General features: G+C 40.0%; 51 protein-coding genes (2 of these 51 cut by a window edge). 17 read left to right on the top strand and 34 right to left on the bottom strand.

The features are described 5' to 3' along the window. From SJ312_RS19150 to SJ312_RS19095, 12 genes are all read right to left on the bottom strand, one after another. Positions 1-28 carry the start of a glycerate kinase gene (locus SJ312_RS19150; protein ID WP_004259307.1) on the bottom strand. 1118 nt of this gene lie to the left of the window's left edge, so only the first 28 of its 1146 coding nucleotides appear in the window; its start codon is at positions 26-28; the stop codon falls past the left edge of the window. 80 nt (positions 29-108) lie between these two features. After that, positions 109-1431, bottom strand: a complete 1323-nt coding sequence (locus SJ312_RS19145) for an MFS transporter (RefSeq protein WP_319868209.1) — start codon at positions 1429-1431, stop codon at positions 109-111. Positions 1432-1566: 135 nt separating this feature from the next. Further along, positions 1567-3069, bottom strand: a complete 1503-nt coding sequence (locus SJ312_RS19140; RefSeq protein WP_096864455.1) for a xylulokinase — start codon at positions 3067-3069, stop codon at positions 1567-1569. Between the two features lie 20 nt (positions 3070-3089). After that, positions 3090-4130 (bottom strand): zinc-dependent dehydrogenase, encoded by a 1041-nt coding sequence (locus SJ312_RS19135; RefSeq protein ID WP_036958064.1) that lies wholly within the window; start codon positions 4128-4130, stop codon positions 3090-3092. A gap of 37 nt (positions 4131-4167) precedes the next feature. After that, a complete protein-coding gene (locus tag SJ312_RS19130; protein ID WP_004259316.1) occupies positions 4168-4977 on the bottom strand; it encodes a class I fructose-bisphosphate aldolase in 810 nt (269 codons plus the stop codon). Between the two features lie 30 nt (positions 4978-5007). After that, positions 5008-5967 carry a D-2-hydroxyacid dehydrogenase gene (locus SJ312_RS19125; protein WP_096864453.1) on the bottom strand — a complete coding sequence of 320 codons (960 nt, stop codon included), beginning with the start codon at positions 5965-5967 and terminating at the stop codon, positions 5008-5010. Between the two features lie 244 nt (positions 5968-6211). Then, positions 6212-7465: an amino acid deaminase gene (locus tag SJ312_RS19120; RefSeq protein WP_110591138.1), complete on the bottom strand. Its 1254-nt coding sequence runs from the start codon at positions 7463-7465 to the stop codon at positions 6212-6214. A gap of 21 nt (positions 7466-7486) precedes the next feature. Further along, positions 7487-8938, bottom strand: a complete 1452-nt coding sequence (locus tag SJ312_RS19115) for a sodium:solute symporter family protein (protein WP_004259327.1) — start codon at positions 8936-8938, stop codon at positions 7487-7489. Between the two features lie 24 nt (positions 8939-8962). Next, positions 8963-9355, bottom strand: a complete 393-nt coding sequence (locus SJ312_RS19110) for a RidA family protein (protein WP_004259329.1) — start codon at positions 9353-9355, stop codon at positions 8963-8965. A 13-nt stretch (positions 9356-9368) separates the two neighbouring features. Further along, a complete protein-coding gene (locus SJ312_RS19105; protein WP_110591137.1) occupies positions 9369-10805 on the bottom strand; it encodes an N-acyl-D-amino-acid deacylase family protein in 1437 nt (478 codons plus the stop codon). An 18-nt stretch (positions 10806-10823) separates the two neighbouring features. Then, positions 10824-11450, bottom strand: a complete 627-nt coding sequence (locus SJ312_RS19100) for a 2-dehydro-3-deoxy-6-phosphogalactonate aldolase (protein WP_110591136.1) — start codon at positions 11448-11450, stop codon at positions 10824-10826. Positions 11451-11483: 33 nt separating this feature from the next. Beyond that, positions 11484-12479: a 2-dehydro-3-deoxygalactonokinase gene (locus SJ312_RS19095; protein WP_164560877.1), complete on the bottom strand. Its 996-nt coding sequence runs from the start codon at positions 12477-12479 to the stop codon at positions 11484-11486. 245 nt (positions 12480-12724) lie between these two features. Between SJ312_RS19095 and SJ312_RS19090 the strand changes: the two genes are divergently transcribed. Next, positions 12725-13507, top strand: a complete 783-nt coding sequence (locus tag SJ312_RS19090) for an IclR family transcriptional regulator (RefSeq protein ID WP_228677404.1) — start codon at positions 12725-12727, stop codon at positions 13505-13507. A gap of 116 nt (positions 13508-13623) precedes the next feature. Here the strand turns inward: SJ312_RS19090 and narI are convergent, their stop codons facing one another. The 5 genes from narI to SJ312_RS19065 all read right to left on the bottom strand — a co-directional run bounded on the left by narI (position 13624) and on the right by SJ312_RS19065 (position 21787). Then, positions 13624-14301: a respiratory nitrate reductase subunit gamma gene (narI, locus tag SJ312_RS19085; protein ID WP_004259342.1), complete on the bottom strand. Its 678-nt coding sequence runs from the start codon at positions 14299-14301 to the stop codon at positions 13624-13626. Then, entirely contained in the window at positions 14298-15020 is a 723-nt protein-coding gene (narJ, locus tag SJ312_RS19080) for a nitrate reductase molybdenum cofactor assembly chaperone (protein WP_094962392.1), read from the bottom strand. The genes narI and narJ overlap by 4 nt, the downstream gene beginning before the upstream one ends. Beyond that, positions 15017-16558, bottom strand: a complete 1542-nt coding sequence (gene narH / locus SJ312_RS19075; protein ID WP_004259350.1) for a nitrate reductase subunit beta — start codon at positions 16556-16558, stop codon at positions 15017-15019. Before narH ends, narJ begins: the two co-directional genes overlap by 4 nt. After that, positions 16558-20319 (bottom strand): nitrate reductase subunit alpha, encoded by a 3762-nt coding sequence (locus SJ312_RS19070; RefSeq protein ID WP_137019289.1) that lies wholly within the window; start codon positions 20317-20319, stop codon positions 16558-16560. The genes narH and SJ312_RS19070 overlap by 1 nt, the downstream gene beginning before the upstream one ends. Before the next feature lie 67 nt (positions 20320-20386). Next, the gene (locus SJ312_RS19065) at positions 20387-21787 is read right to left on the bottom strand and encodes a NarK family nitrate/nitrite MFS transporter (protein WP_094962389.1); all 1401 of its coding nucleotides are present in this window, start codon (positions 21785-21787) and stop codon (positions 20387-20389) included. Positions 21788-22118: 331 nt separating this feature from the next. On the opposite strand from SJ312_RS19065, the gene narX reads away from it, so the two are divergent. Together narX and narL are read left to right on the top strand one after the other, a co-directional pair. After that, complete coding sequence (gene narX / locus SJ312_RS19060; protein ID WP_319868208.1) at positions 22119-23861, top strand: nitrate/nitrite two-component system sensor histidine kinase NarX; 1743 nt, start codon at positions 22119-22121, stop codon at positions 23859-23861. A 21-nt stretch (positions 23862-23882) separates the two neighbouring features. Then, positions 23883-24539, top strand: coding sequence for a two-component system response regulator NarL (gene narL, locus SJ312_RS19055; RefSeq protein ID WP_319868207.1), 657 nt, complete (start codon positions 23883-23885; stop codon positions 24537-24539). A 12-nt stretch (positions 24540-24551) separates the two neighbouring features. Here the strand turns inward: narL and SJ312_RS19050 are convergent, their stop codons facing one another. The 7 genes from SJ312_RS19050 to SJ312_RS19020 form a co-directional block, all read right to left on the bottom strand. Then, positions 24552-25706, bottom strand: coding sequence for a CdaR family transcriptional regulator (locus SJ312_RS19050; protein WP_004259365.1), 1155 nt, complete (start codon positions 25704-25706; stop codon positions 24552-24554). Between the two features lie 14 nt (positions 25707-25720). Further along, positions 25721-26884 carry a glycerate kinase gene (locus tag SJ312_RS19045; RefSeq protein WP_110591131.1) on the bottom strand — a complete coding sequence of 388 codons (1164 nt, stop codon included), beginning with the start codon at positions 26882-26884 and terminating at the stop codon, positions 25721-25723. A 33-nt stretch (positions 26885-26917) separates the two neighbouring features. Further along, positions 26918-28258, bottom strand: coding sequence for an MFS transporter (locus SJ312_RS19040; RefSeq protein WP_004259371.1), 1341 nt, complete (start codon positions 28256-28258; stop codon positions 26918-26920). A 120-nt stretch (positions 28259-28378) separates the two neighbouring features. Next, the gene (locus SJ312_RS19035) at positions 28379-29563 is read right to left on the bottom strand and encodes a thiolase family protein (protein ID WP_319868206.1); all 1185 of its coding nucleotides are present in this window, start codon (positions 29561-29563) and stop codon (positions 28379-28381) included. A gap of 9 nt (positions 29564-29572) precedes the next feature. After that, positions 29573-30310, bottom strand: a complete 738-nt coding sequence (fabG, locus tag SJ312_RS19030) for a 3-oxoacyl-ACP reductase FabG (protein WP_319868205.1) — start codon at positions 30308-30310, stop codon at positions 29573-29575. A 26-nt stretch (positions 30311-30336) separates the two neighbouring features. Next, on the bottom strand, positions 30337-31905 hold the full coding sequence (locus SJ312_RS19025) for an acyl CoA:acetate/3-ketoacid CoA transferase (protein ID WP_319868204.1): 1569 nt from the start codon (positions 31903-31905) through the stop codon (positions 30337-30339). Positions 31906-31972: 67 nt separating this feature from the next. Continuing rightward, positions 31973-33490, bottom strand: coding sequence for a class I adenylate-forming enzyme family protein (locus tag SJ312_RS19020; protein ID WP_153674140.1), 1518 nt, complete (start codon positions 33488-33490; stop codon positions 31973-31975). Positions 33491-33987: 497 nt separating this feature from the next. Here SJ312_RS19020 and yghU point away from each other — a divergent pair, with 497 nt between their 5' ends. From yghU to SJ312_RS18955, 13 genes are all read left to right on the top strand, one after another. Continuing rightward, positions 33988-34827, top strand: coding sequence for a glutathione-dependent disulfide-bond oxidoreductase (yghU, locus tag SJ312_RS19015; protein WP_319868202.1), 840 nt, complete (start codon positions 33988-33990; stop codon positions 34825-34827). A 569-nt stretch (positions 34828-35396) separates the two neighbouring features. After that, positions 35397-35663, top strand: coding sequence for a helix-turn-helix domain-containing protein (locus tag SJ312_RS19010; protein WP_004259392.1), 267 nt, complete (start codon positions 35397-35399; stop codon positions 35661-35663). 38 nt (positions 35664-35701) lie between these two features. Continuing rightward, positions 35702-35974 (top strand): helix-turn-helix domain-containing protein, encoded by a 273-nt coding sequence (locus SJ312_RS19005; protein ID WP_004259395.1) that lies wholly within the window; start codon positions 35702-35704, stop codon positions 35972-35974. 129 nt (positions 35975-36103) lie between these two features. Next, a complete protein-coding gene (locus SJ312_RS19000; RefSeq protein ID WP_004259399.1) occupies positions 36104-36640 on the top strand; it encodes a fimbrial protein in 537 nt (178 codons plus the stop codon). Between the two features lie 167 nt (positions 36641-36807). Continuing rightward, positions 36808-37245 carry a fimbrial protein gene (locus SJ312_RS18995; RefSeq protein ID WP_004259404.1) on the top strand — a complete coding sequence of 146 codons (438 nt, stop codon included), beginning with the start codon at positions 36808-36810 and terminating at the stop codon, positions 37243-37245. Positions 37246-37334: 89 nt separating this feature from the next. After that, entirely contained in the window at positions 37335-39857 is a 2523-nt protein-coding gene (locus SJ312_RS18990; protein ID WP_110591125.1) for an outer membrane usher protein, read from the top strand. Between the two features lie 99 nt (positions 39858-39956). Further along, entirely contained in the window at positions 39957-40745 is a 789-nt protein-coding gene (locus tag SJ312_RS18985; protein ID WP_110591124.1) for a fimbria/pilus periplasmic chaperone, read from the top strand. Between the two features lie 30 nt (positions 40746-40775). Continuing rightward, positions 40776-41378, top strand: coding sequence for a fimbrial protein (locus SJ312_RS18980; protein WP_319868201.1), 603 nt, complete (start codon positions 40776-40778; stop codon positions 41376-41378). A gap of 9 nt (positions 41379-41387) precedes the next feature. Beyond that, positions 41388-41903: a fimbrial protein gene (locus SJ312_RS18975; protein WP_036958069.1), complete on the top strand. Its 516-nt coding sequence runs from the start codon at positions 41388-41390 to the stop codon at positions 41901-41903. A gap of 13 nt (positions 41904-41916) precedes the next feature. Beyond that, complete coding sequence (locus SJ312_RS18970; RefSeq protein ID WP_262411019.1) at positions 41917-42399, top strand: fimbrial protein; 483 nt, start codon at positions 41917-41919, stop codon at positions 42397-42399. After that, positions 42399-42914, top strand: a complete 516-nt coding sequence (locus SJ312_RS18965) for a fimbrial protein (protein ID WP_004259426.1) — start codon at positions 42399-42401, stop codon at positions 42912-42914. The genes SJ312_RS18970 and SJ312_RS18965 overlap by 1 nt, the downstream gene beginning before the upstream one ends. An 8-nt stretch (positions 42915-42922) precedes the next feature. Further along, a complete protein-coding gene (locus tag SJ312_RS18960; RefSeq protein ID WP_319868199.1) occupies positions 42923-43456 on the top strand; it encodes a fimbrial protein in 534 nt (177 codons plus the stop codon). 37 nt (positions 43457-43493) lie between these two features. Beyond that, positions 43494-44339: a hypothetical protein gene (locus tag SJ312_RS18955; RefSeq protein ID WP_136134258.1), complete on the top strand. Its 846-nt coding sequence runs from the start codon at positions 43494-43496 to the stop codon at positions 44337-44339. A 146-nt stretch (positions 44340-44485) separates the two neighbouring features. Here SJ312_RS18955 and SJ312_RS18950 read toward each other — a convergent pair whose 3' ends face one another. Next, on the bottom strand, positions 44486-46216 hold the full coding sequence (locus SJ312_RS18950; protein WP_319868197.1) for a lysophospholipid acyltransferase family protein: 1731 nt from the start codon (positions 46214-46216) through the stop codon (positions 44486-44488). A gap of 579 nt (positions 46217-46795) precedes the next feature. Here SJ312_RS18950 and SJ312_RS18945 point away from each other — a divergent pair. Next, positions 46796-48202, top strand: coding sequence for a cytochrome-c peroxidase (locus tag SJ312_RS18945; RefSeq protein WP_004259445.1), 1407 nt, complete (start codon positions 46796-46798; stop codon positions 48200-48202). Between the two features lie 64 nt (positions 48203-48266). Here the strand turns inward: SJ312_RS18945 and dmsD are convergent, their stop codons facing one another. From dmsD to SJ312_RS18900, 9 genes are all read right to left on the bottom strand, one after another. Further along, positions 48267-48899 carry a Tat proofreading chaperone DmsD gene (dmsD, locus tag SJ312_RS18940; protein WP_110591118.1) on the bottom strand — a complete coding sequence of 211 codons (633 nt, stop codon included), beginning with the start codon at positions 48897-48899 and terminating at the stop codon, positions 48267-48269. A gap of 63 nt (positions 48900-48962) precedes the next feature. Further along, entirely contained in the window at positions 48963-49814 is an 852-nt protein-coding gene (locus tag SJ312_RS18935; protein ID WP_110591117.1) for a DmsC/YnfH family molybdoenzyme membrane anchor subunit, read from the bottom strand. A gap of 1 nt (position 49815) precedes the next feature. Then, on the bottom strand, positions 49816-50433 hold the full coding sequence (locus SJ312_RS18930) for a DMSO/selenate family reductase complex B subunit (protein WP_004259506.1): 618 nt from the start codon (positions 50431-50433) through the stop codon (positions 49816-49818). 11 nt (positions 50434-50444) lie between these two features. Beyond that, complete coding sequence (locus SJ312_RS18925) at positions 50445-52889, bottom strand: DMSO/selenate family reductase complex A subunit (protein ID WP_110592557.1); 2445 nt, start codon at positions 52887-52889, stop codon at positions 50445-50447. Between the two features lie 410 nt (positions 52890-53299). Continuing rightward, positions 53300-54040: an SDR family NAD(P)-dependent oxidoreductase gene (locus tag SJ312_RS18920; protein ID WP_004259521.1), complete on the bottom strand. Its 741-nt coding sequence runs from the start codon at positions 54038-54040 to the stop codon at positions 53300-53302. Position 54041: 1 nt separating this feature from the next. Continuing rightward, positions 54042-54293: an acyl carrier protein gene (locus SJ312_RS18915; RefSeq protein WP_319868195.1), complete on the bottom strand. Its 252-nt coding sequence runs from the start codon at positions 54291-54293 to the stop codon at positions 54042-54044. 19 nt (positions 54294-54312) lie between these two features. After that, positions 54313-55122 carry a MaoC family dehydratase gene (locus SJ312_RS18910; RefSeq protein ID WP_094962372.1) on the bottom strand — a complete coding sequence of 270 codons (810 nt, stop codon included), beginning with the start codon at positions 55120-55122 and terminating at the stop codon, positions 54313-54315. Continuing rightward, positions 55119-56372, bottom strand: a complete 1254-nt coding sequence (locus SJ312_RS18905) for a beta-ketoacyl-[acyl-carrier-protein] synthase family protein (RefSeq protein WP_272574953.1) — start codon at positions 56370-56372, stop codon at positions 55119-55121. Before SJ312_RS18905 ends, SJ312_RS18910 begins: the two co-directional genes overlap by 4 nt. Next, positions 56369-57671, bottom strand: partial view of an efflux transporter outer membrane subunit gene (locus SJ312_RS18900; RefSeq protein WP_110592556.1) — the 3' portion only. Its footprint extends 110 nt past the window's final position; the window shows 1303 of its 1413 coding nt (coding positions 111-1413); the start codon falls outside the window, past its right edge — the gene reads right to left on this strand; it ends in the stop codon at positions 56369-56371. The genes SJ312_RS18905 and SJ312_RS18900 overlap by 4 nt, the downstream gene beginning before the upstream one ends.

Here is a 57671-nt window from a genome sequence, read left to right as displayed (position 1 = left end):
ATGAGTCAGGTGCAATGACTATTTTCATAAAAATAATCCTTTAGAAATTTTTATTATCAATAAGTTAAAAATTCAGGTGGGTATTGCCCCACCTGATACGACTTTTTATTATTTCGGTTCATCAAGTAACAGGATCATAATTAAGCCAATCACCGCACAGATACCAAAGTAAGAGAAAACAGCATCAAACTTACCAGTCATATCTAACAATAGCCCTGCCATCATAGGTGAAACGAAGCCACCTAAGTTTCCTCCACTATTCACAACAGATATCGCAATTGGGTAGTTATTATTATCAGCAACTCCCATTGGATAAGCAGTAAATGCAGGCCAGCCAATATTCAAGAATAAACCAACCGAGAAAAGGGCAAGCGCAACTGCAGTCGTACTTTCAGGAACATTCAACATCACTAACATCATGGCAATCGTCGCTACCGCGGTAAATAGCATCGTAGGTTTACGACGACGACCAAAAACTTTATCAGAAATCCAGCCACCAAAAATCGAACCGATAAACCCACCAACAAATGGCATTGATGCAACAAAGCCCATCTTCATAAATGAAAAGCCTTTTTCATTCACCAGATAAGAAGGTATCCAGGTTAATATTCCATATAAAATACTGACCATCATGAAATAAGAAATGGTATTACACCAAATATTTTTAGATTTAAATATTTGGGAAGCTGAACTTAATGGCGTGACTGATTTAACACGAATAAATTTATCTAGCGTATTAAATTTAGGACTCAGAACAATATTGCCTTCTATTTTCTTTTCTGCAATTTCTGAATTATCGGCACGAATATAATCTAATTCACTTTGTGAAACAAAGCGACTTTCCTCTGGTTTTGTTCTAACAAATAAATACCAAATAATAGCGAGAAAAATACCGGGAATAGCGAACAGAATAAAGACCCAGCGCCATCCATAAGTTAATGCAATCCAAACGACTAATGGTGGAACAATAATCGGAGCAAACATCGTTGAAGCAATATAAACCCCAGTGGCAGTTGCTTTTTCTTTTGCTGGAAACCAATTATTAATTGTCGACGTTAGCCCGACAGGAGTTGGCGCTTCTGCCATACCTAGGCCAAGACGCAACCACTTAATTGCAAAGGCAGATTGGGCTAAGCCAATAAACCAAGTCATGGCGGAGAAACCGAGAATGGATAATGACACCATTCCTCTGATCCCACGTTTTGCCATCCAAAAGCCCGCGGGTATTTGGCATAAAGCATAACCGAGGAAAAACATACTCGCGAGAGATCCCGCTTCTAAATTAGTTAATTTAAACTCATCAGTAATAAAAGGTAGAACTGCACCAATATTACTTCTGTCTGCATAATTTACAGCATAGACGATAAAAATCAGGGCTAATAGCACCCAACGATAATTCGTCTTTGGCTTAATCGGATTTGAATTTATCATTATTTTCGCTCCAGAGCAGTTTATTATTTAATACACGTTTTATTACCTGCTTTTTTAAGAATGAAACGATCCCTGCTAATTCATTAAAATTAACATTTAGGAACGTTATTTAATTTAAACTTACTTCAAATAATTTTATTTACTCGACAAGCTATGCATTGTTTCTTTTAATAAAGGATACAGCCCATTGTAAATATTAAACTGCTTGTCATAAGTATCTTGCGTTTTTTTATCTTGATTTGGTGTGAATGTGATATCTTCTGTTTTTATAATCGGTAAATCAGGGTCATTAATGCCACAGAAAAAACCAGCTCCTGTCGCACCAACCATTGCGGCGCCAAAAGCCGCTGCGTCTGCTGTTTGGGCAATATTATATTCAACCTGAAGAATATCCGCTTTAATTTGAGTCCATAATGTATTACGTGATCCACCTCCTACGCTGAGTAATTCATCTAATATCACTCCCCATTTTTCATTAGCAATATTCAAGATCTGTTTTAGACCATATGCTGTACCTTCAAATGCCGCCCTGACCATATCATCGCGAGTATGATTTAGACGTAAGCCTATCCATGCTCCCGATGCATTAACATCCCAAATAGGGCTACGTTCTCCAGCTAAATAAGGCAGATAAATTAAGCCATTGGCACCAGGTACTGATGATTTTGAAAATATTTCCAACTGTTCATGGTCATTAACTTCCGGCCAAATAGCCTGATTTAACCAACTGAATGTTCCCCCTGTTGTCGACATCGCACCATGGGCCAACCATTGATTGGGGACGATGTGGTACCGGTTCATAAAACGAGGATCAAAATTTGGCTCTTCTAAGCAAAACGTAATGACTCCCGATGTTCCTGTTGATTCAAAAGCCGTTTCAGGGTCAAGTAACCCAACCGCGAATGCTGCAGCGGCGGTATCTGCCGACCCTAAAATAATTGGCGTATTTTCTTTTAATCCCGTTTCTTGAGCGGCTTCTTTACTCACTTTACCAACCACAGAGGTGCATTGGTAAATCGGCGGCAAAATATCGTGATTAAACTTCCAATACCTTAATAATTCTTTTGACCACTTAGGAGCTTTCGCCAAAACCACTGCGCCAGAATACGCGGCTTGGGTCGGGTCAATGGCGGCTTTTTGGCTCCCTAACTTTAAAGATAAAAAACTATTAAGTAGCACGACTTTATGAACTTTTTGCATTAATTCCGGCTGTTGTTCTTGTAGCCATCCTAACGTTCCTACCCAACATGCAGACGGACTTGGGCTATTACAAGAAAGCGCCCGAACATGCGTTATATTTTCCCCAAGTGTTTGCTGTATGAAGCCTTCGGAACGCCCATCGAGGTAAGTAATCCCATTTGCGACAGGTTTATTATGTTTATCCAATAAAACCAGCGTTGGGCAAGCAACAGAGAAACTCACAGATACGATATTCTTTACTTGAGAAGTCACTTCTTTAACTGCATCTGCGGTCTTTCTCCAAAAATCATTTAAGTCAATTTCATGATTTTTGGGAGATTTGGAAATAATATTGGTATCACGTGAAGCCTTTGCCAATAATTCTCCATGGAAATTAAACGCACAAACTTTCACACTACTGCTACCTGCATCAATTCCCAAATAGACACTGTCCATCATGCTGCCTCCAACGCCTGCTTTTAATTGTTATGTATAATAATTTTAATCGCGTCACCTTTTTGAGCGGTTGCCATGGCCTCGTTGATCTCATCTAAAACAAATCGGTGAGTCACTAATTTCTCAATATCAATTAAGCCAGAAGAAATCAGTGTCAAAGCTTGTTGGTATCCTTCCCGGCTTAACGCACTGGCTCCCGTAAGAATAAGCTCGTTGTAGTGAATAATATTGACATCAATTTGCGCCATATCATCTTTTGAAAAACCAGCGAACAAGTTAACACGCCCGCCTTTTCTAGCGAGTTCCAACGCAGGATTAACTAATCCAGGGATGCCAATGGCAATAATCACAACATCTGCCCCCACACCTTCCGTCAAGCCTTTTACGACATCCAGTAAGTTTTCTTGCTGGCTATTAACGACGCGTGTTGCACCGCAATTTAACGCAGCCTGTTGGCGCTGTTCATTGAGTTCACTCACAATAATATTTGTCGCACCTGAGAAACGCGCAAGTTGCACGTGCATTAACCCGATAGGCCCCGCACCAATAATGACCACCGTATCACCAAGCTCAATACCCACATTTTTTTGTCCATTGATACAGCAAGCTAACGGCTCAGCTAATGCTGCGGCTTCAAAAGACATCCCTTGCGGTATCTTAAAGACGTTACCCGATGACAAAGCAACCTCTGGTATTCGAACATATTCCGCAAAAGCACCGTCAAACTCATATCCGATAGCTTGGCGATTTAAACAGACATTTTCTTTACCAATTCGGCAATAAACGCAAGAACGGCATGGTACTACAGGATCAACAGCGATTGCGTCACCGACTTTTAGGTCAGTCACATTTTCACCGACTTCGACAATTTCCCCTGAAAATTCATGTCCTATTACAGAAGGGTAACGCACACCTTTAGTTTTTTTACCGGAAATAATCCGTCCGTCAGTTCCACAAATCGCGGCTGCTTTGACTTTAATAACCACATCGCCTTTACCAACTTGTGGATATTTAACGTCTGCCACTCTAAGTTCATTAGGCGCATACAATACCGCTGCTTTCATTTTTTCCTCCCCCATGCATAACAGCTATGAACGTTAGTTATTTGCCACCAGCTTGCTTATATTCCGCGATAGCTTGGTCAACCGAACAATCATCATTAATTAATGCATTCAGAGCCTTAATGACTGCTGTTGGGTTTTCGTGCTGCCATACAAAGCGCCCGTATGTCACACCACCAACACCAATATCTAATGCTTTACGTGTATTTGTTAGGAAGCTAACAAGATCACTCCCCATATCACCGCCAGCTAAAGCAACCATTGCTGGGCAGCTATCAACGACTGATTTAAATGTCTCAGGGGAACCTGACCAAAGTGTTTTGATGATATCGACACCTAGCTCAGCGCCTGCGCGAACACAGTAAGCGAGATTTTTCGCATCAAAACTATCTTCAATCATTGGACCTTTTGGATAAATATGCGCGACTAAAGGCAGTCCCGCGGAAGCAGCGGCTTTTGATACTTGACCTAAAAATGTCAATTGCTGTGCTTGTTCAGGTCCGCCCATAATACAACCGACTGAAATTGCATCTGCTCCTAAACGAATCGCTTCTTCAACGTCAGCAACGGGTGTGTCATAAGCTTCATGGTAAGGTATGGAATAACTTGTCGCTTTCATGATGATAGAAACATCGGAAGCAACATACGGAGGATAAACCTTTTCAATAATACCTTTATGCATCGTAATGGCATCAGGTGCACCCGCAACAACCTGTTTCATGACAGATTTAATATCACCAATTCCCGGTAATACACCACGTGTAATCGGATGATCCATAGTAATCGCAAGAAGGCGGCCAGATTTTTTATTTAATAATCTTTTTAAACGAATTTCTTTTCCTAAAAACATATTAATGACCTCTTTAAATCAATGAGTGAATTAATTAACTAAATTTTGAGGATGGCCAGATAAAAAGGCTTCGATATTGTCCATCATCATGTCTGATAAGGTTTGTATGGCTTCAAAACTAGCCCATGAAATATGAGGGGTAAGAATAAAATTTGATAACTGAGTTAATTTCATCATATAGCTTTCTTTTTCGGGTGGTTCTGAAATACAAACATCAAACCCTGCACCTAATATTTTATTATTTATTAGAGCGCCATATAATGCTTCTTCATTAACGATCCCACCTCGTGCTGTATTAATTAAAATACAAGACGGTTTCATCTGTTCGAATTCTGAAAAGCTAATTAAATCCTTGGTGGATTTGAGTAATGGACAATGAATAGAAATAATATCACTTTTCGCAATAACATCCTCAAATGGTGTATATAGTGGGCCCATATTATTCGTGCCTTTGTATGTGGAAAATAACACCTTCATACCAAAAGCTTTTGCGATATCAGCAACTGCCTTACCTAAGACACCATCACCAATAATACCAAGCGTCGACCCAGCTAAATTATTAATTTTATAATCAAAATAACAAAACTGGCCTGATTCTTGCCAACGACCATTTCGTACTGATTGTGCATAGGCTAATAAGCTACGACGTAAGGCTAAAATCAAGGTAAACGTATGCTCAGGCACTGTATTTATTGCATAATTTCTGATGTTAGAAACTAATATATTACGCTCATTACAAGCACCAATATCAATCACATCCGTTCCTGTTGCAGCGACAGAAATGAATTTGAGTTGCTTTGCAGATTCAATAATTTTTTTAGTGATTTTTACTTTATTGGTAATAATAATGTTTGCATTTTTCACTCGCTCAATAATTTCATCTTCCGATGTTTTTCCATATAGTTCTAAACTATATTCTTTATTTATTTTCTTAATATTTATTCCTTCAGGGAAAGTGTCATGATCGAGAAACACGATTTTAACTGTCATTTTTATTACCACCCAATTAATCAACAAAATGAATGTCAATTAGACTTTTTTATTTAATAAAATTATATAATTCGCTTATCAGGAAGGCATTGTAAAAATGACTAGTTTTTAACGTGAAAAATTGAATATAATTGTGCAAATGCACAATTTGTTATGAATTCGATCACAAGAATGTGATGAATAAAAAAATCGGCCACTTAAAACAAGTGACCGATATAAAATAAAGTGAGTTAATAATACAACATTAGAAAAAGGTCGGCATTTCCTCTATAACATCATATTTATCATCAACAAGATAAATCACTTTCCATTTATCAAATGTAATACAGGGATGAGATGTCCCAAATATTAGTATATCGCCAACTTGGAAATCACAATTTTCATCAAAAGATAAAATGGCATGTTGGTCCATTAAACCGACTGTTTTTGCACTATTAGTTTGAAAACAGACTGGCTTATCCTCTCGATATTGCATTAAAGGCTGAGGCAAACCTGCATCAAAGGCGACATCCCTTTTACCAAAATTAACAATCGCTCGTCCTTTCTCAGGCACAGACTGAATTAATGCCACGATTTCCATCGCTGGCATTAAATCGCCATCTAACTGGCAGGCCACACTGTCCCGCATTTTCAATGCGTTCTGGGCTTCATCATAAATACCGTGGTCATGTGTAATATAGCATCCAGGGCGGATCACAAACCGAATAGGTTTAGAAAGATGAAACTCTGCCATCTTTTTACTGACCAGATCATACCAAACTGAACCTGCCCCAGTTATTAATAACTCCCCTGAATAGCGTGCAAATACACCTAAGTTATCCAGTTTTTGACTGGTGGTTAACACTCGCTGTAAAAATTGCTGTATCTCTTCAATATCCTTTTGGGCATCATCGCTATGAATAACGCCTTCGTAGAATTCAATGCCAGCAATCATTAAAGAAGGAAGTTTGGTTAACTCATTTGCCAATGTGATGGCTTCTTCTTCACTTCGACATCCACAGCGTCCACCATTAACCCCTAACTCAATCAGAACATTTATGGTTAAATCTAACGATGAAAAAATGGCAGCCAGCTGTTTTGCATGAATCACATTATCAACACAACAATAAATATTGGCTTGATTTAATTGCACTAGTTCCGCAAGTAATCGAATATTGGTTTTACCCACGACTTGATTAGCAATAATGATATTCTTAACACCTGACTCCACTGCCACCTTGGCTTGATAAGCTGTTCCTACACTTAGCCCCCATGCACCTTGAGCAATTTGTCGTTTAAAAATGGCAGGCGTCATGGTGGTCTTACCGTGTGGAGACAACGAAACATTCGCCACATTCGAATAATGCTGCATCCATGCAATGTTATTCTCCAATTCATTACGCTTTACTACCACCGCTGGTAAACACACATCCTCATGTAGGACATTCACCGAAATACCATCCTGATTTAATATGGCTGACTTATGAACTACGCCCGCCAATGCATTCAGTTTCGTCATTATCTTCCCTCAACTTGCTGGTTACTGACTTTTGGCTGTGTTTTCTCTTTCGTGAGTAATGTTTTCTAGTACTTCTTCACGACTGAGTTTATTCTTTGGTGTTATCAATGTCACAACAACCGCACAGACCAAACTGATGACTAATGCAGGGATTACTGGGTTGCCTAATTTTGCAGACCATTCTGGCGTCAAAATAATCGCTAATGATGTTGAACTTCCCGCAACCAATGCAGCAATACAACCTTGCCAGTTAAAACGATGCCAAAATTTACCCAATAACACGGTCACACACAGGCCTGACATAATCATTGAAATCATTTTTGTAATGTAGCCGATAATGTCATTTGAAGTTAATGCAAAGACAAGTGCTAACAAGATGACGCCAAGTAAGAAGATACGAGATAAATTGATCGCTTTCTCAGGTGGTGGCATCTTACCAGTTACCATCGTATAGATATCACGTAGGATAATAGAAACACCCGCGATAGCATCTGAGCTACCTGATGACATATTGGCAGACATACCTGCAATCAATACCACCATTGCTAATACGTGCGGTAAAGCGTTAGTTGCATATAAGAAAGCAAAGCTGCTGTTTTCTAAATTCGGTTCCATCACATGAGTTGCCATGCCGATAATCGCTGGTAGGAACGAAAAGCCCATATACAGTAAACCTGTAATAATAAAGGACTGACGGATAGCTTTAGTGGATGCCGCTGAATAAATACGTTGGCGATATGACGGTGTCGCTAACACACCAATACCAATTACCACAGCCAATGATATCGCAGGTAAAATGCCTAATTTACCAATACCAAATAAAGTAAAGGCGTCAGGGTCTGTACTCTTAACAACAACATCCCAACCACCGACATAACTTACCGAAGCAACCGCTAGAATGATAAATCCGAGGAATAAAACAATTGATTGCAGTGTATCAATCCATGAAACCGCTTTATAGCCACCAATCCCCACGTAAAAAACAAAGCCAACCGCGATAATGATCTTCGCAACAGTAATATCAATATCTGCCGCCCATGCTAGATATAAGCCGCCTCCAAGAATATGAGCGCCGAGCCAGCCTATCGATGCCAAGAATATTAATAGCGCAACCAAGTTTTTCACTAAACGGCTGCCGCCTGTGTAATAGCAGATCTCTTCACTCATGGTCATAAAGCGATAATTTCTTACTGGTGCAAATAGCCAAGCCGTTAGTAAGATCCCCGTCGCTCCACCAATCCCATACAACATTCCCGCCCAGCCATTGGAATAGCCAAAACTGACTGCACCGATACTCGAGCCCGTTCCCACCATCGTCCCGACGGTTGAACCGAGAGTGAGTAGCATCGGGAGCTTTCTTCCACCAAGAATGAAATCTTCACCCGTTTTTTGATGCCTTGTGACATACCAACCCACAAACATCATCACAAATGCATATAACAAAAACCACATTAAGAAATTATTATGTTCCATAGTAGCCTCTCATCGCCTTAGCAATTAAGATTTGAATTTGCTGTTGAAGCAGGTAATATCCACTTCAACCATACAATCGACGACAAGGTCAGCGACAAAGCACACCCGTGCAGGTGGATTATCTGCAAAGAATTGCTGAAATACTTTATTAAAAGATTGGAAATAGCGCGCATCACTTAATACCACTTTCATATGCACAATATCTTGCGTCGCAAATCCCGCATCTTTCATAATGTTTAAACAATTCTCGATAGCCAATTTAGATTGAGCGATAATTCCGCCATCAATCACTTCCCCGTCAATCATGGGTGTTTGCCCTGAAACATACAGCCATCCGTCAGCTAACACGGCCTTAGCAAAAGGCAAAGATTGCCCGCCAGTACCTTTTGAGCCTTCAATTCCGAATCTTTTAATCATTTTTATCTCTCTTTTATTTATTTCTTTCTAAGAATTTACCTGCTCTATTCCCTGTCATTTCTTTTTTGGTATAGGTCAGAACACCATTAACAAACACATATTCAATACCATCCGCTTTTTGTTTTGGGTCTTGGAACGTGGCTGTTTCATTAATTTTTTTAGGGTCAAATACAACGATATCTGCAAAATAATTTTCTTGGATAAGGCCTCTATCCTTTAAAGAAAAACGTTGTGCTGACATGCCTGTCATTTTGTAAATCGCGGTGGTCATTGGGAAAAGCTGCTCATCACGGCTATAGTGGCTAATAACTCGTGGGAAAGTTCCCCAAAGGCGTGGATGTGGATTAGGGTCACGTGGTAAGCCATCAGAACCCACCATACTGCTTGGATGCTGTAACACACGACGAACATCATCTTCGTGCATTTGGAAATAAATCGCTCCCGCAGGAACAATTTTTTCAGCAACTTGGAAAACATCGCTACTCCACATAGCGGCTATTTCTTTTAATGTCTTACCCGCAACGTCAGGGAATGGTGTCGACCAAGTTATTAGGATGTCATAGTCTTCAGTAACTTGTGTGATATCTAAGTTTGATGAACCCGCACGATATGGGTAACAATCACAATTGATATCCTGCATGGCTTGGTATTTTTCAATGAGGGCAAGCGTTTCTTTTGTACGTCCCCAGTTTTTTGCACCAGCGCACTTATGGTGGGAAATTTGCACAGGAACTTTTGCATGACGGCCGATATGGAAGGCTTCATGCATCGCATCAATGATACCGTCATATTCAGTTCGCATATGAGTGGTATAAATTCCCTGATGCTCTGCTAATAATTCAGCCAACTCACAAATTTCTTCAGTCGAAGAATTAATTGCGTTACCGTAAGATAAACCAGTGCTTAATCCTAAAGCCCCTTCATCTAACGCACAGGCCAATACTTGCTTCATATGAGCGATATTGTCTTGTGTCGCGGGTTTTAATAAGTCTGTCACACAATTATTTCTTAAGGTTGTATGCCCTATTAACGTCGCAACATTAACGGTTGGCATCACATTATTAATTTTTTGTTTATAACTGGATAAATCAGAAAATTGAAATTCGTTTAACTCACCTAATAAATTAATTGGGTCAGGAACTTCATCCTTTAATGTTGCACACGCTGCACTGATACCACAATTACCAACAATAATTGTCGTTACACCTTGTGATGTTTTTTCAATATATTCAGGCTTATCAATCACAATTAAATCGTCATGAGTATGCACATCAATAAATCCAGGTGATAAAATCAAGCCTGAGCAGTCAATTATTTTTTCAGTATCTTCACTTATATTTTTTGATATTTTAATAATCCGTTCATCTTTAACTGCAATATCACTGACAAACTCGCTTTTACCACTACCATCTATTACAGTGGCATTTTTAAAAACATAATCGTATTTCATTTTAATATCTCTTTAGGATTAATTAGTTTGATTTTTAAATGCGATATATGCAGATATAAATGCTTTCGCTTTTTCTCTGGTTTTCTCTGGTGTTTGGCCTATTTGGTAAAGATCATTTCCCAGTCCTGCACCATGGCAGCCAATACCTAGGTATTCATGCAGATTATTCGGAGTGATGCCTCCTACCGCATAAATAGCAATATTTTTTGGGAGCACTGACATCAGCGATTTCACATAATTAACCCCAAAAGGCGCTGTAGGGAAAATTTTTAAATTAACAGCACCGGCGTCAATCGCGGTAAAAGCTTCTGTTGCTGTTGCACAACCTGGAAATATTTCCATCTTATTTTCAAGAGCAGTAGTGATCACAGAAACGTTAATATTGGGAGTGACAATAATTTTAGCGTTCATTATTGCCAACTTTTCAACATTACTTTTATTGAGTACAGTACCGGCACCAATTTTCAATTTATCTCCATAGTTTTCAATCGCTAATGGAATACTTTTTTCCCACTCGGGAGAGTTAAGAGGAATTTCTATATAATTAAAACCTTCATCTGCAAGGATAGTGATATGTTCTAAAACTTCGTCAGGTTTTATTCCCCGTAATATTGCAATAAGTGGTATTTCATTTTTAGAATTCATAACAATCACCTAATAAAAAACCATTAATAGTATTTATTTGTATTGCATTTCTTTTAATATTGAAATTGCACCCAATCCAGAAAAAGGTTGTTCCTTTTTATCGTCTAATAGGCGTATTTCCCCAGTGAAATAACTATCATTTTTAATTAATTCTTTAAGTGCATCTGCTAAAATAGGTTTTCCACTAATAACGATTTTTATATCGCTAGTAATATTAAGAGCTTGGCTATGTTTTATTGCGAGTAAATCTGACGCCAAAATAGCTCCCAATAAAAAACTTGAGCGTTGGTCAAGTGTCGCTTCCGTAAAAAGGTCTAGTAGCCTCACCGAAAAACAACTTCTCGCAATCCCCACTTGTAGACTAAGTTCAGCACCTCTGCGTAAATATTCTTTATCTAAATATTGAACAAACTGGTGTTCTAAAGAACTGGCTAAGATAGTCTGGTGCGTTAATGTATCGAAAATTTCCCCTGCCATCGTTGTTGCCAATGCAACCACATTATTATTTTCATCAAGACGTACAAACTTAGAATGTGACCCGGGCAAAATGACTAAGGCTGGGCCAAGATCCGGTTGCTGTGTTAAAATGCCAAAAACTTCAACTTCTTCACCGCGCATTACATCTATACTTTCAATTGAATCAAACGTCATATTTGTCACGTTATTTTTAACGCCTGGTATAAAAATAATCGGCTTTTCACTGATCTCTTTGATAACACAAGGCATTGTGGCCTTAGCAAGTTGCTGCATTGAAACAGGAGTCACTTGGTGAGGTAAGTGACACAGCCCAATTTCGGATGTAATCATACCTGATGCAACGAGCTGATAATTTTCTCTTTCTTCGGCACTCACCCCTGACAACAGCTTATCTAGTACTGTTTTTATCGATTGAATTAACAGCGTTTTATCGCCATTTTTTGCACAATCCCTAATACCAACTTCAACACTTTGTTCACGAACAACCGTGTTATTTTTCCATGCTCTAACTCGGGTATTCGTTGTCCCTGTATCAATGGTCACTATCAACATGTTTATCCCTTTAAAGTAACGGAACATCGTTCCTCTTTTAATAACATACATCAAAAATTAGGAATGTCGTTCCGATTTTGTAAGAATAACGACAGCGATCACAATCAAAAAGTCAAACTCAATGAAGATCAATACATTACGTACTGCATGTTTTTTCAGAGAAAAAGGTAACATCGAGGTAAAAATGGAACGACGTTTAAAAAATGAGTACAATGAGAGGGCTTAGCGTGAGTGAGGAACCTACGATGACGAAAGAAAGTCAAGCAAACTCGTCGAATATCGACAGAGTACTGACCATACTTGAAGAGATTAGTAACCATTCTGACGGAATTTCTTTGGCCGAATTGGTCAAAAATACGGAGATTCCAAAAACCACGGCTTTTCGTGTATTAGAAACACTAAAAGAGCGTCAATATGTCAGCTTAGACCATCTTACAGAACGCTATAACCTTGACTTAAAAAGCCTCGAATTAGGCATTAAAGGCTTAATGAATGTTAATTTAGTTGAAGTTTCAATCCCTTATTTAAAAACGTTGTCGAGTTCAACGTTTGAAACTTGCTTTTTAGGGGTTTATAACAGTGGCCATGTGGTCTACCTCTATAAAAGTGAAGGAACGCTATCCATTCAAACCTCCGCAAAACTGGGTGCTCGACTACCCGCTTATTGTACTGGTATAGGGAAAGCTTTATTAGCCTTCCAGCCGTTAGAAGAAATTGATGCTGTACTAGATAAACCATTAACCAAATACACTGAAAAAACAGTTATCGATCGCATGAAACTGTATGAAGTTTTGGCTGATATTCGTTTAAAAGGCTTTTCTTTAGATGATGAAGAAAATGAAGAAGGGCTCACCTGTGTGGCAAGGCCGATATTTAATTATACCGGTAATATTATCGGCGCGATTAGTGTCGCTGGGCCGACTCACAGAATGGTTTCCAAAATAGACCGTGTTAATGAAGAACTTGCCCACGTTTGCTTACTGATTTCCCGCCGCCTTGGCTATATTGAGCCAACCAACACTAAATAAAACAAAAAACCCCATCTCCTATGAGATGGGGCGCCAAAATAGCAATATTTGTTGTTTACACAAGAACAAGTTGTACAAAAGCAATGTATTGGCCCACCTCCTTGTGGAACCCAAACCTAATGGCGATTTCTCACCAATTGATACCGACGAGTCAGGTATTCGATAGGTGCACTCCAAATGTGCACTAAACGGCAGAATGGGAAGAGTAAAAATATCGTCATCCCCAACACAATATGCAGTTTAAAAACAATGCCAACCCCTTCAAGGTAATTGGATGCCCCCCAATGGAATGTCACAATAGACTGTGCCCATCCCACTAATTTCAACATTTCGCTACCATCCATATGTTGTGCTGAGAAGGGAATGGTGAGTAATCCTAAGCAAACTTGCACCACCAGCAAGGTTAAGATCATGATGTCACCAAAGGATGAAGTTGCTCTCACTCGTGGGTTTGTCAGGCGGCGCTTCAATAGCATCGCGCCACCAATTAACATCATCACACCTGCTGATCCCCCACCTATCATCGCCATTAACTGCTTAATGTGCATTGGCAGAAAAGATTCATACATCCAATGAGGCGTTAACATACCTAAAAAGTGCCCGACAAAAATCCCAATAATCCCCAAATGGAATAAGTTTGATGCCAAACGCATGTTCTTTTTATCCAACATTTGGCTGGAACCCGCTCGCCACGTGTATTGCCCGTAATCGTAACGTAACCAACTACCGACAATAAATACCGTCCCAGCGATATAGGGGTAAATATCGAAGAAAAATTGATTGATAAAATTCATTTTTGAACTCCTACATGGCTGCCCACACTGAGATCCAAATACTGTGGTACCACCGCATTGGCGAAGCGATGTTGATGCGCTGCAACTTCGCTACCACATGTTTTTTCATCGGCAAAAAATTTCACTTGCTCCTCTTCCCAAACTGCATCTAGCGCCTCTGGGGTATCATCCCGTACTTCGGTTGCTACTTGTTTGCTTAATTGCTCCGCAGCAATGTCGCTATGGGAAAGCTCAAGTAAAAAATCAAATAAAACAGAGAAACGGCTTTCTCGCTGTTTCAACCTTTCCCCTAACAGCGCTAAAATTGGCGCAATATCCTGTAGCCCCTCGATAGTTTCATCGGTCGGTAATGCCGTGAGGTATTCCAAATAAATGGGCAAATGATCGGGTAATTCACGGCAATCAATTTGCAAACCCTGTTGCTGATATTGAGCCATTAAATCAACCATCGCTTGCCCTCGGTCTCGGGATTCGCCATGTACATGCTCAAATAGCAATAATGATGTCGCGCGCCCTCTATCAAACAGTTCACAATATTGCGCCTGCATATCAAGTAAGTCTTCGTTGAGATACTCACGCACAAACACCATCAGTTGAACAGCCCGTGTGACAGGCAGCTCATCAGCCTGTTCTAGCGCTTCAATGAGCTCATCACGATGTAACCAAAGCGCTTCCGAAGGGTATTCCAATAACCGAGAAATCACTTTTAGTGTCATCATAGTGCTTTCTCCTGATTATTTTTTGGTGTGATATCAATGGCGTCAATGCGCCTGCTATTAAATAAATTCGCTTTGCTATCGCTGCCATGGCAACCATCACCAAAACTAAAGCCACAAGCTTTCGCTTCAGGGAATGCTTCACGCGCCAATTCTCGATGACTGGATGGAATGACAAAACGGTCTTCATAGTTAGCAATGGCTAAATAGCGGTACATTTCTTGTGCCTGAGCTTGTGTTAAGCCGACTTGCTCTAATGCACTGGTATCACATTGGTTTTCCACGGTTTCTGCCCGTTTGAAATGGCGCATCGCTAACATACGTTTTAACGCCAATAACACCGGTTCGGTATCCCCTGCGGTTAACAAATTCGCAAGGTATTGCACTGGAATGCGTAAACTTTCGACATCCGGCAATACACCTTTATTAGCTAATAGCCCTGAATCCGCCACTGACTGGATCGGTGACAAAGGTGGTACATACCACACCATTGGTAACGTGCGGTATTCAGGGTGTAATGGCAGAGCTAAGCGCCATTCCATCGCCATTTTGTACACTGGAGATTTCTGTGCCGCATCGATCACACTTAATGGGATCCCTTGTTTTTGCGCTTCTTCAATCACTTTTGGATCATGGGGATCAAGGAAAACATCTAGTTGGCTTTGGTAAAGGTCGGTTTCCTTTTCGACACTGGCAGCTGACTCAATTTTATCGGCGTCATACAGCAATACCCCTAAATAGCGGATACGACCAACACAGGTTTCAGAGCAAACCGTTGGCATGCCTGACTCAATACGTGGGTAACAGAAAATACATTTTTCTGATTTACCGCTTTTCCAATTGAAATAGATTTTTTTATACGGGCAACCAGTTAAGCACATACGCCAGCCACGGCATTTGTCTTGGTCAATCAAAACAATACCGTCTTCTGAGCGCTTATAAATTGCACCACTTGGGCAGGTCGCGACGCAAGCTGGGTTTAAACAATGTTCACACAGGCGTGGCAAATACATCATGAACGTATTTTCAAACTGCCCATACATCTCTTTTTGAATATGTTCAAAGTTTTTATCTTGGGCTCGTTTGGCGAATTCACCGCCTAAATCATCTTCCCAGTTTGGTCCCATTTTCACGTTACTCATTCGCTCACCAGTAATTAATGAACGAGGGCGTGCTGTCGGTACGTGCTTACCTTCTTTAGCATTTTTTAAATGGCCGTAGTCATAATTAAACGGCTCATAATAATCATCCAAAGCAGGTACATCTGGGTTAGCGAAGATTTTTGATAAAACGCCAACTTTGTTCCCCATACGTGGAACCAATTTACCCTTAATGGTGCGGATCCAGCCTCCTTTCCATTTTTCTTGGTCTTCCCAATTATGGGGGTAACCAATACCTGGTTTGGTTTCGACGTTATTAAACCATGCGTATTCTACCCCTTCGCGGCTAGTCCACACGTTTTTACAGGTCACTGAGCAAGTGTGACAACCAATACATTTATCAAGGTTTAGCACCATGCCGACTTGAGAACGAATTTTCATTATGCTTTCTCCTTTCCGCTCAAGGTCTGCTGGTAGGCATCACCTTCACCATCCAGCCAGTCAACCTGTTTCATTTTGCGAACAACCACAAATTCATCACGATTAGAACCTACGGTTCCGTAATAATTGAAGCTATAGGCAAGGTGCGCATAGCCACCGATCATATGCGTAGGTTTCGGGCAAACACGCGTGACCGAATTATGAATTCCGCCACGTTGAGCCGTAACTTCAGAGCCTGGTAAGTTGATCAGTCGTTCTTGGGCGTGGTACATCATGATCATGCCATCAGGAATACGTTGGCTAACGATCGCTTTAGCGGTTAATGCACCATTACTGTTAAAAGCTTCAACCCAATCGTTATCTTCAACACCCAGTTCGCGGGCATCTTCTTCGCTAAGCCAAACAACTGGACCACCGCGGCCTAACGTCAACATTAATAAGTTGTCGCTGTAAGTAGAGTGGATCCCCCATTTTTGGTGCGGTGTTAAAAAGTTCAGTGCTTTTTCAGGAAATCCATTCGATTTTTTCCCCATAAGAGGCTGAGCCGCTCGAGTGTCAATCGGTGGGCGATATACCACAAGGCTTTCCCCAAAGGCGCGCATCCATTCGTGATCTTGATACAATTGCTGACGACCACTGAGCGTCCGCCATGGGATCATTTCATGCACGTTGGTGTAACAGGCATTGTAGGAAACATGTTCATCTTCCAACCCTGACCATGTAGGGCTTGAGATAATTTTACGCGGCTGCGCAACAATATCACGAAAACGGATTTTTTCGTCTTCTTTATAACGAGCAAGATGAGTATGGTCGCGGCCCGTTACTTTGCTTAACGCATCCCATGCTTTTACTGCCACTTGCCCATTGGTTTCAGGTGCAAGTGTTAAAATGACTTCCGCGGCATCAATTGCCGTTTCAATTTTTGGCCGCCCAGCATTGGTACCGTCAGGCTGGGTTTTATTGAGTTTTTTCAAGAAATCAATTTCATCTTGTGTATTCCAATTGATCCCTTTACCACCATTACCCAATTTATCCATCAATGGGCCAAGAGAGGTAAAACGTGCATAAGTATTTGGGTAGTCACGCTCAACACAGATAATATGCGGCGCTGTTTTCCCTGGAATAAGCTCGCATTGCCCTTTTTTCCAATCTCTAACATCAAAAGGCTGTGCCATCTCGGCTGCACTATCATGTTGAATCGGCAGCGTCACCACATCCGTTTCTTTGCCTAAGTGCCCAACGCTGACCTCAGAAAATGCTTTGGCAATCCCCTTATAAATTTCCCAATCGCTTTTGGATTCCCAAGCTGGGTCAACTGCAGCTGATAATGGGTGAATAAATGGATGCATATCCGAGGTATTCATATCGTCTTTTTCATACCAAGTAGCAGTCGGTAAAATAACGTCCGAGAACAGGCAGGTGCTCGACATTCTGAAGTCGAGAGTCACCACTAAGTCAACTTTCCCTTCTGCCGCTTTATCTTGCCATTCCACTTCTTCTGGTTTGACGCCGCCTTGTTGACCTAAGTCTTTGCCTTGAATACCATTTTCAGTTCCTAATAAGTATTTCAGTAAGTATTCATGGCCTTTCCCTGCGGAACCCAATAAATTTGAACGCCAAATAAACAGATTTCGTGGGAAATTTTGAGGGTCATCAGGTTGCTCTGAAGCAAAGCGAATATTCCCTTCTTTCAACTGCTTAACAGTATAGTCAGTGGGTGACATCCCTTCACTTTGAGCATTCTTCGCAATATTTAATGGGTTGACATTTAATTGTGGTGCTGACGGCAGCCACCCCATGCGTTCTGCACGTACATTCATATCAACCAAACTGCCGCTAAAGGCTTGCTTATCGGCTAGAGGCGATAACAACTCTTCTGTTGCGACTGTTTCATAACGCCATTGGCTTGAATGGTTATAAAAGAAAGATGTGCTATTCATATGGCGAGGTGGGCGCTGCCAGTCCAAACCAAAGGCTAAAGGTAACCAACCCGTTTGTGGCCGTAATTTCTCTTGCCCAACATAATGAGACCAGCCGCCGCCGCTTTGCCCAACGCAACCACAGAAAATCAACATATTGATAATCGCACGATAGGTCATATCCATGTGATACCAGTGGTTAATCCCTGCGCCAACAATCACCATAGAACGGCCATGGGTTTTCTCTGCGGTATCGGCAAACTCACGCGCTATGCGAATAATATTTTGGCGGCTAACCCCAGTGACTTTTTCCGCCCACGCAGGTGAATACGCTTTCATATCATCGTAATCAACCGCACAGTTTTCATCACCAAAACCACGGTCAATACCGTAGTTCGCTAGCATTAAATCATAAACACTAGTAACCAATGATTCGCTACCATCAGCTAACTGAATACGTTTAGCGGGCAGTTTATGTAATAAAACATCTTTAAGTTCAACATGCTGGAAGTGCTCACTTTCTAAGCCACCAAAGTAAGGAAAACCAACATCGACAAATTCATCATGGCTATCTGCCAAGCTGAGTTTCATTTTAATGTTATGTGCATCTTGTCCAGCACGCGGTTCTAAATTCCATTTTTGGCCGCCATCCCAACGGAATCCCATTGAACCTTGTGGAGCACATAATTCGCCTGTCTCTTCATCAATCGCAATAGTTTTCCATTCGGCATTTTTTTCTTCGCCTAATGAATTATGTAAATCAGATGCCCGTAGCATGCGGCCTGCGGCATAAGAACCATCTTCACGCTTATCTAGCATGACAAGCATCGGCATATCGGTATAAGTGCGCACATATTCACGGAAGTATTCCGCTTCACGTTTTACATGGAATTCATTGAGGATCACATGCCCCATCGCCATTGCCATGGCGCTATCCGTTCCTTGTTTCGGGTTCAACCAATGGTCACATAATTTGGCAATTTCCGCGTAGTCTGGCGTCACCGCGACCGTTTTCGTCCCTTTATAACGCACTTCTGCAAAAAAGTGTGCGTCTGGCGTACGCGTTTGCGGTACGTTAGAACCCCAAGCAATAATATAAGACGAGTTGTACCAATCCGCTGATTCAGGTACGTCAGTTTGTTCGCCCCACGTCATGGGTGACGCAGGTGGCAAGTCACAATACCAGTCATAAAAACTTAAGCATGAGCCACCAATTAACGATAAATAGCGAGCACCCGAGGCGTAGGAAACCATCGACATCGCGGGAATTGGTGAAAAGCCAACAATGCGGTCAGGACCAAATTCTTTAATCGTCGCGACGTTCGCTGCCGCAATCAGTTCATTCACCTCCTGCCAGCTTGAGCGAACAAAACCGCCACGACCACGAGCTTGTTTATAGCTTTGTGCCTTCTGTGGGTCATTGATAATAGATAGCCACGCTGCAACAGGGTCTTGCTGCTCCGCTTTTGCTTCACGCCATAGTTTAAGTAAGCGCTTACGCATCATTGGGTATTTAACACGGTTTGCGCTATATAAATACCAAGAGTAACTCGCACCACGAGGGCATCCTCTCGGCTCATGATCAGGTAAATCTGGGCGAGTTCGTGGGTAATCCGTCTGTTGAGTTTCCCAAGTCACTAACCCATTTTTGACATAAATCTTCCAGCTACAAGAGCCCGTACAATTGACACCATGGGTGGAACGCACGACTTTGTCATGCTGCCAGCGGCTACGATAACCATCTTCCCAATCACGGTTTACATTTAACTCTTGCCCGTGATCACCTGAAAAGGTTTCGCCCAACTGCTTAAAATACCGAAATCTATCTAAAAACTTGCTCATCGGATTGCCTCCAAAGAGACGGCGACCGGCGCCGTACATTGCTAAAATTGATTTTTATGACTTGTTATTATTTGTGTTTACGGCCATATACTAGCCACGTGATAAACACACAGGAAAGATAAAATATAAAAAACACTTTCATTGCATCTGCCGGTGAACCCGTCAGTGTTAATGATGTACCGAACGCTTTTGGAATAAAGAAGCCACCTATTGCACCAATAGCAGAGATAAACCCTAAAGCTGCAGCACTTTCTGTTACCGCCTCTTTTTGGGCTTCTTGCTCTGAAGCTCCTCTTAAGATGGCTTTGTCCATGGTTAATTTACGAAAAACAACAGCAATCATTTGGAAGGTTGAGCCACTGCCTAGCCCTGCCGTTAAAAACAGCACCATAAATACGCCATAAAACGCCCCGAAAGAGCCTCCTTGACCGTTTTCTGGTAACGTAAAAAACAGCAAGCCGGAGAAAACAGCCATGACCACAAAGTTCAGTAATGTGACTTTCACACCACCAAAACGGTCAGATAACATGCCACCGACTGGGCGAGCTAACGCACCGAGGAAAGGGCCAAAAAAGGCAAACTTCAAGATAATGACGTCTGGAAACTGGGTTTTCGATAACATCGCGAAACCAGCAGAAAAACCGATAAACGAGCCGAATGTCGCCAGATATAACAGGCTTAATACCCATAGATGGCCACGTTTCAAAACAGGTAATTGTGCTTTAAGAGATGCCTTATTAGCCGCTAAGTCATTCATGCCAAACCAAGCCATCACCGTAAAAAGCAGTAGAAATGGCACCCAAATCCAAGCGGCATTTTCTAACCACAACGTTGAGCCATCAGGCTGAGCCGCTCCAGTCCCACCAACGAAAGTAAATACACCAACACCAACGATAAAAGGCGCCACCAATTGCATGACACTGACCCCTAAATTTCCTAGCCCACCATTCAGGCCAAGTGCACCGCCTTGGCGAGCTTTAGGGAAAAAGAAGCTGATATTGGCCATGCTGGATGCAAAGTTAGCGCCGGCAAAACCACAAAGTAGGGAAATAATGACAAAGACTTGATAAGGCGTGGCAGGGTTTTGAATCGCATAACCTAGCCAAATACATGGGATCACTAAAAACAGCGTACTAATAGCAGTCCAACGGCGCCCACCAAAAATAGGAATAACGAATGAATAAGGGACTCTTAATAAAGCACCTGAAACGGAAGGTAATGCGGTTAATAAAAATAATTGGTCTGTCGTAAAATTAAAACCCACTTTATTTAAATTAACCGCAACTGCACTAAATAACATCCATACGCAAAATGCGAGCAATAAACATGGAATAGAAATCCATAAATTACGATTGGCAATACGCTGCCCTGTTTGCTGCCAAAACCGAGTATCTTCAGGACGCCAATCCTGTATAACACCATTATTTGACTGTGCAGCTACACTATTAACATTATCTCGTTGAGACATAAATCACCCCGATAAATACAATTTCTGCTCGCAGTGTGTGGCGAATAGACCACCGTGAAGCTGATCTAAATCAAGAGAGATTTAAATGAAATATGCGTGATTTTTCTCGCTAACCACCAGAGGAGTATTAGGAGTACAAAACAATAATTGATTGAATTAAAACAAAAAAATTCATTGCCAGGTAATTTTATTTGTTGAAATTTAAAGCGAATAATTCAATGGGATATTAAGGAGTAATACCGAAGTGGCATATTCAATTTTATATAATAGAGAAACAATATCTACGTTATCAAAAATAATAAATAAACGTATAGAGTAGAAAGGATCATTTATGTCTATTGCTTATCACCGATTTTCAATCATTAACCAAGTTATTGGTTTAATGCTATTGATTGCCGTACTCGGTATTATTGGCATGACAATTTCAAATAGTATGATTATTAGTGTGCAAGGAAATGCACATGCAATAAATAAATCAGGCTCATTGCGGATGCAAAGTTATCATTTACTTTCATTAGTGCCACTCAACCAATATTCTGACGTATATGTTAGTGAGCTTGAAAAAAATTTATTAAGCAATGAACTAACACAAGTTGTCGATATAGAAGATTTAAATCCGCAATTTGCTGAGCTTTATCAATATTGGGTTACAGAATTAAAACCTGCTCTTAACCATGCATTTTCTCCTAATGATGCACGTCTCGCGGTCGTTACCTTTGTTAATAAACTCGATGCATTAGTTCGTAATATTGATGAAAAAACAGAACGAAAAATAACCTATGTAGCAATCACTCAAATGGTATTTATTGGCCTCGTTTCATTGCTACTTATTTTTGCTATCTGCCATTTTAGAAAGAAAATTTATACACCTTGGCTTAAGTTACTTCATATGGTGAACGCGATTAGTCACCAAGACTTTAGTCAGCGCTTTCCTGTAGGCAAAAAACAAGATGAGCTAAATTCACTGGGCCATACGTTAAATCAAATGTCGGATGAGCTCGCACAGAGTTACCATCAATTAGAATCTCGAGTTATCGAAAAAACCGCCGATCTGCAAAAGAAAAATAAAGTATTACTCTATTTATACCAATCTAATCGAACCCTACATGCCATTGGGCCACTATCAATCAGGTTAGAAAAAGTGTTATTTGAGCTTAAAAGCTTAATCCCACTGCAAAATATTAGATTGAGGCTATATGAAGAAAACAATGATGCCTGCTTTCATGAAATTCATTGTCCTGAAAACAAGGATCAATATCTCAATTCACCCAAGATGGCTGAACACCTTAAAGTAATATCATGGGAGATTTCTGATAATTTACAGCGTTATGGCATGATTTTAGCTGAAATGGATATAAACCAGCCATTATCTGAAGAACAAAATAATTTAGTGCTGATGCTAGTTAAACAAATCGCTGGAATGCTAGCGATGGAGCACCAATTAGAGCAACAACAGCAGTTACTGATTATGGATGAACGATCGGCGATTGCGAGAGAATTGCATGATTCCATCGCACAATCATTATCTTGCCTCAAAATGCAAATTAGTTATCTACAAATGCAACCTAAAACATTGCCAACTAAGCACCAAGAACTATTAAACGAAATGCGCAATGAAATAAATTCCGCTTATAGTCAATTACGTGAGCTTTTAACAACCTTCAGACTAAAATTAACTGAACCAGGCCTATTCCCTGCCTTAGAAAGCACAATCCAAGAATTCAGTCAGCGCCTTGGTTTTCAAATTGGATTAAATTACCAAATTCCAGCCAAAAGCCTCTCTCCACATCAATCTATTCATATTATCCAGATAATCCGAGAAGCTTTAAGCAATATTCTCAAACATGCTAATGCGAACTGGTCACAAGTCTCATTAATCGAAAATAACGGATTAATCACCATGACAATAGAAGATAATGGGGAAGGTATTCAGCCTCAGACAACAAAAAATAACCATTATGGATTGATTATTATGAGAGAAAGAGCGCTAAGCCTAAATGGGAAATATCAAATTTCGCCAAGAGTTCAGGGTGGCACTATTGTTAATGTCGTATTTCCACTGACTTTGGCTTAATTAAATTGGAGTAACTCATTAATGAAAAATGAAAATAAACTGACTGGGCAATCTACCATTTTACTGATTGATGACCACCCGATGCTACGTAATGGTGTTAAACAATTAATTAGTTTAGAACCCACATTAAAGGTAATTGGTGAAGCAGACGATGGAATAACGGGTATTAAAATTGCGGAAGAACAAGACCCAGATTTAATCCTATTAGATCTCAATATGCCTAGTATGAATGGCTTTGAAGTACTCGATAATTTACGTAACCGCGAACTTTCAGGCCGTATTATCTTATTTACGGTGTCCAATTATGGCGAAGACTTAATTAATGCGTTAAAACGAGGTGCTGATGGCTATTTACTCAAAGACATGGAGCCTGAAAAATTAATTATTGCATTAAAAGAAGCCGCAAGTGGTAAAATGGTCATTAGCCCAACGCTCGCTTCCATTTTAGCTGAATCTTTAAGAGATAACCGAGCCCCTACAGAGCATAATCTATCAGCACTAACCCCAAGAGAAACCCATATCTTAGATTTAATCTCACAGGGGCTATCAAATAAGATGATTGCGAATAAATTACAAATCACAGAGAGCACCGTCAAAGTCCATGTCAAACACTTACTAAAGAAACTTAATTTAAAATCGCGCGTTGAAGCCGCTATTTGGGTTTTACAACAAAAGTAATGATACGGCTCCTTAACTTAATGCATCGAGCCATGGCTGTTGTTTTGGGTAACGTCGACGGTAGCCATGCATCGCAACAGATAACTGAATGAGATCCGTAAACCTTGTCGGGTCCAAACTGGTTTGCTTTTTAATTTGTTGTAACCGATAACTTAATGTATTTCTGTGAATGCCTAATTGCTGCGCGGTGCTACCTATTTCGCCATTTTGCGATAAAAACAGCTCAAGGGTTTCAAGCAAAATATCGCCCGAATCATGCAACAATATTTTATGGCAAATATCTAAAAAGAAATTAAATAGATAGCTATTTTCCAATTCATTAAAGAGGCATAAAGATGCCATTTCTTTAAATAAAAAGACTTGTTTATCGGGAACCGTTAGCCGTCCAACTTCAATAACTGAACGTGCAAAATGTACTGCATCCCTCACATGTTCTTGCGTATCTGCCTGAACACCAACTCCAATATAATATTGGCTAAGTTGGCTATCTAGAATGAAATGAAGATTAGAAATAAACGATTCATTTTGATAATGCGTTGATGGGAATAGCATCAAAATTTCGCGGCTATTGAGTAATAACACATCACTTTTTTCCATAGCTGATAATTCAGTAATGATCGTATCGAGTATTTCAGGGCGGTACTGAATAGCTTCAATATTAATAATCACAGGAATAGTCGGTAAAGTGAACGCAAAACCGGAATTATGCAATTTTAGTAATGCACTGCGCCCCTGTGCTGGCGTTGTGCTTTCTATAAACTGGACAAATAGCATGTCACGCAAACGATGCTGCCAGTTAATACTACGCCGCTCAATTTCTTGTTGAATTAGCAGCTCAGCCGTCAGTATAGCGAGCTCGGCATAACGCTGGATCACAACAGGGTCACCACTCACGCCAATCACTAATTCCACTTTATCAGCCACAACAATCGGATGGTTTATCCCCGGTGCCACATTCGAATAAGCTCGTGCTTCATTTTCATTGTAGATGGTGATCCGTTTGCCGCAGCGGATCACTTCCACTGCGGCTTCATGGGTTTCACCAATACGCTTTTTTTCACCTGAAGCGATAATCACGCCCTGACTATTAATCACATTGACGTTGTGATGGATAATTCCCATTGCACGCGTGACAATATCATTGGCTAGTTTTTCAGTCAGTAGCATATTACCGCCTCACTTTAGGGTTTTATTTGCATATTCGGATTTGCGAGTACGGTACGCAGCAAATTTTCTGCTGTATCTGCCAAATAACGTTCACCATTTGTCATGGCTTGCTCAAGGGAAACTGGCCCCGGACAAAGCGACCACATTGCGGTAATGCCATGTTGGTATAGGATACGGCTATCTTCACTATACCCCCCACAAAGCGCAATGACAGGCACACCATAATGACTGGCCATACGAGCCACTCCCACAGGAGCCTTACCATTCGCACTTTGACTGTCAAGCCGCCCCTCTCCTACAATGACTAAATCCGCTTGTTGAATATAAGATTTTGCGCCAAGGAGCCCCAAAACGAGATCGATTCCTTTTTCGAGCTTTGCCGAAACAAACCAACGAAGCCCCGCACCTAATCCACCCGCTGCACCACTGCCAGCCTCCAGTGAAACATCTTTTCCCGTTATTGCTGACATTAATTTCGCATAGTGAGCCATCCCAATTTCAAGCTGGTCAAGTGTGGCTTGGTCGGCCCCCTTTTGGGGACCATAAACATAAGTCGCACCATTTTTGCCTAATAAAGGGTTTTCAACATCGCAAGAGACATTAAATTCAACCTTAGCGGCTCGCGAGTCAAATTTATCAAAATCAATCTTTGCAATATTAATGAGGTCTTTTCCGCAAATTGGCGTCTCAATAAGCTGAGAATTTTTATCGTAAAACTGAGCACCCAATGCTTGAGCAAACCCTGCACCACCATCATTAGTTGCACTTCCTCCTATCCCGATAACAATACGAGAACAACCCATATCGAGTGCATGCTTGACCATTTCACCCAAGCCATAAGTTGAGGCATTTTCAACTCGACGATGCTCACGTTGAACGAGTTCCAGCCCACAACATTGCGCCATTTCGATAAAAGCGGTTTTTCCCTCCAATACTAATAACCCTGCATCAACCTTACTACCATAAGGCCCAGTACAGCTAAAAATGTAAGGTGTTACACCAGAAAGCGCGGGGCTATTCTCTAGTGACTCCAACAAACCTTCTCCGCCATCAGATATGGGTAATAACGTCATATCTAACTCAGAGGATACACGCTTGAAACCCTCAGCAACGGCTTGGCATGCTAACCTTGCAGAACAACTTCCTTTAAAGGAATCAAGTGCGATAACAATTTTCATGCAGACTTTCCTATTGTAAATGGCGATGTTGAATTATTTGCTTTCCACTGAAGTCGATACTTGTAATGGCTCAGCTTCGCTCATACCGTTAGTATTCACTCGTGACGCAATAATCGTTCCGATAACTAGCAAACCGACACCAAACCATAATCCAGAAGTGGCTGTTCCTGTATAATCTTCAAAAAAGCCAAGAATGAACGGGCCAAGGAAGCCGCCAAACAGCCCTAAGCAGTTCAATAGTGCCAAACTTCCCGCTAACATGCTGCCACTCATATAAGTCGGAGGAAGCGAGAAAATAATCGATTGAACCACAAAAAACATAAATGCCGTTAAGCAAAAGCCAATTAAACCGACAACTGGGCCACCCAGTGCACCAATCACTAACCCTACGGCCATTACTGCATAACCTGAAATTAAAATACGTGATGAACGACGCGGTGTATTAGCTTTTCTCGCGACAAAAATGCCACCAATTGCGGCTGAAATCCATGGAATCGCTGTTAATAAGCCGATTTGAATAGGTGTTAATTTGCCATATTCACCGATAATAGTCGGTAAAAAATAACTTAAACCATAGACCGAGAACTGGTGAGTAAAATAGATAGCAACAATCATCATAAAGGCTTTATTCTTAAATGCCGCCTTGAGTGAGAATTTACTGTTACTCACACTAATACTGTTTTTGTCTTGATCATGTTTATATTTAATATAATTCCGATCATCTTCATCTAACCATTTTGCATCTTCTGGTTTATTCGGCAACACGAACCACACAACAAATGCTAGGATAACTGCTGGCAAGCCTTCAATAACAAACATCCATTGCCAACCATGGAAGCCTAATAAGCCATCCATACTCAGCAATAAACCACTCAGCGGCGCCCCAATAATATTTGCAAGACAAACCCCGAGTAAAAATAACCCTGTTGCTTTAGCCCGTTCTTCTTGGCTAAACCAATATGTCATATATAGAATAACCCCAGGATATAAGCCCGCTTCAGCCGCTCCCAGTAATAACCGCAAGATATAAAAAGAAGTCGGCCCTGTCACAAACGCCATCGCCGCAGATAATAACCCCCAAGTGATCATGATCCGCGTGATCCAAAAACGCGCGCCTACTTTCTCCATTATCAAATTACTTGGGATCTCAAGAATCGAGTAGGTTAAGAAAAAAAGCCCCGCACCAATACCAAACGCGGTTGCAGATAATCCTAAATCAATCGACATCGCATTTTTTGCCATGCCAATATTTGTTCGGTCAATAAAGCTAATAATGTACGCTAAAATCAACAACGGCATCAGGTTACGGTATATCTTTGCGTTGGTTTTTTTCCCCTGAGCCACATAATCTAACTTTGCATTTGTAGAAAACATAGATAAGATCCTCATGTTGTAGTGAAACAGGTACGGCTCTTGGCAATAAGTGACATACCTGTTGTTTTACTTCAGCAACAGCCCGACGCCCCACGTCGGGCTTTCTGCTTGCAGCTTTTCTTATTCTCTTTCGAACAACATTGATATCCCTTGACCACCACCGATACACATAGTCACTAACCCGGTAGTAACCTGACGGCGTTCCATTTCATACATTAACTTCACAGGTAAAATAGCCCCACTGGCACCCACTGGATGACCCAGAGCAATTGCCCCACCATTCACATTCACTTTAGTGCTATCAAGAGACAAATCATTCATAACTGCAATGGCTTGTGCAGCAAATGCTTCATTTAACTCAATTAAATCAATGTCTTTTACATCCATTTTGAGCTTTTCCATTAATCGACGGGTTGCTGGCGCGGGTCCAAAGCCCATAATGGCCGCTTCACAACCTGCTACAGCCCAATCGACCACTTTCATTCTTGGCTTCAGACCACGTTTTTCCGCTTCTTCACGACGCATCATCACTAATGCCGCAGCACCATCATTGATACCTGAAGAGTTTGCTGCCGTAATCACACCATCAGCTTTAAATGCAGGGCGCAATTTTGCTAATTTTTCACGTGGTGTATCACGCGGATGTTCATCGGTATCAAAAATACGTGTACCTTTACGGCCTTCAGGTATTTCTACTGGCAATATTTGGTCAGCAAAATAACCGGCTTGAATCGCTTTTAACGCTTTTTGCTGGCTATCCCATGCAAAATCATCCATTTCTTCACGGGTAATATTGAACTGCTCTGCAACATTTTCTGCCGTCATTCCGTTGTGGTAAGGGCCTTCTGGCCAAGTTAGGATGGACGTTAACCCATCTTCCAGTACATCATTTCCCATGCGGTAGCCATAGCGCGCTTTGCGTAAGTAGTACGGCAGCATTGTCATATTTTCAGTACCACACGCCACCACAACATCTGATTGGCCGGTCTGCAACAACATCATGCCATCGGCTAACGCTTGTAGCCCTGAACCACATTGGCGGTTAACAGAATAAGCGGTGGTTTCTTTTGGTAACCCTGCTCGCAGTTGGCAAATACGAGCGATAAAACCACTTTCTGCGATTTGCCCAACATTACCCACAATGACTTCATCAACATCTTCGGGAGCAATTCCAGCTCTTTTCACGGCTTCACGGATAACCACCGCCCCGAGGTCATGTTGATGCGTATTTGCAAAACTTCGCCCCATCGTGCCAATTGCCGTTCTCACACCACTCACAATGACAATATCATTCGCTTGTTTCATTATTTCCCCCTATAACACCATTCCGCCGCCAACATTGATTACTTCGCCATTGATATAACGCGCTTTATCAGAGGCTAAAAATGCAACACATTGGCCAACATCGCGCGGATCTCCTGCAAAACCCGCAGGTATCTTGCTGATCATGATGTCCCACACTTTTTCAGGCACACCACGGGTCATATCCGTATCAATAAACCCTGGGCAAATCGCATTGACTGTGACCCCTTTACGGGCGAGTTCACGACAAGCCGTTTTAGTCAGGCCAATAACCCCAGCTTTGGATGCGGCATAGTTGGCTTGCCCAACATTCCCAAGCCAACTTGCCGAGGAAATATTGACAATTCGGCCGCTTTCTTGCTCACGCATTAACTTTGACGCCTCTTGCATGCAGTTAAATGTCCCTTTCAGATTGATATCAATCACTTTGTCCCAATCATCTTCCGTTAATTTATGCAGCATGCCATCTCGGTTGATCCCCGCATTATTTACCAGTACATCAATCGCCCCAAAATGCGCTAATGCGTTAGAAAATAAGGCATTTACCTCTTCACGTTTGGCAATGTCACAAGGAATGAAAATGGCTTGATGGCCTTGCTCTTGTAGCTGTTTTGCACTTTCTTCACCTGATGACATGGCTAAGTCAGAAATAACGACTTTTGCCCCTTCTTCCGCAAGCACCTGAGCAATCGCAAAACCAATACCTCTTGCAGAACCCGTCACAATGGCGACTTTATCTTGTACTAACATGGATAAATTCCTCTTTAATATTGAAACTACAAATACGAAACCAGTCCAAAAGGCGCTTCTTCAAATAGTGAAGAAGACATCACTTTCAAATCAGGAGAAATTTCAGGTACGAAGTCCATATGGGCAAGAATGTCACGCTCTAGGTCAATACCGGGGGCAATTTCAACCAGTACCGGGTTTTTTCCCCCTAAAGTGAACACCGCACGTTCCGTGACAAAATGCATGGTTTGGTTAATATTTCGCGCGACATCCGCATTCCATGAAATTTGCCGTACTTGGTTAACTAACTTTCTAATATCCCCTTCCCGCACAATATTTAATTGCCCATTTTCACAACGAATATCTAACCCTTTTGCTGTGAACGTTGAGCAAAACACCACGTGTCGAGCATTTTGGGTAATATCAATAAACCCACCTGCACCAGGGCAAATATTGCCTAACAACGTCGCATTGACATGGCCACTGGCATCCATTTCCCCTGCGCCCATATACGTGATATCAACGCCTGCACCGTTGTAGTACAACATTTGGTCTTGGTGACTAATCATCGCTGACAGGTTACGGCCTATGCCAAAATCAATACCGCCTGCTTGGACGCCCCCCCAAATCCCTGACTCCACGGTGATATCGACGCGCTTGGTTGCATTTTCTTCCTGAATAATTGAGCCAATAACATCGTTTGGAATACCGGTTCCTAAGTTAATCACGCAGTTTTCGTATAGATAACGACATGCAATTCGCCCAATCAATTTGCGAATATCTAAAGGTAATGGCGTAGTTCGTTGGATAGGCGTGCGAATATCACCGCATAGCGTTGGGTCAAAAAACCAGCTCGAAGACTGGCGATGGTCTTCTTCAGGGTTATCACACACGACAATATGATCAATAAAGCTCGCAGGAACAGTGACACGCTTGGGATGTAAAGTCCCTTCTTCAACGCAATATTTCACTTGTGCAATCACTTTGGCACCAAAGCGTTTAGCCGCCAGTACCGCATGCAAGACCTCTAGGGCCATGGCTTCTTCATCGGTGGTGAGGTTGCCTTTACTATCAGCGTGAGTTCCTCTGATCACCACCACATCTAAGGGAATTTCTGGGTACCATAACCATTCTTCCCCTTTGAAATTCACTTTTTCAACCAAAGGGGGAAGTACCAACGTTTTAGCGTTCATCCTACCGCCTTCAAGGTCAGGGTCGATAAATGTTCCTAACCCTACTTTGGATAAGCGCCCCGGTAAGCCTGCGGCCATTGCACCATATAAATGCACCATTTGCCCTTGAGGGAGGCAATATGCTTCAACTTGGTTATCGTTAATCATTTGCATCCATCGAGGTGCTAACCCCCAATGGGAACCAATGATCCGCTTCACCATCCCTTCATGGGCAAAGTGTTGATTCCCTCGAATACGGTTACATTGCCCAGCTGCATGAACCAGTGTTAATTGATTTGGTGTACCCTCGGATAAAAAGCGTTGCTCAATTGCTGATAAAATAGATTCAGCAGCACTGGTTAATGTCATTCCCACAGTACAAATCGTATCGCCATTATTAATTAATTTAGCGGCATCTTGTTTAGAAATAAATTTATTATTCATGATAAAACCTACCTGAAGGCTAATATTTCATAGCCCCTTTTTGATTAATTAAAAACTAATTTATATTTTAGTTATTTAAAGAGTAATATCGTAATTTCAAATCTTTCTTGCTTATTTTTCCATTCCAAGTTCTAGGGAAATTACGCGTAAACATAATTCTTACTGGAACTTTATACGTTGGCACCCTATCTTTTAACCACTCAATAATTTCTTTACTGGTTAAACACACTTGATTCTCAGGAATAATAAATGCAATGGGTTCTTCACCATAAATTGTGCTTTCAATTGGAATAACAGCGACCTCATTAACTCCTGGATAATTAGAAATTAAATCCTCGACTTCAATAGAATATATTTTTTCACCACCACGGTTAATCATATCTTTAATTCTATCTTGAATATAAAGAAAACCATCATTATCCATATAGCCAATATCCCCTGTGAAAAACCAACCATCATTAAATGATGTGGTATTCGCAGGACTATCCGGCCAATAACGTTGGATAACAACATCCCCCTTAACCCAAATATTACCTGTGCAGTTCGCGGGAAGATTTTCACCTTTATCATTACGTATGGTCACCTGTAACCCAGGGACTGGTGTACCAGAGCTAGACTTCTTATCGCTATAACGAATATCTTCACGAAATACAGTTGCTGGTGAAGAGGTTTCAGTTAAACCATAAATAGAATGAATGGATGTTTTAGCAAATATATAAGAAAGCTCTTTAATCGTACCTTCATTTAAATGCCCTGCACCACAAGCAATCATTTTTAATGAATTAAATCTTTCTAGGTTAATGCTTTTATTTTCTTTTATTTTCTGAATTAACAATATAAATACTGTTGGAGAACCATGTAAAAATGTTATTTTTTCTTTTGCAATTGTTGAAATAATATCTTTTGCATTGAATTTTTTATGAAGATAAATCGTCCCACCAATATGGATAAATAACGCCAAAATAGCAGAGAGCCCCGTAATATGATAAATCGGTACTGCTAAAATTGTTTTATCGTGTTCAGATAACTTTAATGTTTCCTGATAGGCATATACTGCAGACAATATATTTTTATGCGTGATCACCGCACCTTTTGGCACCCCTGTTGTACCCGAGGTAAATATTATAACAGCAGGGTCTTCTTCATTAACTTGGTTAATAAAATTAATTTCATCAGTGAATATTACATTACGCCACTGAGAAAGACTCATCCCTTTTGCACTGAGCTGTGCTAACCATGGTTGATATGTATCATCCCAAAAAACAGCATCTGCATTAATACAAGACAAATGCTCTTTACCTTCAAACTCTTTCATTTTGGTACTCAAAGGAATTACCTGAATACCCAGACCTACCGCGGCATAAAATAATTGGCAAAACTCAATCGTATTCCCCCAGCCAAGTACAATCCGGTCACCTTTTTTCAGCTGTACTACAGTAGTTAGCCAATACATTGTTTTATTTACTTTTTCAAGTAATTGGTGATAACTCCAACTTTGCTCTTCAAATACAATCGCAACAGCGTCTGGCTGCACTTTTGCTCTCTGTAATAAGCTTTGGTAGATGTTTGAATTTGGCGCAAGCATGGACACACTCCGATACACCTGAATATGACTGATATGCTATCAATGTATAAAATACACTCCGATAAATTAGTGCCAATCTTCACAAATTATTCACACCCTTTTTTTATTTGAATTAGTGATCTGCACAATTCGTTTGTTAACAAATTTTTAACTTAAGTCTCATTTTAAGCTCTGGTTTTTATTGCAAATGAACATATTTACCTTTTGTTATTATCAAGCCATCCCAAAAAACATATAAATTCCTATGAATAGCTCGGTCATCATTGTGCGTATATACAATTACTCATAAACCCAAAAATAGTTTAGAACTAATAATTAACTCTTTCGTTTATCCCCTATGTGTTCTTGCACTCTGTGCTATTTATCCTACCCACCAAAGCAAATATGATAAAAACAGTGGAGAATTCACGACAGATTGCTACAGTGGGGGGCCTTTATAATTAAAGAATTGATGAGAAAATAATCGCCACCTTTGAAAATGGTTAAGGAGATAACTCATGGCAAACACCCCCTATATTCCCCCGAGAGTCTGGCAATGGGAGCAAGGTAATGGCGGAAAGTTCGCCAATATTAATCGCCCAATTTCTGGTGCAACTCACGAAAAATCTTTACCTATAGGTAAGCACCCACTACAGGTATATTCATTAGGAACTCCCAACGGACAAAAAGTCACTATCATGTTAGAGGAGCTATTAGCCCTTGGCATTAAAGAGGCTGAATACGACGCTTGGTTAATTAATATTGGTGAAGGCGACCAATTTAGTTCGGGTTTTGTTGAAATTAACCCTAACTCAAAAATACCTGCTTTAGTCGATAGAAGCAGTAAGGAGCCTATCCGAGTATTTGAATCGGGTTCTATTCTGACCTATTTAGCTGAAAAATTTTCTGCTTTTTTACCCACAACTCAACCAGAACGCGCTGAAACCTTATCATGGCTATTCTGGCAAATGGGTTCAGCACCTTTTGCAGGTGGCGGTTTTGGGCATTTTTATGCCTACGCCCCTGAAAAATTTGAATACCCTATTAACCGCTTTGCGATGGAAACTAAACGTCAATTAGATGTATTAGACAAGCGTTTAGCAGAACACAAATATGTCGCAGGCGAGAACTATAGTATTGCAGATATCGCTATCTGGCCATGGTATGGCGCTTTAGTGAAAGGTTGGCTTTATGATGCTGCAGAATTTTTATCTGTCCATGAATATAAAAATGTTATTCGTTGGGCTGATGAAATCTATGCACGCCCAGCGGTACAGCGCGGCCGCCGTGTTAATCGCCTACAAGGTGACCCCGCACAGCAAGTACGCGAACGCCACGATGCGAGTGATATAAGTTAAGTCATAAGTTTATTACCTTTATTAATACTGAGATTGATCGGTTTTAAGTCTCAGTATTCCCCTAAAATCAAACATCCTTGGTTAAGGTCACAACTGCTTAAATAAAATATCCCCATTAAAATTAAAATATCTAAATACAAAAGTAAAAAATCATATTTAGACCGTCTTATTTATACAATTAGCACTAATTCTATTAGTACACCACCAAAATAAACATTCCAAAATGGACAAAAATATCTTAATAAATACAAATTTCGCGACTACTTTAGTGAGAATAATCTTATATTGATATTTTATTTCAAATAAAATTATATTAACAATATGTTATAAAAATAACCATTCAATTAATAATGTTTCTTATTTTTATTTAAGATTCAAGCCATTAAACAAGTCATTATTAGAGTACTACTTATTTAGCTTGTAATTAGATACATATATTGTAATTAATCGATTTTATCGATTTAACATACTGATTATTTATATTTAGAAAATACCCCTATCAAGTGTAGCCTATACTCACAAATTAAACAGCTATCCAAAAATTGAAACTTAAATCGGTATCCTAATAAATGAAGGACTCTATTTTTACTTGCTTAACTGTTTTAGAAAACAAAAAAAACATTACAAACATAGTTGCCAAGAACATTGGTAAAAAAATTAAACTGCTAAGATCAGAATATCGCTTAAGTGGGTCTGATTTAGCCAGAATTATAGGTATATCTCAACAACAATTATCACGTTACGAAAATGGTCTTAGTGACATATCAACATCTAAAATCATGTTGATATCCGTATATTTTAAAGTAGATGTTTGTTATTTCTTTAAAAAAGATTAACTCATTATATTTTTATCTCTCATATTAAGGTAGTGCGAATGAATGATGAAGAAAATGTAAATATAAAATTAGGCTATTTAATAAAAAAATTAAGAAAGAAAAAAGGAATTAGTGGAGCTGAATTAGCAAAAAAACTAAATGTAAGTCAACAACAAGTATCAAGATATGAACGAGGAGCAACAAAACTAAGTTTTGAAAAATTAATCGAATTAACAATTTATCTTGATCTGGATTTATCTAAATTAAAATCAGAAATTGAAAAAAAAGAAGTTTATATATCAATGACTCAAGAGAATTATTTTAATCTTTAATGGCAGATAACACTGTTATTAATTAATAACAATTAACTCTGATTGTTATTAATTAATCTCACTATGAAATTAACATAATGAGATTAACAATAATCATATTTATATATTTAACCGTAAAGGAAAAGATTGATGAAAATTAAAAGTATTGCAATGGCAACTTTATTAGTTTTAGGTGGTGCTTCTGCTGCGAATGCCGCTGACCAAGGCCACGGTAAAGTCACGTTTAAAGGTGCTATTATTGAAGCACCATGTTCAATTGCACCAGAAAGTATTGACCAAACGATTGAATTAGGCCAAATCTCTAATATGGCTTTAGCCGATGGCGGAAAATCATCACCTAAAACATTTGATATCGCACTGCAAAACTGTAACGTTAGCAGCTTAACTAAAGGTGTTCAATTAACCTTTACTGGTGCATCCGCATCATTTGATGAAGATAGTAAAACCTTAGGTATCGTTGGTACAGGTAGTGGTGCTGGAGTTCAAATTACTAGTGGTAATGGCGAAATTGTTACTATTAACACAGCTACACCATTCCAACAAATTCAAGATGGTAGCAATACATTACAATTCTCTGCATATTTAAAAGGTAATGGTGGTGATGTTTCAACTATCACTGCGGGTGAATTCAGTTCTGTAGCAGATTTCACTTTATCATACGAGTAAAATTAGCAACCTTCTAATTTCAACCTAAAAACACACGGATAGGTTTTTAGGTTCATTAAATATAATAATAGAGCGAATATATGCTATATAAATTTTCATGGTTGACATTCATTCTATTATTAGAAACTAGTTTGTCATCATATTGTTCGGCTGAATCATTAATCACAATGAATGGAAGTATTATTGAAACTGCCTGTTCTATTGATATAAACAGCAAAGATCAAACCATTGAAATGGGAAGCTTATCTATATCTCAAATTACTCGAGATGGTCAAAGCAATGCAAGAACTTTTTCAATTAAATTAATTAACTGCGTACTTGAGAGACCTGAATCAAAAAAACCAAACTGGCAATATTTTACAATAACATTTGATGGAGTTCATAATGGTAGTTTGTTTACTACCAATGGGCAAGCTGAAGGGATTGGTATTGAAATTAGCAGTACTAGTGGTGAAGTAGTATATCCAGGAAAGGCAATGTCATCACAAGAATTAACTGATGGCACTCGTAATTTAAATTACAAACTACGAATAAAAAGAAATAATAAATCTTTAAAATCAGGCAATTATTTTGGTCTAATAAAATACAAATTAGATTATGAGTGATATAAAAAACAACTCTATCCACATGAACATTTTTCTAAATAGGAGATACTTTCTCTTATTATAAATGAGTTTGAATAAGGTCAAGTATTATGGCGCATCATAAAATCCATATTAAATTATCATCAGTTAGTCGATTATATATATTAGCTAGCATGATAACTATTATCTGTAATACCGGATTTGCCGCTGCTAACATAGAATTTAATACGGATATTTTAGATATAAATGATCGCGCTAATATTGATCTAAGCCGTTTCTCTAAAACTGGTTATTTCATGCCAGGGGAATACACTTTTAGCATTCATGTAAACAAAAATATATTATCTGAACAAAGTGTTTTTTATTATAACTCAGATGAAGATATTGATGACAGTAAAGTATGTTTAGATCCAAGCTTAGTTGAGAAATTTGGACTAAAGCCCAAAATAATATCATCGCTGGTCTGGTGGCATAATGACTCCTGTTTAGATTTAAACAGCTTATCTGGAGCAACTACAAAAGCCGATTTATCGACATCAACACTCTATATTAATATTCCTCAAGCCTATTTAGAATATACGGCAGATAATTGGGATCCGCCTACTCGTTGGGAAGATGGTATATCGGGTGCTCTATTTGACTACAATCTGAACGCGCAAGTAAATCAACAAATACGTAGCCACCAAAGTACGAGCTATACCACCAATGGTAACGGTGTGGTAGGAATGAATTTAGGTGCATGGAGATTCAGAGCTGATTGGCAATCACGATTTGAGAAGCACCCATCTTCTGAGTCAACCCATTCTTTTGATTGGAATCGTTTTTACATTTTTCGAGATATTAAATCATTAGGTGCCAAACTAACATTCGGTGAATCTTACTTAGCCTCCGATATTTTCGATAGCTTTAGATTCACAGGACTCAGTTTAATTACTGATATTAATATGTTACCACCCAATTTGAGGGGATATGCACCTGAAGTAACTGGGGTGGCAAATAGTAATGCAACCGTCATTATTAGTCAGCAAGGTCGTACTATTTACCAAACTCAAATCGCTGCTGGCCCTTTTCGCATTCAAGACCTTAATGATGCTTTATCGGGTGAATTAGATGTAAGGGTAGAGGAACAAAATGGTAAAACGCAAACTTTTACAGTGAACACCTCAAGTATTCCCTATCTTACTCGCCCAGGGCAAGTTCGTTATAAATTTGCAGCAGGACGGCCTAGTGATTCCAATCATCGTGTTAATGGTGATAGTTTCGCTAGTGGTGAATATTCATGGGGGATTAATAATGGTTGGTCCCTATATGGCGGTATGATTGCTTCACAAAAATATCTCTCAACGACTTTGGGAATTGGTCGCGATCTAATGCGATTTGGGGCTCTTTCATTTGATGTGACAAGAACACATGCAAAAATTAAAGAAATCACTTCAAATAATGAAACTAATTATAAAGGTAATTCTTATAGATTGAGCTATTCAAAACGTTTTGAAGATTATAATAGCCAAATTACCTTTGCTGGCTATCGTTTTTCAGAAAAAGATTTTATGAGTATGTCTGAATATCTCGATGCCAAAATAAGTGGCGTTCGACAATATAATAGCAAAGAAATGTATACCATTTCTTATAACCAGCAGTTTAGCGGCAGTGGACTAAGCACATATTTAAATTTTTACCATCAGACATATTGGAATCAACCTGACAATAATCGCTATAGTTTATCATTAGCAAAGTATTTAGATCTCGGAAAATTTAAAAACTTAAGTGTTAACTTAACCGCATTCCGTAATAACTATCGAAATATAAATGATGATGGGGTTTATATTGCGTTATCTATGCCTTGGGGTGAAACCTCTACAGTGAGCTTTAACAGTAACTGGGATAAAAGTAATACAACACAGAATGTAAATTATTATGACCGTATTAATGAGCGTAGCAACTACCAAATTAATACTGGGATCACACAGTCGGGAGCAATTCTTGGTGGGTACTATACACATCAAGGCGATATGGCTCAGTTTAATGCAAATGCAACATACCAACAGAATCGTTACCGTTCTGCCGGACTATCATTGCAAGGTGGATTGACGGCAACGCAACATGGGGTTGTACTCCATAGAAGTAACCAACTCGGCGCTTCGCGCGTTTTTGTTGATACCAATGGTGTAGCGAATATTCCTTTGCGTGGTAATGGAATTGTGACACGGTCAAATTATTTTGGTAAGGCTGTTGTTGCTGATGTTAATAGTTATTACCGTAGTAATATCAATGTGGATTTGAATCTTTTGCCTAGTAACGCAGAGGTTACCCATTCTGTAAAGCAAGGAACATTAACAGAGGGTGCTATTGGTTATCGCCAATTTGATGTTATAGCGGGTAGTAGTGCAATGGCAAATATCCGCTTATCGGATAATAATGCACCTCCATTTGGTGCCATTGTATTAAATACACGTAAACAGCAAGTTGGAATAATTAGTGATGAAGGCAGTGTTTATTTGTCAGGCTTAAATCCTAAAGAAAAATTGAGTGTTTTTTGGGATGATGAAATACAGTGCAATATAACATTGCCAGATAGCGTTTCATCAGAAATAAATCTAGCAAACACATTACTGCTACCATGTGTGAAATAACACTTTACTAATATTTTTAAAAAATTATTAATATTAATTATTTAAATCAAAAAAAATGATGAACATCATCAAGTTAAACTTAAAGAGATTATATCGTTTATGAATAAGTTAAATGTAAGTAAAAAGGATACCTATCCTACCCCAAAATTGGTTAATAGTTCTAAAATTATATTAGCAACAGTTTTTTTAATGAATATGTCAACAGCAAATGCAGCTATTTCATTAGATCGTACTCGAGCAATCATTAATGGCAATGATAAATCTATTAGCTTAAATATTAGTAATGAAAATAAAACATTACCTTATCTTGCTCAAGGCTGGATTGAAAATGTACAGGGTGAAAAAATTAATGAGCCATTCACCGTATTACCTCCGGTTCAACGTGTTGAACCTGGTGATAAAAGCCAAATAAGAATTCAACCATTAGCTAACGTAGCAAAATTACCACAAGATATTGAATCAGTATATTATTTTAATTTACGTGAGATTCCACCGAGAAGTGATAAAGCAAATACTTTACAACTTGCATTACAAACGCGAATAAAGCTTTTTTATAGACCAACATCTATCATTCCAACTAAGAATGATATCGATAATCCATGGCAAGAAAAATTAGTTTTAAAACAGCAAGGGGGTAAATATATTGCATTTAATCCAACGCCTTATTATATAACCATTATTGATGCGGCAACAAAAATTAAAGGGGATACGGTAAAAGGCTTCGAGCCGATTATGATCGCTCCTAAAAATAGCCAGCCATTAGGTGTCGATGTTGCTACATTAGGCAATACCCCAGTACTAACATATATCAATGACTATGGTGGCCGCCCTAATCTTAGTTTTAACTGCCAAGCAAATGAATGCAAGGTATCTCCAAGTAATAAATAATCTATTTATTAAATAGTAATAGAGGAAGGTATGAGTAAAAAAGTGAGTTATAGAGCTCCTTTAATAGGGATTATTTTCAGTACACTTGCCTTTCAGACATTAGCTACTGATATTGGCAAATTTGATAATTGGGATGTTGATGGTGCCAATGGTGTTTTACAGGTTAAGGGGATGCTTACCGAAAGTGCATGTAGGTTAGCCATGCAATCTGCATTCCAAACAGTAGATTTGGGCACAAATAGTTCTTCAGCATTTAAATTTCTAGGGCATAAAGGCACTCCTATTCCTTTCAATATTCAATTAGAAGATTGTTTAAGGAGTGAAAGCCGCAATCACGATCAACAAGGTAACATAACTTGGAGCTCTGACATGCCTGCCGTAAGAATTCGTTTTCTTGCTGTATCAGATAATACGGATAGCAAATTAATAAAAGTAAATGGTGCTGAAGGCATTGCTCTTGAGTTAAATGATGAAAATTTTAAAAAAATTAAACCGGGTTTTTTTACGAGATCAAAACTATTATCAATGGGCAGTAATAAATTAACCTATTACATTACTCCGGTGAGAATCAATAGTCATTTTAATGCGGGTAGCTATCAAGCAAATATAAGATTCCAATTAGTCTATGACTAGGATTAAAATATGAAACCATCATATCAATACTTATTATTTAAATCGCAGGTTTTTATTAGCATTATTTCCATATTAATATGTTTTAATACAGCCAGTGCTTCAATGGCTTCTATTGGCCTAACGATTACGGTCATAGAACCCCCTAATTGTAGTTTTGTAGAAGGAAGTACATTAAATATTGATTTTGGTGATGTCCAGCAAGATTTAATCGATGGGTCATCATATAAAAAAACGAATATTAACTACAATTTACAATGCACAAATTTATCTACTAATTTATTAAAAATGAAATTGAGTTGGAATAACTTTAGAGTTAATGGTGTTGATGCAATAAAAACGAATAGAGATAACCTTGGTATCGCCATTTATCAAGATAATAATATAGTATCCAACAATTCAAATATTCATTTTATATATGGTGCCATGCCATCTATTTATGCCGTCCCCATAAAACCTAATGGTTCAATGTTGAGCGATGCAGGGAATTTCAGTGCCGAAATGATTATGAAAATTGAATATCAATAAATTAAGAGCCAATATGAAAATTAAATTTTTATATACATTACTAGTTTTTAGTACTTTTTCTTATTCCGCCTCACTAACTGTAGGGTTTAATGGGAATCTAATTTTCACACCTCCTGAGTGTATTTTAAATAACAGTCAAAAGTCAATGGTTCATTTTGGCGATATTTTATTAAGCAGGATTGATGGAGTAAATTATAAGCATACATTAACTTTTGAGTTAACTTGTACTAATTTAGCCATGAATAACCTAGCGTTAAGTATTCAAGGTGATCCTAGTAACTTTAATAATGGCATTCTTAAGACCAGTAATCCAAAGCTAGGATTAAGCTTCTATATTAATGGCATAAAACAAGATATTAATAAAAAAATAAATTTTAACTATTTAGAGTTACCATCATTAGAAGTTTCTCCAGTAAAAAATACAAACTCAAGTTTTGATGATACTGATGGTGGAGATTTCACTGCACTTGCAACACTTAATGTGGATTATCAATAATGAAAAAAAACTCAACCAATAATAAAGTTCAGTATCAGATATGTTGTTTTCTTTTGATATTCTTAGCAAATATAGCTTATGCTAATTGGGGATTTGATGGTTCGTTAATTATACCGCCAAAATGCCGATTAAGTCACAGCGATCCTATCAAAGTTTCATTTGGTAAAGTCGGTGTTAATAAGGTTGATGGAATACACTATAAGAAAAAAATTCCTTATGAACTTATTTGCGATGGCGATCTAACACAACCTTGGAATATATCTTTAACATTATCTGGCGCAACCGCAGGGACAGGCTTTGATGATGCAACACTGCAAGTTAAATCTGATCAAAATGGAAATAATGTAGGCATCCAGATTCAAAAAGATGGGCAACCTATCGCTTTAAATAAAGCATTTGTAATTGATCAAGAGACATTACCCACTTTATCCGCTGTTATTGTCAAAAAAGCAGGAACTAAACTGGTTGGAGATACATTCAATGCTATTGCGACATTAACCGTTTCATTTCAATAGGAATAATAATGTTCTCGATAATAAAATTTTATATCTTGTTATTTTTAACTGTGTTTATATGTCATTCGTTACCATCGATAGCCGAAACAATTAATTTTGATGGTATCTTTGTCGAAGATGCTTGCGATTTATACCCCGGAGATGAACTAATTACATTAGACTTTGGGACAATTGCAGATAAATATCTTTATTTGAATAGCCGTACTTTAAGTGAATCATTTAGTATTCGATTAATTAATTGCGATTTATCTTTAGGTCGCGAAATTAATGCTTCATTTAATGGAAATGAAAACTCGTTTTTATCTGGTTATCTTGCATTAGACCCAGTAAGCCACGCTAATGGTATTGCAATTGGTTTAGAAACAGATACCGGAAAAAAAATCGATATAAACACAAAAGATCACACACAGAAATTGTCAGCTGGTAATAACGAAATAAGACTTAAAGCCTTTATTCAAGGAGAGCCTTCTGCATTGACAAATAAAACAATTTCATATGGAACCTTTATATCAACGTTAACATTCTTTCTAGAATACAACTGAATATATAAAATCTGCATTGAATTATAGGTATTCGAAAATGAAAATTTTAGTATTAAGTAGCAATTATAACGCCATAGTAATAAAGGTATTTTTTATTACTATATTAACCTTCATTTACAACATGAATGCATATTCTATAAGTTGGGGGTCATTTATCCAAAGAAATGGTAATGATGTCACTATTCAGTGGGGATGGCAGAATGAAGATAGCAATAGTATCATTTGTTATAATCCCTCCGGTTGTATTGTAACGGTTGGTCCCTATGATTATCGAGGTTCTAGTGCAGACTCAAAAACGTTTGGTGGTATAAATCTACCCTATGGCATGCAGCAAAAAGTCATCATCCGCAATAATGGGACAGCAATTGATGCTTTTAATGCTTGGAGGCTACAATATGGAACGGCTAATACACAAACTCTTGCTACAATGTGGGGAAATTATCCAAATACAGATTTCGCTTCAGTTTGTTATGGATTCCAAGTTTTTCAAATATCAACCTGGGGGACATCTTATGGCACTTTATTACCTAATGCAGGCTGTGGGGTAGTACCTCCATCAAACACTTCTTGTAATTTTAGCTTCCCTACTAGTATTGATCTGGGTTCCTCTGTCAGTGGCCAAAATGGCTCTTGGTCTGGAGAGGCTACAGGCGCTTTTACCTGCACTGATATTGTTGATGTAAGGGCTAGTTTACTAGCTACTCCCTATTTAAGTAATCTTCCGGTTGATATTTCAGTAAACCAAACTACTCTAGATAGTAATAATAAACTGGTTGCTCGAGGGCAAATGGCGTCACTTAATTTTAAGGCAGCCACAGCAGGTAAGTTCACATCAGCAGGCAAGTTTAACGCTAATGCAGTTATTTTGTTTTCTTTCAATTAGCAAACACATTACTAATATGAATGTTAAATAAATAAAGTACAGTAAGAATCGCTAATAATAACTTTATTAACTGATAGTTACCTATAAAAGCGGAGCAGTTCCTATACCGTAATGCCCCAATAGTGTAAGAGGGCTAGTCCCCCCTCTTACACTTGCCCTTTATACTCTTCTTGTGAAACCAAATGTACCCTTATATATCGCTGATAACGTGCTGGCTTTAATTTAGTTAAATCCACCAGCACCAAGCCGTCGATGCAATCGTTAAACGCGGGGTCTGTACCGAAATCCATAAACTGTACGCCGCCGGGTTCGCATAATTCGGTATATTGCTTATAAAGCGTTGGAATCGAACAGCCAATGTTATTGAGTAAGCTTTTCAATTTAACCAAATCTTCATGGTAATTGTCCCCTGAAAATTGGGCTAATACCTGTGGCAAAGAAGCCGGGTACGGCTGATGTGACTGTGCAATGCTGTGTGGTGCTGAAAAATAGAGCCGATAAAAAGTAATCAGTAAGTCACGCGCCGCAATCGGCATTGAGCCAGAAATAGATACAGGACCAAAAAGATAACGATAGTGTGGATATTTTGCCAAATACGCGCCAATACCTAACCATAAGTAATCTAAACCCCGTTTTCCCCAATATTTGGGCTGAATAAAACTCCGACCAAGCTCAATACCTTGCGCTAATATTGGCATCATGGCTTGGTCATAGTGAAATAAGCTAGAGCTATAAATACCCTCAAGGCCTTTGGTCTCAATTTGCTTTTTAGTCGGTATAAACCGATAAGCGCCAACAATATCAAGTTCGCTTTCATCCCATAAAACCAGATGATAATAATCGTCATCATAGCTGTCTAAATCACGGCGCTTACCTGAACCTTCCCCTACAGCACGAAATGCAATTTCGCGTAATCGGCCAATTTCTCGTAAGATCGGTGACCTTACCTCTTGGTTTCGGTGATAAAGGTAAATCGCTTTCCCATCAGGAGAAGTTCCTAGCCGCTCACAGGCCACTAACGCTTTTTTTAATTCAATTCTATCTTCTGGTAAAGCAATTGGCGATTCACTGATAAATAGCCCTTCCTTACCTTTACCCAACAAATAGACATGGCGGCGAAAGCGCCCTGCTAACTCATGAGCCGCCGTATGACCATCATGCCAATGAATAAATGGGATACTGCCACCAATACGAATTTTTAATCTTTTTCCTCGCTGCTTAAACATTTCCCTGACTAACATTAAAGTAGATAATGGCTTGTAAACCAGCGAAGTTAAGTAAAATAAATGGCTATTACGCCCTTGAATATGGATGGGAACGATAGAGGCTCTAGCCTTTGCGGCTAAACGCAAAAAACCTGTACGCCAGTGGCCATCACGAACCCCTTTGCGACCAAATCGAGAAACTTCCCCCGCAGGAAACACAATTAATGCCCCTTGTTTATCCAAATGCTGTTGCATGGCTTCAACTTGTTGTCGACTGGTTCGGTTATTCATATTATCCACTGAAATAAATAAGCTTTTTAGTGGTTCTATATAATTGAGAAACTGATTTGCCACTATTTTTACATCAGGACGAACGGCAGCAACCACACGTAATAATGCAAGGCCATCGAGTGAACCTATCGGATGGTTAGCAACTAAGACAACAGGTCCTTGAGTCGGAATATTTTCTAAGTCACCCTCAACCATTTCACAAGAAATATCAAAGAACTCCATGATTTGTTCAATAAGATCCAAGCCCTTTAAGTGCGGATAATCTTGAGCAAATTGGTGAAATTCCTGTTCAAACAAAAGCTTTTTTAATAAGCGACGTTTCCATTTGCCTGGTGTTTGATGAGGAAAAATATCGTGCAGCAGGGTATCGACACTAAACATAATGCTATCTCCTAACTGAGTTACGACGAACTTAAGTCAGATTCATAACAACAATATGTTTATTTTATGACAAAATGGTGAAAGCACAAAAATGATGATGTAGATCATTACTTTTTATTTGCCAATATTATGGTTATCTAAAATCAATAATTTTCAGGAATATTGTTTTCTTAAATAATTTATATTTTACTTATTTTGTAATATGCATTTAGTCCACAACAATTAAAAAGGTAAAAACTAAACTTTTCGATTAGTTTCACTCAATTTATTTTAATAATTAAGAAGTTATCATTTATAAATATCCACCAATTAAATTGAACTAAAAATCTATTGCAGTAAGATTAATTTGAAACAATATCCTTTAAATTCAATCTAATAAAATTTAATCATCAGCTTGTTTTTTAACTATTATTTCATTGATAGGTAAATCTTATTTAAACAATCGCTTAAACCGATGGCCATCATTGATAAAAATCAAGAACTTCTCGGACTTATTTATCCATCATAGTCCGGCTGTAGAATTATATTAATTAAAAAATATTTAAATATATTTGACCGCAATCTTTCAAGGATAGTGTAATGAAAAAACTTACTCGCATTACGGTCGCTGTCATATTTTTGCTTTTACTCGGTTATTTTGGATTATCTGGATATGTGTGGTATCACGATAATCAACGAAGAGAAAATAATGACATTCAGACATCTAAAATTGCAGAAAATAATCAAGTCCTCCAATTCTTTGCCGAAAAGGGATGCGATTACTGTCACACACCGTCAACTGATTTACCTGCCTATGCATCATTCCCCATTGCTAAGCAACTGATGGAATACGATATTCAGCTAGGTTATAAGTCATTCAACCTTGAGGCAGCTCGCGCTGCACTCATCGCAGGAGAACCTGTACCACAAAGTGAATTAAATAAAATTGAGTGGGTTATGCAGAACCACACCATGCCTCCAACACGTTATGTTGCACTTCATTGGGCCAGTAGTGTCAGTGATGAAGAACGTAATAACCTATTGAATTGGATAGCTAAACAGCGGGAAGAGCACTATGCCAGCCAAGATACCGCCGCTGAACATCGCAACGAACCAATTCAACCAATTCCAAAATCACTGGATGTTGATGATGCAAAAGTCGCATTAGGTTTCCGCTTGTATCATGATGCGCGCCTGTCAGGGGATAGCACGATTTCTTGTGCGCACTGCCACGCACTCAATGCAGGTGGTGTTGATGGCCGTAAAACATCAATTGGTGTTGGTGGCGCAGTAGGCCCAATCAATGCGCCAACGGTATTTAACTCTGTATTTAATGTCGAGCAATTTTGGGATGGTAGAGCACCTGATTTACAAGCCCAAGCTGGTGGTCCACCATTAAATCCTATCGAAATGGCATCAAAGTCATGGGATGAAATCATTGAAAAATTGGATAAAGACCCTGTCTTAAAACAAGATTTTAATGCGGTTTACCCAGAAGGTTTTACGGGTGACACCATCACCGATGCGATTGCAGAGTTCGAAAAAACCTTAATCACTCCAGACTCTCCGTTTGATAATTGGTTAAGAGGTGACAAAACTGCATTAACCGCACAGCAGCTCCATGGTTATCAGTTATTTAAAGAGAACAAATGTGCAACCTGCCATGGTGGCGTGATCTTAGGTGGTCGTTCCTTCGAACCTCTGGGCCTGAAAAAAGACTATGAGTTCGGTGAAATCACTGCTCAAGATATTGGTCGTATGAATGTCACCTCTGATGAGCGCGATAAGTTACGCCAAAAAGTCCCAACACTACGTAATGTCGAGCTAACCGCACCGTATTTCCACCGCGGCGATGTAGCAACCTTAGATGAAGCAGTGAAACTGATGCTGCGTTATCAAGTGGGTAAAGAACTGCCACAAAAAGATGTCGATGATATTGTTGCCTTCCTTAAGAGTTTAACAGGGGTATATACACCCTATGTGCAACAAAGTGAGTCACAACAGTAAATATCAATAGCTGATTGATATAAAAAACCAATAGCACCACCCTACTTGGGGGTGCTATTTTTATTTATAATGTATCTTTGTAAAACACCACTTTCTCTAATATAGGTAAAGTTAACTGTTGTTGATATCCATCCAATGTTTCTTTTGCCAATATTGCTAATGCACGGTAAAAATCGCTGTTAGCCGAATCTATCAATACTTCGAGAAAATGTGCCGACCAAGGTAATAGATGCCAAGCGAGTAACTCTTCTAAATCAGCTCTGCGATTTTGCTCAGCGAGCCAAGCCGCTAACATCAAGATCAGCCCAAAGTGGTCTTCTGGCTCTTTTTGTGTCGTTACGGGTTCAACACCTTTGGCTCGCATCCATTGGCGCAGCTCAACGGTTGAATCACCAAAAACAATTCTTTCTTTGTCTAGCCAGACTGAGCCCCAAGGAGGCGCGGGTAAAGCATAAGGCCCGATAAACAAGCGCTGCCATGCTTCACTGAGGGGTTTATTCTCCTGAGCACTGGGTTGCAAAAGCTGGCTAATTTTCGCTAAAGAAGGTAAGGCAAATGGCCATTCTTCATGCCAAGTCGGCTCCTGAAGAATCGTGATAATCTCTGCGTTATTTTCATTTTCTGGTGAGAAATAAAATAAGGACCCCAGAACTCGCCCTGTCACTGCGACGTGTTCAAGAAAGCGTGCTTCTTGCATATTTGATTGTCTCTGAAGTTATCAGCGCAGGGAAACCATCTCCTGCGCTGAAAGGTTTACCAATTAAGCCACAGCCATGCCGACTGTCATGTGTAAACCATAGAATAGCCCACGACCGATAAATTCACCAATCAGTACCAGCACGGTACCAAGAAGTAAACTCAATACCGAAGGCTGATTTTGTCGCACAACAGGCAAAATCCATAGCAGCAACCCGAAACTGGTCACCACTAAACGTATCACTTGTAAAACACCAAAATCAGGGACTAAATCCACTGCTTTTTGTACAGAAGTGGCAATTAGCGCAATTTCTCCGCTTTGCAGTAGTACCGACGCGATAGTCACAATATAAGCCACGATACTAATCGCCGCTAATTTACCACTATTAAACGGAAATTTAGCCACTCGTAATAGCAAAGTGCCTAAAATTGGTCCGACAACAAACAGGGTCATAAAGAAGCCGATAGTGGTATGTGGTGTGTTCCATGTTGGCACCGTGCTTATCATATAAACTCGTGTCATTGCCCAAACAAATAACAGCCCCATCAACATGGTGATGATTAACCACACTTTATCTAACCCTGTTGGCATCTTTTTCATTGCAGATAACAGCCACCATAAGCCGCCCAAAGCAAAGAAAATGGAGCCAAACAACACTTCGTTACTTAATGATGACGCAAATACTCTGTTCATCGAGTTAAATGCACGCATCGGTGAGCCCATATGCATCATCGATGCCAAAAATCCTAAGCCCATCAATACCCATAACGCAAACATTGCGTTCACAATGCGCTGTTTTTGTGGCTTATCATCTGTCGATAACCATGCAAGCCCTGTCACAATCACGCCACCTGCAATACTTTGGCCTAATACCGTAAATAAAATCAGCGGCCATTCGTGTAATCCATTGCCCATGTTATACCTCCCGAGGATTGGCTAAATGGCCTGTCGTATCATTGACAGGGCGACTATTGGCATTGGGTTTAATGACAATATTGGGCTTGGTATAGTGCGCTTCTGGTAGTGGCGCAATCTCTGCCAAATTGCCATGTTTCTCACGTAACTCATCAATAGGACCAAAGTCTAATGCACGCAGTGGACAAGACTCGGCACAAATCGGTTTTTTACCGACGGCAACACGTTCATAGCAACCATCGCACTTGGTCATATGCCCTTTTTCGCTATCAAATTGCGGCGCACCGTATGGGCAGGCCATATGGCAATAGCGGCAGCCGATACACACACTTTCATCCACAACGACAAAGCCATCTTCACGTTTATGCATCGCGCCACTTGGGCACACTTTCACACAAGCAGGGTCTTCACAGTGGTTACATGAAATCGACAAATAATAACTAAATACGTTTTGATGCCACACACCGTTATCTTCTTGCCAATCTCCCCCCGCATATTCATAAATGCGCCTAAAATTCACCGCAGGAGATAAATTTTTGTAGTCCTTACACGCTAATTCACAAGTTTTACATCCCGTGCACCGTGCAGAATCAATATAAAAACCATATTGTGTTGTCATGATTTATCCCCCTATACCCTTGCCACTTCAACCAAATTACTGTGTTGCGGATTACCTTTCGCTAACGGTGACGGGCGTTGAGTCGTCAGGACGTTTAGGCTACCACCATGGTCCACCTTGTTTTCATCAGGCGCGTACCAAGCCCCTTCCCCCATTGCAACAACCCCTGGGATGATGCGTGGAGTCACTTTGGCAGCGATCTGCACTTCCCCTCTATCGTTGTAAATACGCACTATGTCACCATCTTTAATATTGCGACGTTTTGCATCAATAGGGTTGATCCACATCTCTTGTAAACAAGCAGCCTTAAGCACATCAATGTTGCCGTAAGTGGAGTGAACGCGCGATTTATAGTGGAAGCCACTCAATTGCAGTGGATATTTTTCGGTGAGCTTATCATCATGGCTTTCAAAGCCTGGGGAATACATTGGGAGTGCTGATATCAAATCACCTTCCGCTAGCGTCCATGTTTTCGCGATATCCGCTAATTGTGATGAATAGATCTCAATCTTTCCTGACGGGGTATTTAATGGGTTCGCAATTGGGTCTTCGCGGAAAGCTTTGTGTGCCACGACATGCCCTTGTGGGTTCATTTTTTTGTAAATCCCTTGCTGCTGGAATGTCTCAAAATCAGGTAGCTCAGGTAACTTTTGTCGTGAAATTTCATACAAATGGCGTAGCCACTCTTCTTGGGTTCGCCCTTCGGTAAATTTCTCTTCAACCCCCATACGGCGTGCGATTTGTGTACACATTTCATACACCGTTTTGCTCTCAAAACGTGGTTCAATGGCTTGGCTGGCGAAAATCACATAGCCCATATTACTAGCGGCACCATCCAAGCAAAAATCCATTTGTTCAGACGCGGTACAATCTGGCAGGACTAAATCCGCATATTTCGCTGAAGCCGTCATATGGTTATCAATCACTACTATCATTTCGCATTTTTTATCATCCTGAAGAATGTCATGCGTTTTATTAATATCAGAGTGTTGATTGATTAAACTGTTGCTGGCGTAGTTCCAAATAAACTTAATCGGAACATCCAGTTTATCTTTACCTCTTACCCCATCATGAGTTGCAGTCATTTCAGGGCCGCGCTCTATCGCATCAGTCCATAAAAATACGGAAATACTTGCTTTGACTGGATTTTCTAATGTTGGCATCCGCTCAAATGGAATATCATAGTTCCCTTCACGAGCCCCCGTATTTCCCCCACTTATACCAACATTACCGGTTAAAATCGGTAACATCGCAATCGCACGTGCGGTTTGCTCGCCGTTCGAATGGCGTTGTGGCCCCCAACCTTGGCTAATATAAGCAGGTTTTGCGGAACCGATTTCACGTGCTAATTTGATGATTTTATCAGCAGGAATACCGGTGATTTGCGCAGCCCATTGTGGTGTTTTTTCTACACCGTCATCCCCTTGCCCTAAAATATATGCCTTGTAGTGGCTATTTTTCGGAACATCTGCGGGTAGCGTTTTCTCATCATAACCCACGCAATATTGGTCTAAGAAGGGTTGATCAACCATATCTTCAGTGATCAACACATGGGCGATCCCTGCCACTAATGCAGCATCTGTTCCGGGGCGGATCGGGATCCACTCATCTTCTCGTCCAGCAGCAGTATCGGTATAACGCGGGTCGATCACTATCATTCTTGCATTAGAACGCTCACGCGCTTGCTCTAATTGATAAGTGATCCCACCACCGCTCATACGGGTTTCGGCAGGATTGTTTCCGAACAGAACCACCAACTTGGAGTTTTCGATATCGGAAACACTATTACCCGCCCCGCTACCATAGGTATAAGGCATCGCACAGCTGATTTGTGCTGTACTATAGGTACCGTAATGGTTTAAATAGCCGCCCATGCAGTTCATCAAACGGGCGATAGGTGAATTCGCTGGCGGCCATGAACGTGCGACTGTGCCACCTAATGTGCCAGTTCCATAGTTCAAATACACAGCTTCATTGCCATAATCGGCAATAATCCGTTTTAGATTATCGCTGATTAAATCGTAGGCTTCATCCCAACTAATTTGTTTGAATTTACCTTCACCACGTGCCCCAACGCGCAACATCGGGTATTTCAAGCGGTCAGGGTTATAGACACGACGGCGCATTGAGCGCCCACGTAGACAGGCCTTAACTTGGTGCTTATTTCCGTAAACATCATCGCCGGTGTTGTCGGTTTCGACATATTTTATTTCACCATCAACAATATGCATACGCAGTGGGCAGCGACTCCCACAGTTAACGGTACATGCGCTCCAAACTATTTTTTCTTCAGGTATGGCTGTTTTGGGTGTGATTTCACTGGTATCAGCAATACTATTAAAAGGTAAACTTAGCGCTCCACTTGCAAGTGCGAGTCCCCCGACGGTACTGGTTTGCATTAGCTTCCTGCGGCTGATCTCCGATTGGAGTACTCCCTCAGATAATGCTTTACTCATATCTGCCTCACTTAACATTGCTTCAAAGTTTTAAAATGGCTTTTTTGAAATTTATTTTTATCTTTAATTTATTTATCGACTTCCAATTACCATTCTATAACCGAGGCACCGTGAGGTATTGTGCACGATCAATAATCCAATATAAATTGTGTGGTTTTAATGCGTTATATCGAGTCATTCAAGCCAGATTAAAATTAATATAATTATTTTTAATGTTTAATAATGAATTAAATTGAAATAAATATAATTCCATTCTTCTTTAACTTGAGTTTACTGTTTTTCATTTATTTCCGAGTCTCAATTCATAAAAATCCCCTTAAACGAAAATCGACTAAGACGTTTAAGGGGAAATATAAAATATAAATTATCGAGTGAATATTTGTTCTGCTAACAGCACTTAAAACGGGCAATTACGCCGTTAATCCACCATCTAAGACCAATGTTTGACCTGTTAGGTACTGGCTGCTATTGCCAATCAAAAATTCAACTAGCTCTGCCACTTCTTGGGGTTGCCCTAAGCGGCGTAACGGGATGTTTTGGCACATAGCTTTTAATTTAGCTTCAGGCATTGCACGGGTCATATCACTATCAATAAGCCCCGGAGCAATACAATTCACACGTAACCCAAAACGCCCGACTTCATGAGCCAATGAACGCGTCAACCCCATCATCGCTGATTTACTCGCCGCATAAGCTGTTTGGCCAATATTGCCTTTTAACCCAGTAATTGATGACATCAATACGATTGAGCCGCTCCCCGCCATCAACATTGCAGGTAATAATTTACGGTGCCAATTCATCACGGAAATGACGTTATTCTCTAGCACATCTCGCCAGATTTCAGCATCTTGATGAATATGTAAGGCGTCCCTAGTGATACCCGCATTATGAATAATAGCCGTAGGAGCCCCAAATTGTTCCAATAACGAGCTAGAAAGCGCGTCAACTTGTGCTTCATTCTTACCATCACACGGGGATCCTTTCACCCATGTATCTAAATTGGGGTTTTCAAGATTCGCTTGTGTTTCATTAACGCCATCAACGCTACGCCCAGTAAAAACCACATTCCAGTGGCGTCGCAATTCACTAACTAGTGCGAGCCCAATTCCCCGGCTTCCTCCCGTCACGAGTATCCATTGATTATTTGCCATTTTAAGATTTCGACTCCTTATCAATATGTTCACACAGCGCTTTCATCGAAATTTCTGGATGTTCTAGGAAAAATTCCGCATCTAAAGCAACATTAAAGTCACGTTTAACAAGCACCATAAGTTCAACATAATCTAAGCTATCGAACTCTAACTGGACTAAAGTCATCTCCGCATTCAACTCTTCTGCTTCTAAATCTTTTGCATCACAGATCATGTCACTAATTTTGATATAAATTTCTTGATATTGGCTCATTTGTTTTATCCTTGCATTCTTATTGAGTTATTGAATTAACTTTCAATGTTATTGAATTATTTATTATTTTTTCTCTGTAGCGGGCGGCGATACTAATACTCACTAATCGACCACTCTCACTATCCGCGATCACTAAGGCCGGCAAAATACGTAGGTAAATAGGCTCAGGAGAGGTGATAGGAGCCCATTTCGTTAGAAGTTCACGGTCAAACACCACCTCTTGGTGGGTTTGTACGATAGGATAACGGCAAAAAATATCTTTCAATGTTGAGCCGACCGGCAACCATTGTGCGATCTCTTGTTGTTCAAATAACGAGCTATCATGAATTAAGTACCAGAACAAAACTGCGTCAATAAACTGCCATTCATACATTTCGTTGGAAAACTGAGAAAATATTGACTGCAATTTCACCATCTCTGCGGTCGAAATCATTATTTCATTCGCGATTTCATGTAATACCGGTGGAGGGGTGAGTGACAATTGGCAAGTTAAGCAGTTTTGTTGCTCATCAGAAGAGAGTAAAGCCACCGATCCCGCTTTATTTCGTGCAACTAATTGATAATCTTTATCGTTCCATAGCGGATTGCGTAACCGCACGACACATTTGATAAACTCAGAGTCGATAACCTCTTGTGAAGCCAATAATGGGTGATTTAATGACTCACTCGCGAATTGTTTCACATCGAGTAGTGCACGCATGCCATGCACACTCAGTTGATCTCCGCCCTTCGCTTTGACCCATTCAAGGTCGAAATGAATCGGGTTATCATCACCAGAAAATGATGCCCACTGTTTTGCATCCTCAAGGGTATAACGTAACGTTCTCATAACGCTTTCTCTAAAATCAGCGCCGCGTTTGCCCCACCGAAGCCAAAACTCAGGTTTAGTGCACGCTTAACTTCACCAATACGGTGTTCGTTAGGAATATAATCGAGGTCACATTGCGGGTCCGGGTGATGTAAGTTAGCGGTTGCGGGCATCACGCCATGCGCCATCGCTTGCAAGCAAATAATGGTTTCAAAGCTACCAGCAGCGGCGATTAAATGTCCGGTATAGGATTTCGTACTGGATATTGGGACTTGGTAAGCTGCCGCACCTAATGCCTTTTTCAATGATTCTGTTTCATTTAAGTCATTAAGAGCTGTTGAGGTCCCATGGGCATTGATATAATCGAGAGATTCAGGAGCGGCTCCCGCTTGTTGTAAAGCCATTTCAATAGTTTTCACCCGAGCAACACAATCTTCTGCTGGTGATGTAAAATCAAAAGCATCAGAAAAATTTGCATACCCCGTAATCTCGCCCAAAATTGTGGCCCCACGAGAAATAGCGCTCTCACGCTCTTCTAAACACAACACGGCCGCACCTTCAGAAAGGACAAAACCACTACGATCTGCGCTAAATGGGCAACTGGCACGAGTCGAGTCTTCCTCTTCACGTGTTAAAGCTCCAAGAACATCGATATTCCATACAGCACAATCTGTCCGCAAGGACTCCCCTGCACCAGCGAGCATCATATCGGCTCGTCCATGACGAATCGCTTCAAAAGCATCACCAATCGCAATAGTGCCTGTCGCACAAGCCGCGATGGTCGTGTTTTGATATCCACGCAGGTTCCAAAACTGGCTGCAAGCCGCCGTTGTCACATTTGGCATTGCATAAAAACAGTTGAAAGGCGAGGTCATCCCTGTCGCTTCGAATTCACTGACTGACATATAACTTTCATCAAGCCCTGCCCATCCTGTTCCCATAATGACACCGCACATCAGTGGGTCATAAAAATCAGTTAATGGCGTGCCTGCGAAGGCCATATCCATGGCTTCTCGCGCTGCCCCCAAGGCTAAACGCGTATGGCGTGGTAAACGACGACGAATAGCCGCAGGAACCCCTTTTAAGCTGGGTTCATTATCAATAAGCCCTAAAAAATGGCTGTGGATATTTTGTGCAGTTTTATCAACGTAACGATAACCGAGCTTTTTATCCATAATCGCTTGCCAACATGCTGAAGCCGTATCCCCCAAAGGAGTGACAGCCCCATAACCTGTGACAACAACGCGCTTAAAGTGAGATTTTTGGTTCATAATGGGTTGTCCTCCTGTTGGGCGCTACCGCCACCTTGTGCTAACCAAAGCTGTAGCGTTGCATAAAGATAATCGTATTGATTTTGAGCTAATGAATTTTCAATAGTTAAAAGGTCATCTTGCGCATTAAGCAGTGTTTGATAATCCACGGCACCTGCTCGGTAACGGCTGCTGGTTAGCTTTAGCCGCTGCTGGCTAAGTGATAATGACTGTTGTAATTGCTGACGAATTTCATCCGCAGCAAAACGGGCTTCCATCGCATTATCGACTTCTGACAAGGCGGTATAAGCCGCACTACGAAATGCCACTGCAGCTTGTTGCACTTGTAAGTCGGATTGTTCAATGGTCAATTTCACCGTATTCCACTGAATAAATGGCAAAGAAATCGAACCCCCAACAACACGTGTCGGGTCACTAAACCATTGAGAAAACAGCTGGCTACCCGCATTAAGCGCACCTTGCAAAGACAGTGTCGGGTAGAAGCTCAATTTAGCAGCGTCAGAATCAGCAAGCGCGGAACGTAAACGTGACTCGGCAGCTTGAATATCCGGCCGCTGTGCTAATACGGCCAACGGTGTCGCGTTAAGAATTTCAATCCGTTGATTTCGATTAAGTGCGGTGAGCTCACGCACATGTTGCTCTGCAGGGCGGTTTAACAATAGCGCTAATGCATTACGGGAACTATCACGTTCTTTAATGAGCCGTCGTAATTCATTTTTTCGACTAATCACCGTTTGCTGTGATTGTAAGAAATCCAGCTGACTAACTTTTCCTGCCAAATACCATGACTTAATTTGCTGCTGACTTTTTTCTGCAATCTTTTGGCTCGCTATCAGGTTATCAATCTGTTGATTTAACAGTGCAATATTCCAATATAATTGTGCAGTCGTATTAATAACCACTAATGCTGTTGCATGATAATCCTGTTCGGTTGCTATTGCTTCCCACTCATTCTTTTCACGAATACGTGCCAGTTTTCCCCATAAATCGATTTCATAATTTAAGGTTAGATTTGAGCTATAACTCTCTTGGGGGGAGGTTCCATGACGTATAGATTTTGTATTACTTGCTGAGCCCCCAAGGGAGAAATCTGGGGTTATATTGGTATTTGCTAACCCGGCCGTACTTCGCGCCAGCTTTAATTTAATTGCCGCTGTGGCTAAATCATTATTATTTTCTAATACCTGATTGATCAGTTGGGATAGCTGAGGATCTTTAAAGTTATCCCACCAATTTTCAGTTAGGTTCAATGCCTGAGCTGATGTCATCACGTCATTTGCACCGGATTGGCGTATTTTA

The organism is Providencia sp. CIM-Carb-044 (assembly GCF_033901115.1).
Classification (GTDB): Bacteria; Pseudomonadota; Gammaproteobacteria; order Enterobacterales; family Enterobacteriaceae; genus Providencia; species Providencia hangzhouensis.
Note: the sequence above shows the minus strand (reverse complement) of the source record. Positions and strands in the feature narration are given on the sequence as shown.

Coding starts and splice junctions, on each gene's coding strand:
- SJ312_RS19145 (WP_319868209.1), bottom strand. CDS start 1,431: ATGATAAATTCAAATCCGATTAAGCCAAAGACGAATTATCGTTGGGTG.
- SJ312_RS19140 (WP_096864455.1), bottom strand. CDS start 3,069: ATGATGGACAGTGTCTATTTGGGAATTGATGCAGGTAGCAGTAGTGTG.
- SJ312_RS19135 (WP_036958064.1), bottom strand. CDS start 4,130: ATGAAAGCAGCGGTATTGTATGCGCCTAATGAACTTAGAGTGGCAGAC.
- SJ312_RS19130 (WP_004259316.1), bottom strand. CDS start 4,977: ATGTTTTTAGGAAAAGAAATTCGTTTAAAAAGATTATTAAATAAAAAA.
- SJ312_RS19125 (WP_096864453.1), bottom strand. CDS start 5,967: ATGACAGTTAAAATCGTGTTTCTCGATCATGACACTTTCCCTGAAGGA.
- SJ312_RS19120 (WP_110591138.1), bottom strand. CDS start 7,465: ATGACGAAACTGAATGCATTGGCGGGCGTAGTTCATAAGTCAGCCATA.
- SJ312_RS19115 (WP_004259327.1), bottom strand. CDS start 8,938: ATGGAACATAATAATTTCTTAATGTGGTTTTTGTTATATGCATTTGTG.
- SJ312_RS19110 (WP_004259329.1), bottom strand. CDS start 9,355: ATGATTAAAAGATTCGGAATTGAAGGCTCAAAAGGTACTGGCGGGCAA.
- SJ312_RS19105 (WP_110591137.1), bottom strand. CDS start 10,805: ATGAAATACGATTATGTTTTTAAAAATGCCACTGTAATAGATGGTAGT.
- SJ312_RS19100 (WP_110591136.1), bottom strand. CDS start 11,450: ATGAATTCTAAAAATGAAATACCACTTATTGCAATATTACGGGGAATA.
- SJ312_RS19095 (WP_164560877.1), bottom strand. CDS start 12,479: ATGTTGATAGTGACCATTGATACAGGGACAACGAATACCCGAGTTAGA.
- SJ312_RS19090 (WP_228677404.1), top strand. CDS start 12,725: ATGACGAAAGAAAGTCAAGCAAACTCGTCGAATATCGACAGAGTACTG.
- narI (WP_004259342.1), bottom strand. CDS start 14,301: ATGAATTTTATCAATCAATTTTTCTTCGATATTTACCCCTATATCGCT.
- narJ (WP_094962392.1), bottom strand. CDS start 15,020: ATGATGACACTAAAAGTGATTTCTCGGTTATTGGAATACCCTTCGGAA.
- narH (WP_004259350.1), bottom strand. CDS start 16,558: ATGAAAATTCGTTCTCAAGTCGGCATGGTGCTAAACCTTGATAAATGT.
- SJ312_RS19070 (WP_137019289.1), bottom strand. CDS start 20,319: ATGAGCAAGTTTTTAGATAGATTTCGGTATTTTAAGCAGTTGGGCGAA.
- SJ312_RS19065 (WP_094962389.1), bottom strand. CDS start 21,787: ATGTCTCAACGAGATAATGTTAATAGTGTAGCTGCACAGTCAAATAAT.
- narX (WP_319868208.1), top strand. CDS start 22,119: ATGTCTATTGCTTATCACCGATTTTCAATCATTAACCAAGTTATTGGT.
- narL (WP_319868207.1), top strand. CDS start 23,883: ATGAAAAATGAAAATAAACTGACTGGGCAATCTACCATTTTACTGATT.
- SJ312_RS19050 (WP_004259365.1), bottom strand. CDS start 25,706: ATGCTACTGACTGAAAAACTAGCCAATGATATTGTCACGCGTGCAATG.
- SJ312_RS19045 (WP_110591131.1), bottom strand. CDS start 26,884: ATGAAAATTGTTATCGCACTTGATTCCTTTAAAGGAAGTTGTTCTGCA.
- SJ312_RS19040 (WP_004259371.1), bottom strand. CDS start 28,258: ATGTTTTCTACAAATGCAAAGTTAGATTATGTGGCTCAGGGGAAAAAA.
- SJ312_RS19035 (WP_319868206.1), bottom strand. CDS start 29,563: ATGAAACAAGCGAATGATATTGTCATTGTGAGTGGTGTGAGAACGGCA.
- fabG (WP_319868205.1), bottom strand. CDS start 30,310: ATGTTAGTACAAGATAAAGTCGCCATTGTGACGGGTTCTGCAAGAGGT.
- SJ312_RS19025 (WP_319868204.1), bottom strand. CDS start 31,905: ATGAATAATAAATTTATTTCTAAACAAGATGCCGCTAAATTAATTAAT.
- SJ312_RS19020 (WP_153674140.1), bottom strand. CDS start 33,490: ATGCTTGCGCCAAATTCAAACATCTACCAAAGCTTATTACAGAGAGCA.
- yghU (WP_319868202.1), top strand. CDS start 33,988: ATGGCAAACACCCCCTATATTCCCCCGAGAGTCTGGCAATGGGAGCAA.
- SJ312_RS19010 (WP_004259392.1), top strand. CDS start 35,397: ATGAAGGACTCTATTTTTACTTGCTTAACTGTTTTAGAAAACAAAAAA.
- SJ312_RS19005 (WP_004259395.1), top strand. CDS start 35,702: ATGAATGATGAAGAAAATGTAAATATAAAATTAGGCTATTTAATAAAA.
- SJ312_RS19000 (WP_004259399.1), top strand. CDS start 36,104: ATGAAAATTAAAAGTATTGCAATGGCAACTTTATTAGTTTTAGGTGGT.
- SJ312_RS18995 (WP_004259404.1), top strand. CDS start 36,808: ATGAATGGAAGTATTATTGAAACTGCCTGTTCTATTGATATAAACAGC.
- SJ312_RS18990 (WP_110591125.1), top strand. CDS start 37,335: ATGGCGCATCATAAAATCCATATTAAATTATCATCAGTTAGTCGATTA.
- SJ312_RS18985 (WP_110591124.1), top strand. CDS start 39,957: ATGAATAAGTTAAATGTAAGTAAAAAGGATACCTATCCTACCCCAAAA.
- SJ312_RS18980 (WP_319868201.1), top strand. CDS start 40,776: ATGAGTAAAAAAGTGAGTTATAGAGCTCCTTTAATAGGGATTATTTTC.
- SJ312_RS18975 (WP_036958069.1), top strand. CDS start 41,388: ATGAAACCATCATATCAATACTTATTATTTAAATCGCAGGTTTTTATT.
- SJ312_RS18970 (WP_262411019.1), top strand. CDS start 41,917: ATGAAAATTAAATTTTTATATACATTACTAGTTTTTAGTACTTTTTCT.
- SJ312_RS18965 (WP_004259426.1), top strand. CDS start 42,399: ATGAAAAAAAACTCAACCAATAATAAAGTTCAGTATCAGATATGTTGT.
- SJ312_RS18960 (WP_319868199.1), top strand. CDS start 42,923: ATGTTCTCGATAATAAAATTTTATATCTTGTTATTTTTAACTGTGTTT.
- SJ312_RS18955 (WP_136134258.1), top strand. CDS start 43,494: ATGAAAATTTTAGTATTAAGTAGCAATTATAACGCCATAGTAATAAAG.
- SJ312_RS18950 (WP_319868197.1), bottom strand. CDS start 46,216: ATGTTTAGTGTCGATACCCTGCTGCACGATATTTTTCCTCATCAAACA.
- SJ312_RS18945 (WP_004259445.1), top strand. CDS start 46,796: ATGAAAAAACTTACTCGCATTACGGTCGCTGTCATATTTTTGCTTTTA.
- dmsD (WP_110591118.1), bottom strand. CDS start 48,899: ATGCAAGAAGCACGCTTTCTTGAACACGTCGCAGTGACAGGGCGAGTT.
- SJ312_RS18935 (WP_110591117.1), bottom strand. CDS start 49,814: ATGGGCAATGGATTACACGAATGGCCGCTGATTTTATTTACGGTATTA.
- SJ312_RS18930 (WP_004259506.1), bottom strand. CDS start 50,433: ATGACAACACAATATGGTTTTTATATTGATTCTGCACGGTGCACGGGA.
- SJ312_RS18925 (WP_110592557.1), bottom strand. CDS start 52,889: ATGAGTAAAGCATTATCTGAGGGAGTACTCCAATCGGAGATCAGCCGC.
- SJ312_RS18920 (WP_004259521.1), bottom strand. CDS start 54,040: ATGGCAAATAATCAATGGATACTCGTGACGGGAGGAAGCCGGGGAATT.
- SJ312_RS18915 (WP_319868195.1), bottom strand. CDS start 54,293: ATGAGCCAATATCAAGAAATTTATATCAAAATTAGTGACATGATCTGT.
- SJ312_RS18910 (WP_094962372.1), bottom strand. CDS start 55,122: ATGAGAACGTTACGTTATACCCTTGAGGATGCAAAACAGTGGGCATCA.
- SJ312_RS18905 (WP_272574953.1), bottom strand. CDS start 56,372: ATGAACCAAAAATCTCACTTTAAGCGCGTTGTTGTCACAGGTTATGGG.